46 protein-coding genes, 1 pseudogene and 1 riboswitch (1 of these 48 running past the window's edge) are annotated in these 57,671 nt (G+C 38.9%); of the genes and pseudogenes, 27 read left to right on the forward strand and 20 right to left on the reverse strand.

Annotation, left to right across the window (positions count from 1 at the left end; genetic code table 11):
• Window positions 1-689: 689 nt before the first annotated feature.
• Window positions 690-2,540 (reverse strand): TonB-dependent siderophore receptor, encoded by a 1,851-nt coding sequence (locus tag NRL14_RS17625; protein ID WP_306725247.1) that lies wholly within the window; start codon window positions 2,538-2,540, stop codon window positions 690-692.
• Between the two features lie 340 nt (window positions 2,541-2,880).
• On the opposite strand from NRL14_RS17625, the gene NRL14_RS17630 reads away from it, so the two are divergent.
• Window positions 2,881-3,369, forward strand: coding sequence for a peptide-methionine (S)-S-oxide reductase (locus tag NRL14_RS17630; protein ID WP_306725248.1), 489 nt, complete (start codon window positions 2,881-2,883; stop codon window positions 3,367-3,369).
• A 571-nt stretch (window positions 3,370-3,940) separates the two neighbouring features.
• On the opposite strand, the gene NRL14_RS17635 is transcribed toward NRL14_RS17630, so the two are convergent.
• From NRL14_RS17635 to NRL14_RS17650, 4 genes are all read right to left on the reverse strand, one after another.
• Window positions 3,941-4,492 (reverse strand): DUF4136 domain-containing protein, encoded by a 552-nt coding sequence (locus tag NRL14_RS17635; protein ID WP_306725249.1) that lies wholly within the window; start codon window positions 4,490-4,492, stop codon window positions 3,941-3,943.
• Between the two features lie 140 nt (window positions 4,493-4,632).
• A complete protein-coding gene (locus NRL14_RS17640) occupies window positions 4,633-7,407 on the reverse strand; it encodes an ATPase (RefSeq protein ID WP_306725250.1) in 2,775 nt (924 codons plus the stop codon).
• Window positions 7,404-7,952 carry a hypothetical protein gene (locus NRL14_RS17645; protein ID WP_024605891.1) on the reverse strand — a complete coding sequence of 183 codons (549 nt, stop codon included), beginning with the start codon at window positions 7,950-7,952 and terminating at the stop codon, window positions 7,404-7,406. Before NRL14_RS17645 ends, NRL14_RS17640 begins: the two co-directional genes overlap by 4 nt.
• 3 nt (window positions 7,953-7,955) lie before the next feature.
• Window positions 7,956-9,227: a hypothetical protein gene (locus NRL14_RS17650; protein WP_306725251.1), complete on the reverse strand. Its 1,272-nt coding sequence runs from the start codon at window positions 9,225-9,227 to the stop codon at window positions 7,956-7,958.
• A gap of 222 nt (window positions 9,228-9,449) precedes the next feature.
• Between NRL14_RS17650 and nhaD the strand changes: the two genes are divergently transcribed.
• Complete coding sequence (nhaD, locus tag NRL14_RS17655) at window positions 9,450-10,697, forward strand: sodium:proton antiporter NhaD (protein WP_197161002.1); 1,248 nt, start codon at window positions 9,450-9,452, stop codon at window positions 10,695-10,697.
• Window positions 10,698-10,798: 101 nt separating this feature from the next.
• Window positions 10,799-10,971: riboswitch (Lysine riboswitch) on the forward strand.
• Between the two features lie 75 nt (window positions 10,972-11,046).
• Window positions 11,047-12,450 carry a lysine-sensitive aspartokinase 3 gene (lysC, locus tag NRL14_RS17660; RefSeq protein ID WP_306725252.1) on the forward strand — a complete coding sequence of 468 codons (1,404 nt, stop codon included), beginning with the start codon at window positions 11,047-11,049 and terminating at the stop codon, window positions 12,448-12,450.
• 46 nt (window positions 12,451-12,496) lie between these two features.
• Here the strand turns inward: lysC and NRL14_RS17665 are convergent, their stop codons facing one another.
• Complete coding sequence (locus tag NRL14_RS17665; protein WP_306725253.1) at window positions 12,497-13,255, reverse strand: 4'-phosphopantetheinyl transferase superfamily protein; 759 nt, start codon at window positions 13,253-13,255, stop codon at window positions 12,497-12,499.
• Between the two features lie 141 nt (window positions 13,256-13,396).
• Between NRL14_RS17665 and NRL14_RS17670 the strand changes: the two genes are divergently transcribed.
• Window positions 13,397-14,719 (forward strand): sodium-dependent transporter, encoded by a 1,323-nt coding sequence (locus NRL14_RS17670; RefSeq protein WP_008134534.1) that lies wholly within the window; start codon window positions 13,397-13,399, stop codon window positions 14,717-14,719.
• A gap of 93 nt (window positions 14,720-14,812) precedes the next feature.
• On the opposite strand, the gene NRL14_RS17675 is transcribed toward NRL14_RS17670, so the two are convergent.
• Entirely contained in the window at window positions 14,813-15,793 is a 981-nt protein-coding gene (locus tag NRL14_RS17675) for a 2-hydroxyacid dehydrogenase (RefSeq protein WP_306725254.1), read from the reverse strand.
• Between the two features lie 87 nt (window positions 15,794-15,880).
• On the reverse strand, window positions 15,881-16,441 hold the full coding sequence (locus tag NRL14_RS17680; protein WP_008134532.1) for a glutathione peroxidase: 561 nt from the start codon (window positions 16,439-16,441) through the stop codon (window positions 15,881-15,883).
• A gap of 121 nt (window positions 16,442-16,562) precedes the next feature.
• On the opposite strand from NRL14_RS17680, the gene NRL14_RS17685 reads away from it, so the two are divergent.
• Window positions 16,563-17,444 carry an NAD(P)-dependent oxidoreductase gene (locus NRL14_RS17685; RefSeq protein WP_008134531.1) on the forward strand — a complete coding sequence of 294 codons (882 nt, stop codon included), beginning with the start codon at window positions 16,563-16,565 and terminating at the stop codon, window positions 17,442-17,444.
• Between the two features lie 476 nt (window positions 17,445-17,920).
• Here NRL14_RS17685 and sbcB read toward each other — a convergent pair whose 3' ends face one another.
• Window positions 17,921-19,366, reverse strand: coding sequence for an exodeoxyribonuclease I (gene sbcB / locus NRL14_RS17690; protein ID WP_306725255.1), 1,446 nt, complete (start codon window positions 19,364-19,366; stop codon window positions 17,921-17,923).
• 472 nt (window positions 19,367-19,838) lie between these two features.
• Here sbcB and NRL14_RS17695 point away from each other — a divergent pair, with 472 nt between their 5' ends.
• From NRL14_RS17695 to NRL14_RS17710, 4 genes are all read left to right on the forward strand, one after another.
• The gene (locus NRL14_RS17695; protein WP_306725256.1) at window positions 19,839-20,024 is read left to right on the forward strand and encodes a hypothetical protein; all 186 of its coding nucleotides are present in this window, start codon (window positions 19,839-19,841) and stop codon (window positions 20,022-20,024) included.
• A gap of 161 nt (window positions 20,025-20,185) precedes the next feature.
• Window positions 20,186-20,851 carry a hypothetical protein gene (locus tag NRL14_RS17700; RefSeq protein ID WP_306725257.1) on the forward strand — a complete coding sequence of 222 codons (666 nt, stop codon included), beginning with the start codon at window positions 20,186-20,188 and terminating at the stop codon, window positions 20,849-20,851.
• A 70-nt stretch (window positions 20,852-20,921) separates the two neighbouring features.
• Complete coding sequence (locus NRL14_RS17705) at window positions 20,922-21,518, forward strand: hypothetical protein (protein ID WP_306725258.1); 597 nt, start codon at window positions 20,922-20,924, stop codon at window positions 21,516-21,518.
• A gap of 57 nt (window positions 21,519-21,575) precedes the next feature.
• Window positions 21,576-22,049 (forward strand): DUF4760 domain-containing protein, encoded by a 474-nt coding sequence (locus NRL14_RS17710; RefSeq protein WP_306725259.1) that lies wholly within the window; start codon window positions 21,576-21,578, stop codon window positions 22,047-22,049.
• 10 nt (window positions 22,050-22,059) lie between these two features.
• On the opposite strand, the gene NRL14_RS17715 is transcribed toward NRL14_RS17710, so the two are convergent.
• The 3 genes from NRL14_RS17715 to NRL14_RS17725 all read right to left on the reverse strand — a co-directional run bounded on the left by NRL14_RS17715 (window position 22,060) and on the right by NRL14_RS17725 (window position 24,666).
• On the reverse strand, window positions 22,060-22,338 hold the full coding sequence (locus NRL14_RS17715) for a helix-turn-helix domain-containing protein (protein WP_306725260.1): 279 nt from the start codon (window positions 22,336-22,338) through the stop codon (window positions 22,060-22,062).
• A gap of 95 nt (window positions 22,339-22,433) precedes the next feature.
• Window positions 22,434-23,483 carry a putative phage abortive infection protein gene (locus tag NRL14_RS17720; protein WP_306725261.1) on the reverse strand — a complete coding sequence of 350 codons (1,050 nt, stop codon included), beginning with the start codon at window positions 23,481-23,483 and terminating at the stop codon, window positions 22,434-22,436.
• A 1-nt stretch (window position 23,484) separates the two neighbouring features.
• Window positions 23,485-24,666: a hypothetical protein gene (locus tag NRL14_RS17725; RefSeq protein ID WP_306725262.1), complete on the reverse strand. Its 1,182-nt coding sequence runs from the start codon at window positions 24,664-24,666 to the stop codon at window positions 23,485-23,487.
• 382 nt (window positions 24,667-25,048) lie between these two features.
• Between NRL14_RS17725 and NRL14_RS17735 the strand changes: the two genes are divergently transcribed.
• The 4 genes from NRL14_RS17735 (at window position 25,049) to NRL14_RS17750 (ending at window position 28,596) form a co-directional block, all read left to right on the forward strand.
• Window positions 25,049-25,861: an alpha/beta fold hydrolase gene (locus NRL14_RS17735; RefSeq protein WP_306725263.1), complete on the forward strand. Its 813-nt coding sequence runs from the start codon at window positions 25,049-25,051 to the stop codon at window positions 25,859-25,861.
• 348 nt (window positions 25,862-26,209) lie between these two features.
• Window positions 26,210-26,614 carry a hypothetical protein gene (locus tag NRL14_RS17740; protein ID WP_033038892.1) on the forward strand — a complete coding sequence of 135 codons (405 nt, stop codon included), beginning with the start codon at window positions 26,210-26,212 and terminating at the stop codon, window positions 26,612-26,614.
• 128 nt (window positions 26,615-26,742) lie between these two features.
• The gene (locus NRL14_RS17745) at window positions 26,743-27,720 is read left to right on the forward strand and encodes a sodium:proton antiporter (protein ID WP_306725283.1); all 978 of its coding nucleotides are present in this window, start codon (window positions 26,743-26,745) and stop codon (window positions 27,718-27,720) included.
• Between the two features lie 468 nt (window positions 27,721-28,188).
• Window positions 28,189-28,596, forward strand: coding sequence for a hypothetical protein (locus NRL14_RS17750; protein WP_306725264.1), 408 nt, complete (start codon window positions 28,189-28,191; stop codon window positions 28,594-28,596).
• A 382-nt stretch (window positions 28,597-28,978) separates the two neighbouring features.
• On the opposite strand, the gene NRL14_RS17755 is transcribed toward NRL14_RS17750, so the two are convergent.
• The gene (locus NRL14_RS17755; protein ID WP_306725265.1) at window positions 28,979-29,578 is read right to left on the reverse strand and encodes a hypothetical protein; all 600 of its coding nucleotides are present in this window, start codon (window positions 29,576-29,578) and stop codon (window positions 28,979-28,981) included.
• 146 nt (window positions 29,579-29,724) lie between these two features.
• On the opposite strand from NRL14_RS17755, the pseudogene NRL14_RS17760 reads away from it, so the two are divergent.
• From NRL14_RS17760 to NRL14_RS17805, 10 genes and pseudogenes are all read left to right on the forward strand, one after another.
• A pseudogene (locus tag NRL14_RS17760) lies at window positions 29,725-30,104 on the forward strand (alpha/beta hydrolase); the annotation flags it as partial.
• 348 nt (window positions 30,105-30,452) lie between these two features.
• Window positions 30,453-30,869: a hypothetical protein gene (locus tag NRL14_RS17765; RefSeq protein WP_306725266.1), complete on the forward strand. Its 417-nt coding sequence runs from the start codon at window positions 30,453-30,455 to the stop codon at window positions 30,867-30,869.
• A gap of 736 nt (window positions 30,870-31,605) precedes the next feature.
• Complete coding sequence (locus tag NRL14_RS17770; RefSeq protein ID WP_306725267.1) at window positions 31,606-33,105, forward strand: hypothetical protein; 1,500 nt, start codon at window positions 31,606-31,608, stop codon at window positions 33,103-33,105.
• Between the two features lie 356 nt (window positions 33,106-33,461).
• On the forward strand, window positions 33,462-35,591 hold the full coding sequence (locus NRL14_RS17775; protein WP_306725268.1) for a ferritin-like domain-containing protein: 2,130 nt from the start codon (window positions 33,462-33,464) through the stop codon (window positions 35,589-35,591).
• 110 nt (window positions 35,592-35,701) lie between these two features.
• Entirely contained in the window at window positions 35,702-36,607 is a 906-nt protein-coding gene (locus NRL14_RS17780; RefSeq protein ID WP_306725269.1) for a DUF692 domain-containing protein, read from the forward strand.
• Window positions 36,608-36,630: 23 nt separating this feature from the next.
• Entirely contained in the window at window positions 36,631-37,482 is an 852-nt protein-coding gene (locus NRL14_RS17785) for a DNA-binding domain-containing protein (RefSeq protein WP_306725270.1), read from the forward strand.
• Window positions 37,483-37,667: 185 nt separating this feature from the next.
• A complete protein-coding gene (locus NRL14_RS17790; RefSeq protein WP_149604929.1) occupies window positions 37,668-38,006 on the forward strand; it encodes a methanolan biosynthesis protein EpsI in 339 nt (112 codons plus the stop codon).
• A complete protein-coding gene (locus NRL14_RS17795; RefSeq protein WP_306725271.1) occupies window positions 37,999-39,339 on the forward strand; it encodes an SPFH domain-containing protein in 1,341 nt (446 codons plus the stop codon). Before NRL14_RS17790 ends, NRL14_RS17795 begins: the two co-directional genes overlap by 8 nt.
• Before the next feature lie 152 nt (window positions 39,340-39,491).
• Entirely contained in the window at window positions 39,492-39,758 is a 267-nt protein-coding gene (locus tag NRL14_RS17800; protein WP_007375491.1) for a YrhK family protein, read from the forward strand.
• A 77-nt stretch (window positions 39,759-39,835) separates the two neighbouring features.
• Window positions 39,836-40,351, forward strand: coding sequence for a M23 family metallopeptidase (locus tag NRL14_RS17805; RefSeq protein WP_306725272.1), 516 nt, complete (start codon window positions 39,836-39,838; stop codon window positions 40,349-40,351).
• 111 nt (window positions 40,352-40,462) lie between these two features.
• Here NRL14_RS17805 and NRL14_RS17810 read toward each other — a convergent pair whose 3' ends face one another.
• Window positions 40,463-41,410: a sodium-dependent bicarbonate transport family permease gene (locus NRL14_RS17810; RefSeq protein ID WP_306725273.1), complete on the reverse strand. Its 948-nt coding sequence runs from the start codon at window positions 41,408-41,410 to the stop codon at window positions 40,463-40,465.
• A 149-nt stretch (window positions 41,411-41,559) separates the two neighbouring features.
• Here NRL14_RS17810 and NRL14_RS17815 point away from each other — a divergent pair, with 149 nt between their 5' ends.
• On the forward strand, window positions 41,560-42,504 hold the full coding sequence (locus NRL14_RS17815) for a LysR family transcriptional regulator (RefSeq protein ID WP_222713784.1): 945 nt from the start codon (window positions 41,560-41,562) through the stop codon (window positions 42,502-42,504).
• A 30-nt stretch (window positions 42,505-42,534) separates the two neighbouring features.
• Here NRL14_RS17815 and NRL14_RS17820 read toward each other — a convergent pair whose 3' ends face one another.
• The 3 genes from NRL14_RS17820 to NRL14_RS17830 all read right to left on the reverse strand — a co-directional run bounded on the left by NRL14_RS17820 (window position 42,535) and on the right by NRL14_RS17830 (window position 46,499).
• Window positions 42,535-43,536 (reverse strand): LacI family DNA-binding transcriptional regulator, encoded by a 1,002-nt coding sequence (locus tag NRL14_RS17820; RefSeq protein ID WP_007583313.1) that lies wholly within the window; start codon window positions 43,534-43,536, stop codon window positions 42,535-42,537.
• A gap of 75 nt (window positions 43,537-43,611) precedes the next feature.
• Window positions 43,612-45,138 (reverse strand): MFS transporter, encoded by a 1,527-nt coding sequence (locus tag NRL14_RS17825; RefSeq protein ID WP_197161048.1) that lies wholly within the window; start codon window positions 45,136-45,138, stop codon window positions 43,612-43,614.
• A 32-nt stretch (window positions 45,139-45,170) separates the two neighbouring features.
• Window positions 45,171-46,499: a GH1 family beta-glucosidase gene (locus NRL14_RS17830; protein WP_306725274.1), complete on the reverse strand. Its 1,329-nt coding sequence runs from the start codon at window positions 46,497-46,499 to the stop codon at window positions 45,171-45,173.
• Window positions 46,500-46,737: 238 nt separating this feature from the next.
• On the opposite strand from NRL14_RS17830, the gene NRL14_RS17835 reads away from it, so the two are divergent.
• On the forward strand, window positions 46,738-49,314 hold the full coding sequence (locus NRL14_RS17835; RefSeq protein ID WP_306725275.1) for an exo 1,3/1,4-beta-D-glucan glucohydrolase: 2,577 nt from the start codon (window positions 46,738-46,740) through the stop codon (window positions 49,312-49,314).
• Between the two features lie 319 nt (window positions 49,315-49,633).
• Here NRL14_RS17835 and NRL14_RS17840 read toward each other — a convergent pair whose 3' ends face one another.
• From NRL14_RS17840 to NRL14_RS17850, 3 genes are all read right to left on the reverse strand, one after another.
• Window positions 49,634-51,121: a tryptophan halogenase family protein gene (locus NRL14_RS17840; RefSeq protein ID WP_306725276.1), complete on the reverse strand. Its 1,488-nt coding sequence runs from the start codon at window positions 51,119-51,121 to the stop codon at window positions 49,634-49,636.
• Window positions 51,114-52,664 (reverse strand): tryptophan halogenase family protein, encoded by a 1,551-nt coding sequence (locus NRL14_RS17845; protein ID WP_306725277.1) that lies wholly within the window; start codon window positions 52,662-52,664, stop codon window positions 51,114-51,116. The genes NRL14_RS17840 and NRL14_RS17845 overlap by 8 nt, the downstream gene beginning before the upstream one ends.
• A gap of 102 nt (window positions 52,665-52,766) precedes the next feature.
• Window positions 52,767-55,733, reverse strand: coding sequence for a TonB-dependent receptor (locus NRL14_RS17850; RefSeq protein WP_306725278.1), 2,967 nt, complete (start codon window positions 55,731-55,733; stop codon window positions 52,767-52,769).
• A gap of 688 nt (window positions 55,734-56,421) precedes the next feature.
• On the opposite strand from NRL14_RS17850, the gene NRL14_RS17855 reads away from it, so the two are divergent.
• Complete coding sequence (locus NRL14_RS17855) at window positions 56,422-57,075, forward strand: hypothetical protein (RefSeq protein WP_007375480.1); 654 nt, start codon at window positions 56,422-56,424, stop codon at window positions 57,073-57,075.
• Window positions 57,076-57,078: 3 nt separating this feature from the next.
• A protein-coding gene (locus NRL14_RS17860; protein WP_149604939.1) for a Crp/Fnr family transcriptional regulator crosses the window boundary here: on the forward strand, window positions 57,079-57,671 show its 5' portion. The gene runs 82 nt beyond the window's last position; the window shows 593 of its 675 coding nt (coding positions 1-593); its start codon is at window positions 57,079-57,081; its stop codon lies off the right edge, out of view.

Consider the following 57,671-nt stretch of genomic DNA (forward strand, 5'->3'; position numbering starts at 1 on the left):
CGCGAGCAAGCTCTGCGTCTACCGCCAAAGTGTAGGTTTGTGTCTGTTTTGTAGACGTGAAGCTTGCTTACGTTACGCGCATTGCCTGTCAATAAGGTTCACAAAGACGGTAAAAGTCGCTGGACTCTAAATAATTAAAAGCTGCGCTTTTCACGCGAGCAAGCTCTGCGTCTACTGCCAAAGTGGAGGTTTGTGTCTGTTTTATAGACGTGAAGCTTGCTTACGTTACGGGAATTGCCCATCAATAAGGTTCACAAAAACGGTAAAAGTCGCTGGACTCTAAATAATTAAAAGCTGCGCTTTTCACGCGAGCAAGCTCTGCGTCTACTGCCAAAGTGTAGGTTTGTGTCTGTTTTGTAGACGTGAAGCTTGCTTACGTTACGGGCATTGCCCGTCAATAAGGTTCACAAAGACGGTAAAAGTCGCTGGACTCTAAATAATTAAAAGCTGCACTTTTCACGCGAGCAAGCTCTGCGTCTACTGCCAAAGTGTAGGTTGTGTCTGTTTTGTAGACGTGAAGCTGCTTACGTTACGGGCATTGCCCGTCAATAAGGTTCACAAAGGCGGTAAAAGTTGCTGGACTCTAAATAATTAAAAGCTGCGCTTTTCACGCGAGCAAGCTCTGCGTCTACTGCTAAAGTGGAGGTTTGTGGTTGTTTTGTAGACGTGAAGCTTGCTTACGTTAATGGTTACCAACTATACGTTGCGCTTAGCGTATATTGCTCACCGCGCCCAGGTGTACCTGGTATTTCTTCAAACGACTCATCCCATAAGTTATCTGCCGCTAAGGTGATAAATAAATTACTCAACTGTGGCGGGGTTATTTTAAGCGTTAGTTGGGTAAATAACGCGTTGTCACTGCCGTTTCTAAGTGCATTTTTGTGTTGTGTACGCCATTCGTTATCTATTCTAAATTCTAAAATATCAGTTGGGTTGTACACAGCGCCAAGTGTTAAACGGTGATCAGGAAAGTTTAACGCGTAAAAGCTGGCATCAATATCGGCTGCGCCGTAGTTTTCTGATTTATGTAAATAGGTGTAGCTTGCTATAAGTTTTGCTGTATCAAAGTGCTTAGTCGCTAAAAATTCAACCCCTGCTGTATCAATATCAACTGGGTTTGCAAAGCGCGCTGAAGTTGAATCAAAATTAAAGGTCCAATCGGTTAAGTTATTATCTTTTCGATAAAAAATAGCCGAATTAAGTTGCCAAGTTTGCTCATCAAGTAATAAACCTAGCTCCAAGTTTGAAGTGGTTTCGCGCTCAAGGTTGTAGTTACTTCTAAATAACCCGCCAGAGTCGCTGCCGCCAATGGCTGTGTAGCCTGCAACTTGACTCGCCTGCGCGTATGATAAGTAAAGGGTTTGTGCTGTGCCGTCACTATTTTGGGTGTTTAAGGTTATGTCACCAATAGCTGATACTTCAGCATCATCACGATTTGTATCGTCATAGGCTGCGCCTAAACGAAAGGTAAGCTGTTGGTTGTTTAGCGCTATTGTGTATTGGGGCAATATACTCAGCTTGTAATACTTTCGTGAGGTAAAGTTGTTTTCAAGTGTGGTTGATTCAATCGAGTCATCAATAAACTGTGCAGAGTAATTTATTGCCAGTGCATCACTTTGTGCATGACGACCCGAAAGTCCAAGCGATTTAACTTCGCTTTTATGAAAAGCTTCAAATGCACTAGGATTTTCGCGCGAGTAAATATAGTGATCGTCATGGGTACGATAATAAGCAGATACTTCAAAGTTGCTGTTATCAGCGTAGTTTTGCTTGTGATTAAGCATCCAAAGACGGGTTTCTAAATCTTCAGTTTCGTTAACGCCAAAAGGGGTGTACAAGTTAGGCCAGCCAAAAAACTTATCTTGTGAGCCATAAAATAAATCTGTTTGGCTGTGCTCGCTTGCTAATTGCACGCGAGCTGAGGCGCGCGAGAAGTCATGATCGCCATTATCAATGGTGCCATCACTTTGCGAATGAGAATACTCACCTTCAAAGCCCAGAGTATAGTTAGCTAAACTATCAAGTTGTGTGTTTTTAGCAGCGTGAATACTTTGCAGATTAAAGTCGTTTGTACCAGTACCAAGGGATACACTACCGCCAGTAATAATCGGTTTCCAACCAAATGAAACCGTACCTACAGAGCTATTCATACCGTAAAGTGCGTTATCGGCACCGGTTAAAACATCTGGGCCGCTTAGCATTTGCGGTGCAATGGGGATTTCAGCAAAATAATGACCAGATTGCGGGTCAAGCAGGGTAGCGCTTCCTACTCTAAAACCGGTGTTTTCGAAAATACCGCCGCGTATAGTTACATCAGCCTGCGCCTCAGCCATATTACGCGATTGTAAATCAACACGAGGGTCATATTCTAAATTAGAAATAGGCGAGTCGAATGTACCTACTGGCAACTTATTTGCAGTGGGTGAGGCCTCAACCGTTATTTTCTCGATTGCCGACTCATCAGATAGCGTATTAGCATTAGCAAATGCAGTAACGCTGCATAATATTGCAGGTATTATAAGGTGTGGTGTGCGATTCATGTGTTTCTCATCATTTTTTATTTGTAGCTGCGGTTACAATTAATTTCAAAGCTTATATTTGAGCATGATAAAATAACTAAATGTAACAGCAGTCATTTTGTGCGCGATTGTACATTAATTTGCTAATAACTGCATTTGATAACCATTTACGTAATACCGACTTTATTAAAAACATGGTCATTCTATCGTATTAAATAGCGCACTCACTGCGTTAAAAATTATTTATATAGAACAACTATATGTCATAATTTTCGCCTTGTTATTGCGCTATTTTCTTGGCGCTATAATAGAACACTATTTTAATGCAATCGGTATAATTACTTATTAGGTAACATTTATAATGGATACGACACAACAAAATACTATTTACTTTGCTGGTGGCTGCCTGTGGGGCGTACAAGAGTTTTTAAAGCACTTACCAGGCGTAATAAGTACTGAAGCAGGTCGCGCTAATGGTACAAGCAAAACCACTAACGGCGAATACGATGGTTATGCCGAATGCGTAAAAGTCATTTTTGATTTAAAAGTCGTTAGCCTAAATAAGCTGTATGACTACTTTTTTGAAATTATTGACCCATACAGTATTAACAAACAAGGAGATGACGTAGGCCCTAAATACCGCACTGCCATTTATAGCAAAAACCAAAGCCATTTAGACGCAGCAAGCAATTATATAAATAAGCGCAGTGATGCAGAAAAAATTGTAGTAGGCGTTGAGCGGCTAACTAATTACGTACCAAGCGACCCTGAACATCAAGACCGATTAACTAATCATCCTGATGACTATTGCCATATACCGCTTGAGTTATTGCATAAGTATAAATCGTAAATTTAACGCGGTGTTTTTTTGTAGACGTGCAGCTTGCTGACGTGACGAGCGCAGCTCGTAATTTAAGATGGAATATAGCGCTATAAAGTAATTAGAAGCTACCGCTTCTCGCGCAAGCAAGCTTAGCGCCTACGGGTAAGTTTAATATAGTGTTTTTGTAGACGTGCAGCTTGCTGACGTGTCGAGCGCAGCTCGTAATTTAAGATGGAATATAGCGCTATAAAAGTAATTAGAAGCTACCGCTTCGCGCGCAAGCAAGCTTAGCGTCTACAGGTAAAGTTTGACGCGGTGTTTTTTGTAGACGTGCAGCTTGCTGACGTGACGAGCGCAGCTCGTAATTTAAGGTTGAATATAGCGCTATAAATATAAGTAATTAGAAGCTATCGCTTCGCGCGCAAGCAAGCTTAGCGCCTATAGGTAAAGTTTAATCCAGTATTTTGTAGACGTGCAGCTTGCTGACGTGACGAGCGTAGCTCGTAATTACTTAAGTCTGTAAGCCCAAAAATACACACCTACAAAAAAGCTCACGTACTGTGAGCTTTTTCAAAACTAACTTATAGCTAATTTTAATTTACTGCTGCTTTTGCGGCGGGAAGTTACTTAAAATTTCGCTCACTGTTTTATTAATTGATGCTTCACGCTTTTCTGGTGATTGGTTTTTCTTTAATCGACCTTCTTTTGCGCCGCGCCATACTAGCTGGTTAGATTCACGGTCTACAATATCAATAATCAGTGTGCCCACTTCGTATTCACGCGCAGTTGTGTCGCGTTGAAAACCAGTACCCCAGTAACCCCAATGCGGGCGGTAGTTTACATTAAATGTATCTACTTCAAGCTCTTTATCAACCGATGCATGATAATTAACAAGTACATCAGCTTGCGCTGCATCAACTAAACTCATACCTAGTGTTTGGCTCAATTCTGCATTAACGGCAGTGCGAACACGCTTTTCCATTAGGCCATTAATTTGATAGTTATTTATGTCTTTAGTTAGGCTGGCGTTTTCTACCCAAGCAAATGTTTTAAAATTACTAAAGTTAGCTGATTTATCGTAATCCCAATCTGGGGTTTGTGTACAGGCTGTAAGAAGTGCTAGCGCTGCAACAATAAGTATATTTTTCATTACGTTTGCTCCAATAAAATGCATTAATTTAAAATAACACACATAGTTTAAATGTGTATTATTTAAACGTCCTAAATATTAGTCTAATTGTCAGGGCTGAACGACTAATTAACCTCTGTTAATTAGTCTCGATTCATCAGCTAATGTTCAACTTCAATCCAATCTTTTTCATCCACCCAGTTTTGTGCACCGTCTTTTACCGAGCGAATAGGCACAATGTAGTCACAACTTATTTGTGGCTTAACTGAGGCAAATATAGGCACAAAACCAAAGCTTAGTGCGGTTTCTATAATTGCTTTTTGATTTTGTGGGTCAATGTCGGCCGCTTCATCTATGTAAATAGGTATACGGTATAGGTTTTGTTCCTGATCGCTTAATAAGTAACGAATAAACAACATGCCACACAATAACTTAATCGTAATACGTGTGCCGTTTGAACCCGCCGAATCTATTTTTTCAAAGTGCTCTGTTTCACCTGCGCGGTTAACCACTTCAAATCGAATATCAAATAAATCGGTAAGTGTTAAACCAGCTTTATCTGAAGCGAGTTTAATTAAGTGATCTTTCGCTTCGTTTACTGCGCTTTCGCTGTACGGTTCTTGGCTCAGTAAATCAAGTGTGTCGCCTTGTTCAAACTGATGCGACGTGCTGATAATAGTATCTATACTATCAACCAGCATTTTGCGCGGTATTACGTTAATTTTAAACGCTTGCAGGTTTGAAATACGGTGCTGGCTTATGCCTTTATTAAAGCTATTCATTTCGCGACGAAGGCGGTCTAAATCTTCTCGCAAGCCTTTAATAGTTGCGGCCACTTCGGTAAGCGCAACGCGTGCTTGGCGTTCAACAGCGTCGCGTTCGTTATCAATATTATGAAAGGCGCTTATTAGCTTTTGGTATTTAGTATATTCGTCGTTTTCGTTGTCGAATTTAGTAATACCCGCGTTATATACATGCAAATAGGTGTTACGCACGTTTATGTCAAAATTACGCAGCTCTTGGCAGTCTTTATTAAAGTGATGAACAAGATCGCTTAAGCTATCAAAGTCGACCGTAATATCAATCATGTATGGAGTTACTTTACCGCTGTATAAATCAAGGGTATGGTCAATTCGCTCACTTTTAACTTGGCGTAAGCGCTCAGTTTGGCGATTAATTTGCTCTTGTTTCGATTTAATTAACGAGCGACGATCGGCAATTGAGCCACTATTTTTTTGAATATCTTGCAGGTAGTCGTCAACTTGTTCGCGCTCAGCTAATAACTGCTCTTTTAGCATGGCTTGCGCTTCAACCGACTGCTGCATTATATCAAACTGCTCTAAGCGTTTTAGCGCGTTCTCTGCGCTCATAAGCTCATCGTATAACGCGTCTTTCTCTTTTTGCTTGTCGGCAACGTTTGCTGCAACATCGCGCTGTTGTTTAAACTCTTTAAGTGAATGCTCAAGAGCATTTAACTGAGCGGTTAATTGCTCTTTGTTTTCGCCGCTTTGCATTTGCACAGGCGAGAGCTTTTTAAGCTTAATGCTCGCACCTGGTAGCGTTAATACGCCGCCTTTAACGTTTTCACTTAATAGCGATAAAAACTCACCAAAGGCGTCTTCGTCATCAATGGTTATATCGCCATTAGTGGTGGTCGCAAACGAGAGAATATCAGGATTTAAAATCCGCGATATTTCCTCTACTTCTTTTAAAGAGAGGTCTTCGCGCATGCGGGTAAACAAATTAAACTCAAGATTTTTAAGTTGCAGCTTTAAGCTCTTAATTTGTTTTTGTGTTTCGCTAATGCGGTAGTCAAGCGTGTGTAGGCTTTGCCCTTGTGCGCTGGTTATAGAGTGCGAAAGCGACTCGTAATCTTGCTTTAACTGAGTCAGGCTGGTTTTAAGCGTGGCTTTATTTACTAGTTCAAACTCGCTTTTAAGCGCATCGTAATCTAAAAACCACTGCTCAATTTGTGTTTGTCTGCGCTCTATGTCGCGCGATTGCTGTACGTATAGGCTTTGTTTTTGCTCAAACTCGTGTTTTTCGTGCTCTATATCTTCAAGCGCAATGCCCAGCTCATTAAGTTGCGACTCTTGATAGGTATCAAAATCAATCAGTGCTTGGTCAATTTTAGGCGCATACGCCGCTAATTTACCTTTAAGCACGGTTTGGTTTTCAAGCATTGATTCAAGCGCGGCTATTGGCTCTTGCATTGACTCAAGGGCCTTTAATTCGCGTTTTGAGCGATTTACTTTATCGAACGAGCGACGCCATACTTCATAAAAGTCGACCTTAGAGTTCGACATATGGCGTTCAAACACACGTAGCATAAAACGTTTTACGTCGCTTGCGCCTAATTTGTGTAAGTTAAGAATACGTCTAAATATTTCTTTATAAATAGAAGAGTCTTGCACATTATTAAGCGGGATCATTTTTAGGTTTATGTCGCCGTCAAAAGGCGTTGCGCCGCCAGTCAATAGCGCGTTGAGCTCTTGTGCTTTAAGCTCAATAGGGTTGTAGTTAAGCGATTTTAAATGGTTGAACAGCTTGGTAAATTTAATAATAGTTTTACCTTGCGTGTACTGCTCTAAATCAAGCTTTCCTTGATAACAAAAGTACTGATGCGCGTAACCGGCAATTTTACCAAGTCCCGCAACGCCTATTACTACCGAGCCATGAGGCAAGTTAGCTTCGAGTAAAATGTACGACTGATCGGATGAAAAATAAAACTTACGGGTTTCATCTAAATCGTGTCCGTCCCATTCTGTTAAGCGCAAATCGTTAATAAGCGGAAACTGCAGGGCGTTAATAACCGAGCTTTTACCTGTGTTATTGGGCGCGCAAATAGAGCTGCTTTTATCAAGCGGGATCACACATTTTGCATAGCCTGCGGTGTTAAGTAGGGCGAGTTTACTTAGTCCGTATAGATTTTTCATTCCTCGTCCTCTGTAATGTAGGTTTCTTCGTTTACTTCCATGAGTGCATCTATGTAGCGGTGAATTGGCGCTTGTAGCATAAAGCCGCCTTCTACTTCACGGGCTAAACCTAAGCGGACCATGCGCAGGTAAACATCTTTGCGCAGGTCAGATCCCGAAAATATCTCAAGCTGATCAAACAAATGTTTGTTAATTTGCACCAGCGTTTGCATAAGCTCTAAATCGTTTACGTCGTCAAACAATGCGCGCATTGGGTCTTTACCCGTATTGGCGTAGTGCTCAATTAAAATGTAAATGGTGAGCGCGATAGCGCGAGATATTTTGCCCATATTTGGCGTGCTTTCGTCGCTACCAAAATAATAAAAGCCACGGCTGTCGTGTTTTAAATCGTTACCTAGGGCGGTAAATAGGGCGGTGTAGTCTTCTATGTGCTGGTCAAGCTCTTGCCACATTACGTTGTCTTGCTCGCAAATGTGATAACCCGCTACTAATTTTTTATTAATGGCTTGTAGATGAGTTAGCTCGTCTAAGTTTATGTGTGTCATGGTTTATTTACCTGCCTTTGGATCTGGCTGAGGCTCTGAATTAAATGGATATAAAGAAAAGTGCTGACCGGCAATTTTTACGCGGGCTTTTTCATCGCTTTGAATTATTTTAATATCGCTGTCGCTGACTAATTTTTGATACAAAAATAGCATTTCATCGGCATCGAGATCTGGATAGCTTTCGTCTAAAAATTGCAGCAAGGGCTGCGGCTTTTTGCGTTTTTTATTAAAGCGCTTAGCAAAGCTGGTTTTAACATCGTTGTAGTCAGGAATATTAGGCGTAACAAATGCAGGCACGTCTTGCTGGTCAGGCAATTGGTATTCTTCGTGTTCAAATTCAACCAAGCTTGCCATGTAAGCCACGATATGGCGTTGCTGACCAAGCGAATATCGCTGCGCGTCGCTTACAAGATGTGGTTGCACAGCACTTAGCATATTGTCTACACCATTTTTACGTACAAGCCCAAGTACTTTGGCTGCTTGGCGAGTAATTAAGTTATTACGGCGTAGCTCCTCACGTAGTGGCATAAGCATATCGGCACTTTTACGTAAGCTTTCTCGGCCCATTAAATGCATTTCGAGTATACGGGTACGTAATTGCTCCAGCATACGTTTGTCGTTATACGCTTTACCTGAGCGCTCAATGTGCAGTATTTGCTTACTTATTTGCTCTTCAATGAGAGTAAAACATGCATGAAACTCACCACGAATATCAACCATTTCAAGCATTGGCTCTATGTATTCGTCAAAGGCTTCTATTACCGCTTTATAACGCTTTTGCAGCGATTGCACTGCATTATTTGATTTGGCTTGTTCAACAATATTTAAAATAGCGTTTTCGTTGTGCGTATAGAGCTTCATTATTTTACGCACCCGATCATCCATAATACGGCTGTAGCGGCGTAAGTCGTCAAAGTCTTCTATTTCGCCAGCGTTATCTAGGCGGTTACCTAAACGTGCTAGGTCGTCGACTAATACGCTAATTTCTTGCGCTAAACCTAAATGCTCTTCTTGGAGTAAAAAAGTAGCAAAATCAGCAATAGCACGATTTATTTCAAGCTGAGAGGATTTAGCCAGCGGAATTAAAATATCTTGGTTTAATAAACGATTTGTTTCTTTATAAATGCGTTCGTTCGACCATGTAGGCTGCTTTTGCTTAATCGCGTTTTGTACGTCTTTTAGGCTAAAGTCAGCCATTTTAAAACGTTTAAATAATAGCGCTAATACACCCCAATGTTCGGTTATGGTGTTTAGTAGCTTTTTAGCTGGGATCATAAGGGGTTACAACATCCTAGTATTTTATTATTGAGTTCTTTTAGAAGACTCATTATTACGTATTTTTAATTAACCTTGTCTGTATATAGTATTCGTTTTTAAGACCATTTAATAATAGTTTTTGCATAGAGGCAGTGCTAAAATTCGCGCCGAAAATAGGCACATGAAATGGAATGTTATTTGTGTGTTCTTTAAAACTATATCAAAGGTTGTTTAACTACCATGGTTTCCTCGATTATTCTAACCCTGATAGCGATTGCATTTTTACTGATCGTTATAGAAGATATAATCCACGTAAATAAAGCTAAAACCACGCTTTTTTTTGGTACGCTTTGCTGGATTCTTCTTTTTATATACCCTCTACACGGGCAAAGCCCCGATACGATTCAACATCTTTTAAATGAAAATATTTTAGAAATTGCCTCATTATGGCTATTTTTAATGGCTGCAATGACCTTTGTAGCGTATTTAAATTCAAAGGGGTTTATAGAAAACATTGTGCACCGTGTTATGCCAAAAAGTATTAGCGAAAAAAAGCTCATGTTTTTGGTGGGTGGTTTTGCATTTTTGTTTTCGTCGATTTCAGACAACGTAACGGCTACGCTTATATCGCTCGCGGTTGTTATGTCATTAAAACTTGAACCTAAAAAGCTTATTAAATACGCCACGCTTATTGTGTTTGGGGTTAACTCAGGTGGGGTATCGCTAATAACAGGTGATGTAACCACACTGATGATATTTTTAGATGGTAAAGTAACCATTGCTCATTTATTACTACTTATAGCGCCAGCACTTGCAAGCGTTATGCTGCTAGCCGCGTTACTGTCTATCGGTATGAAAGGGCGTGTTGAGTTTGCTGGTGCAGGTAAAACCCGCATCGAAAAAACCGACATTACCATTGCTGTTATATTTTTATCTACCGTAGTGAGCACACTTACGCTGAGTGTAATTTACAGCGTACCGCCTCTATTAACCTTTTTGTTTGGCTTATCAGTGATGTTTTTAGTAGCGCAATTTTTAATGCGCAAAAAAGACATTAACAAAGACATAATCGATTTTGTTCGCGATATAGAATACGACACATTATTGTTTTTTGTAGGTGTACTTTTACTTGTAGGCGCACTTAAAGAAATTGGTATGTTGAGTAAATTTACCGACCTATACACGGTAATGGCGCCAGAATACGCAAACTACTTAATGGGGATATTATCAGCAGGGGTCGATAACGTACCGCTTACCGCTGCATTATTAAAAGCCGATATAGTAATGAGCCAACAACACTGGTTGTCGTTTACGTATGCAACGGGCGTGGGTGGTTCAATGCTTATTATTGGTTCGGCTGCGGGCATTATTGCCATGAGTAAAGTTAAAGCGCTTACCTTTATGAGCTACTTGCGTTTATCGCTGCATTTATTAATTTGTTACACGGTTGGATATGCGGGCTCGTATTACATGGGCAGTTTTATTTAACTCATAAATTATTAAATGCTTGACAGCTAGACGTCTAAACGATAACTTTCAAAGCCCCGCTACTTAGTGGGGTTTTGTTTTATTAGCCACTGGTTAATAAAGCATTCAGAAGAGGTGCGATACTTAGGTACTTAATGTTAGGCGACGAAAGCCGATGATCATTAAGGAGGGAAGTACTCGCCGAGGAAAATAATGGTACGTCGTCATTGTTTTTCGGTTTATGGGGCTGAATCCTCAAAACTGTCACCAATATAGGTGGAGAGCTTCTGGCAGTGGACTTATCTTCAAGCATTCCTTTGCCAAGTTCTTCTTGTTTTATTGCGATTTGGATATCGCGAAAGGAGACTAAATGACTACCCAATCAGTGCCACAAACAGTGCCTCAAACAGAGTTAAGCGCAAAATCAGATTACATCGTTGCCAAATTTGGCGGAACCAGTGTTGCAAATTTTGAAGCGATGAGTCGCTGTAGTGAAATTATTGTTGCAGATAAAAGCGTACGTATTGTTGCCGTGAGCGCCAGTGCCGGCGTAACTAATCACTTAGTTGCACTGTGTAAATCAAGCATTACTCCTAGTGAGCGCCAAGAACACATAAATGGCGTGCTTGCTATTCAACACACTATTTTAGATGAATTATCGCTAGATGCCGATTTAGCGGTTGGCTTTAACGAAACCTTAAAAGCATTTCAAACATTGGCTCAAGAGCCACTAATAACCGATCAGCAACACGACGAGCTACTTAGCTTTGGCGAGCGTTTATCGTCGTATTTGTTTGCTCAGGTGCTGCGTTTACAAGGTTTAAACGCCGATCGCTTTGATGTGCGCAAGGTGCTTAAAACCGACAGCCAATTTGGTAAAGCAACGCCTAATGTTGCAGCCACAGCGCAAGCTGCTAAAGAACATTTAATCCCGTTATTAGACGCTCAAGTAATTGTGACTCAGGGCTTTATTGGCAGTGACGAATACGGTCAAACAACAACGCTTGGACGTGGTGGTTCTGACTACAGTGCTGCATTATTAGCTGAAGCAATCAACGCTAAAAGCGTGCATATTTGGACCGACGTAGTGGGCATTTTTAGCACCGACCCGCGTTTGTGCGCAAAAGCGACGCCTATTGCACGCTTAAGTTTTGACGAAGCCGCTGAAATGGCAACCTTTGGCGCAAAAGTATTGCACCCAGCAACTATTTTACCAGCAAGCCGTAGCCACATTAACGTGTTTGTTGGTTCTAGCCGAGAGCCAGAGCGTGGCGGTACATGGATTGAGCGCGAAAAATCGCAGCAACCAGGTATACGCGCAGTAACGCAACGTAAAAACCAAATATTGCTTACGCTCAAAAGCCCAGAAATGCTACTAGCAAGCGGCTTTTTAGCACGCGTATTTACACTATTAAGTGAATACAATATATCGGTCGATTTGGTAACCACATCAGAAATCAGTGTAGCTATAACGCTTGATAATGCGCAAAACGCGTCGCGTCCAGAGCTTGATCAAGAATGCCTAGATAAGCTTGCAGAGTTTTGCCATGTTTCGGTAGAAAACAACCTAACATTGGTGGCACTTATTGGCTCTGAGATTCAATTACGCCAACACGAAATGAACTTAATGAGTGTACTAAAAGACTTTAACATTCGATTAATTTGTCATGGTGCTAGTAAGCACAACCTGTGCTTTTTAGTAGAGCAAACTGAGTCAGATAACGTAGTACAGTCTATCCATAGCCGTTTATTAGAAAATGATTTTGCTGCGTAAGTAATCGTTATTCAGGAAAATCAACTAGTAAAGTTACCTAACAAAATTAATTAATAAAGTCATTTAATAAAAAGCATCGCCAGTCGATGCTTTTTTTATGCACCACACTCACATCAAAACAAACATTGCTGTCACTGCTATCAGCTACAGTAACGCGATTACTGCAAGCACTCAGCTTTGCACTATGTAATTCGTCAAACACATTGGGGCTAAGTAATTTTGCAATAGGGCGGCTGGTGGCTTTAGCAAGTGACTCTTTTAATGTCCAAATTCTAAAAAACGTATCTGCTTGGGCTTGGGTATTAGTAGGCTCGGTGATAAGTGTAATTTCATCATTATGATAAAAATGCTTAGCAAGCTTTTCAAACGGACGTTTTAGGCTTATTTTTTCAATATCAAAACCAAACTCACTTTTATCAAGATTTAGCGCGACCCCAACTAAACCATGCGAGTGCGAAATACAGGTATTAATAACATCACCACTCACATGTATTTGCAGCTTTGAGCTTGCTTCGTCAAATTCGGTACTCATTTTATTAAGGGCTACGTGCGCATGTTGCGGCTGCGCTACTTTAATAAGGTGTTTTAACAATAACCGCGTCGCTAAATACTCTTGCTTAGCTGGCGGGCTTTTACGGCGGTTTATAATAGTTAACTCAAATGGGCTTAAGCAATCGGGTAAATTAAAGTCACTAAGCTCAAGTGTTTTAGCATTAAATAATAAAATACTGTTACTCGGTAAAGACAAATTTGCCAATTGAGTTGAAGTAATACTCAAGGCGTTTTTAAAATAGTGTTCAGTCATAAAAGCCCTAAAGCAAAAGAAGTCGCTGATATTGTGAGCGGTTAACGCCACTAATAAAGGCTGGGTACAATTTTATTACTCAGCTGGCATGAAATATGGTTTAATTCACAATAATCAAAATAATAACAGATTTGTAGATGTATGGCACAAGTGCGTGATGGGTTTCAAAGCCGACTTGGTTTTGTTTTAGCCGCTGCTGGCGCAGCAGTGGGTTTAGGTAATATTTGGGGTTTTCCTACGCAAGCGGCCAACCATGGCGGCGGTGCATTTTTACTGGTTTACTTTATTGTTATATTTTTACTTGCGCTTCCTGCGCTGTATACCGAACTTTATTTAGGTCACAAAGCACAAGCTAATCCTGTAAAAGCATTGGGCGATGCATGGCAAAACACTAACCGTAAGGTTGGTGCTGCGGCAGGTTATATAGGCCTTGCGGGCGCAGTTGTTATGCTAAGTTTTTACTCAATAGTAGCTGGGTGGATGCTCTCATACGCTATTGAACCCATAACAACCTTTTTAGGTTTCACAGGCGCAAGCGAGTTTTTACATAGTGACTCAGTGCTGCGTAATTTTGTATTTACGCCGCTTATGCTTATTTTAACAGCCAGTATTATTTTAAAAGGGGTTAAATCGGGAATCGAAACTTGGTCGCGCCGTTTAATGCCACTGTTACTTGTGCTGCTAGTTGGTTTAATTGCCTATATTGCAACACTCGATGGCGCAAGCGAAGGCTTTGCCGCGTATTTAATTCCTGATTTTAGCCAAATACTCGACCCTAATTTAATTATTGCCGCAATGGGGCAAGCGTTCTTTTCGCTCTCTTTAGGTGTGGGCTGTATGATGATTTACGGCTCGTATTTACAGCCAGATGCTAATTTACCAAAGCTCACCGCAGGTGTTGCTTTACTCGATACCAGTGTCGCGTTTTTAGCGGGCTTACTTATTATTCCTGCTATTTATGTGGCGCAACACAACGGTGTTGAAGTATTTAGTGGTGGTAAATTGATTGGCGAAGGGCAACTTATTTTTGCTATTTTACCTGAGCTATTTAGCACCATGGGCGAAATTGGCTTATTAGTTGGTTTATTGTTTTTTGTATTAATGTCTATCGCATCGGTTACGTCAACTATATCGACCACTGAAATTCCGGTAGCGTTTTTAGTCGAAAATCACAACGTTAGTCGCACCAAAGCAACGTGGGCAGTGAGCGCCGTTGTACTTGTGTGTGCAAGCGCCATTATATTAAATTTTGATTGGTTATTTGGCTTAGTCATTATGCTATTTACTCAATACCAATTACCGCTTATGGGTTTATTTTACTTTATTACAGTAGGGTGGATGTGGCAGCGTGGTAATAAATTACACCAAGCAACAACAGGCGTACATTACTGGTTTGCTCAGTATATTCGTTTTGTTTGTCCAATATTAATGACCTTGGTATTTGCAAACGTTGCGTTTGGTTAAGCTCTATTTAAAGTAAATTTTTAAACAAAAAAGCGAATAGGGCTCAGCTTATTCGCTTTTTTTGTGCCTAAAATTTAGGTATAGCCAAAGTCTTTATGAAACCTCATTAGTTAGAGGTTTACCTTCATTTATTTCAAGTGCATTTTGTATTGTTATATTAGCAATCTCTGTAAGTGCTTCTTGGGTAAAAAAGCCCTGATGGCCCGTTACTAATACATTTTTAAAGCTCACTAAGCGCGAAAATATATCGTCTTGGTTTATTTCGTCACTGTGGTTTTTAAAAAATAGCTCCGACTCTTGCTCGTAAACGTCGAGCCCTAAATACCCTAATTTTTTAGTTTTAAGTGCATTAATGCACGCTTTGCTGTTAAGCAGTGCCCCGCGAGAGGTGTTAATAAGCATAACGCCGGTTTTCATTTTACTAAATGCCTCATCATCTATTAAATGATGAGTTTGTTCCGTTAATGGGCAGTGCAAAGAAATTACATCGCTTTGGCTAAGTAAGGTGTCTATATCGGTAATTGTATAATTGCCAGGTTGTGCGTATGGGTCGCACACTAATACTTTAGCGCCAAAGCCATTTAAAATGTTGCACAGCGCAAGGCCAATTTTACCGCAACCTACAATACCCACGGTTTTATTGTGCAAGTTAAAGCCTAGTAATCCGTTTAAATCAAAATTGTCTTCGCGTACGCGGTTATACGCTTTATGAGTTTTACGGCTAAGCGTTAGCATAAGTGCAATACAATGCTCGGCTACGGCCTCAGGGCTGTAAGCTGGGACGCGTAATACCTTTAAGTTATGTGCTTTTGCTACAGGTAAATCAACGTTATTAAATCCTGCACAACGTAGCAAAATAGTATTTATGCCTTGGCTTGCCAGTTGTTCAATAACCGTGGCGTTTACGGTGTCGTTTACAAATACACATATGGCATCAAACCCGTTTGCTAAAATAGCCGTTTGTTCGCTTAGAGCTTGCTCAAAATACGTTATTTTTATATCACGATTATCGCGTGTACTTTGTTCAAAAAAAGGCAGTTCGTACTTTTGAGTACTAAAAAAAGCAATGTTCATGGTAATAGCTCCGACGCTTAAGGAAAAATAATAGTAACATTAAACTACTTTACAAAAACGTGCCTAATTAGTTCTCCTGCTACTAATTTAAGCTTTAAGCGAAGTAAATATAGGTGTTTTAGGCGATATTCTTTTATCACTTTTTGCTGTGTTTACCTTTGCTGCTTGCAGTAGGTTGCTTTCTATTACTTGTTTAAGTGTTTCGGGCTTAGTACGCGGCGCATAGCGAGCAACCTGCTGACCTTGCGAGTTAATTAAAAACTTAGTGAAGTTCCACTTAATTGCACGGTTTTGTGAAATACCCCGAGTATGTGATTTCAAATAATTAAACAACGGGTGAGTTTCTGGCCCATTTACCATTACTTTACCAAATATCTCAAACGAGATATTAAATTGATCTTGGTAAAAGTCTTTAATGGCTAAATTATCAAGCGGCTCATTTTGACCAAACTGATTACACGGAAATGCCAATATTGTAAATCCGCTACTTTTATATTCTTGATATAGTTTTTCAAGCGCACTTAATTGCACCGAAAAATTACACTTACTCGCTGTATTAACAATCAGTATGGTTTTTCCCTGTAGCTTACTAAGAGGAAAGCTTTCGCTGTTGTAAAGTGGTGCATTAAATTGATAAATACTATCCATAGGTTACCTACTTACATTTCCGATTAAGGAAATTTTATAAAGATTTTCATTCGCTTTTTTATCAGCCGGTTGACATAATCTAAGCCTAGTTTCTAAGTTATCAGTTAAATAGGTCATTTTTATGTCAATGAAAGTCGCATTTATAGGTTTAGGCGTAATGGGTTACCCAATGGCGGGGCATTTAGCAAAAGCAGGGCACAGCGTATGCGTTTATAACCGCACTCAAGCTAAAGCACAAGCGTGGACTGCAGAACATTCAGGAAGCTTTGCACCAACCCCGCGCGAAGCTGCCAGCAATGCCGATATCGTATTTATGTGTGTTGGTAACGATGACGATTTACGCTCAGTAGTGTATGGCAACGACGGCGTGTTAGCGGGCATGTTGCCGCACACTGTTTTGGTTGATCACACCACAACCTCTGCTGAAGTAGCCCGCGAAGTAGCTGCAAAAGCTGAACTACAAAATGTCGACTTTATAGATGCGCCAGTTTCGGGCGGACAAGCTGGCGCCGAAAATGGCGTATTAACGGTTATGGCAGGTGGCAGTGAAGCCGTATTTGCTAAAGTGCAGCCAGTTATGGCGGCGTTTAGCCGTTTTAGCCAACTGTTAGGCGGCGTTGGCTCGGGACAACTTTGTAAAATGGTTAATCAAATTTGTATTGCTGGCGCAGTACAAGGGTTAGCCGAAGGCTTACATTTTGCCAAACAAGCAGGGCTTGACGGCGAAAAAGTAATAGAGACAATATCTAAAGGCGCAGCCGGTTCGTGGCAAATGGAAAACCGCTACAAAACAATGTGGGCGGGTGAATACGAGTTTGGTTTTGCCGTAGATTGGATGCGTAAAGATTTAGGCATTGCACTTGATGAAGCTAAAAACAACGGCGCGACTTTACCAATGACCGCAACGGTCGATCAATACTACGCCGACGTACAAGCACTTGGTGGCGGCAGATACGACACCTCAAGCTTACTAGCACGCATTGAAGCACTACATAAAAAATAACGCTGTAGACGCGAAGCTTGCTTGCGTATAAAAACGGAGTTTTTAAAAAGGTAAAGGTATTAAAAGCTGCACTTTTCGCGTGAGCAAGCTCAACGTCTACCGCCAAAGTGTAGCTGTGATTTTACTTGTAGACGCAAAGCTTGCTTGCGTATAAAAACAGAGTTTTTAAAATGGTAAAGATATTAAAAGCTGCACTTTTCGCGTGAGCAAGCTCGACGTCTACCGCCAAAATGTAGCTGTGATTTTACTTGTAGACGCAAAGCTTGCTTGCGTATAAAAACAGAGTTTTTAAAATGGTAAAGATATTAAAAGCTGCACTTTTCGCGTGAGCAAGCTCGACGTCTACCGCCAAAATGTAGCTGTGTTTTTTACTTGTAGACGCAAAGCTTGCTTGCGTATAAAAACACAGTTTTTAAAATGACAAAGATATTAAAAGCTGCGCTTTTCACGTGAGCAAGCTCTACGTCTACACCGAATTACATGCTTTGTGCGTAGTTATACAGCGCCTTTAAAATTGTAAGATTTTTTTCGCTGTCGTCATGTTCATGCGCTAGGTTTTCAAGGGTGATCATAAAATCTTGCGCGTTAATCGATGGTTGATCTTCGCCGTGCATTAACTTGTTTTGGCAATATTGGCGCCATTGGTCAAGCTCTTGCTGGTTTAGCGTTTCTGGCCAGTTACGGGCGCGGTATCTAAACAACAAGGTATTAAACTTTTTATCTTCAAAGTCTAACTTCAATCCAGCCAATTCATCTGGTTTAGCATCTCGAATAATCGCAAACTTAGCTTTATCGGCATGGCTTGTAAACCCATCGTAAAGTAAGTAGTCAACGTTAGTTGTTGCGCTGTAATCACCTTGCTTGTTAAACACTTCCGTTACTTTATCGCGAAGGTCGGTATTGGCTTTTAAAATAGCTAAGTTAGCTAAGCACTGCTCGCGATCAATCCCAAGGCGGGCGGCGTTTTCAGGCAATAATGTTTTAGCGGGGGCTAAAATAGGGCACTTGTTTAAATGCACCAGCTTTAAACCAACAGGTAAATCACCCTCGGCTAAATCTACACGTTTGGTGTATAAACGTTTGCGTAAATCTTCTACGTTTAAATCAATGAGTACTTGCGGGTTTTGGGTTAAATCAAAACAAATAACCGCGTTTTTATTTACCGGATGAAAGCTCATTGGTGCAACCCAGCTTGTACAGCCTTGTGTTGCAGGTATGCGCGACGTGGTATGCACCAGCGGCGTCATGTTAAATACATCAACCAATTCAGCAAGGGCTTTTTTATTACGCAGCCCAAAAAAGAAGTTATACAGCTTTGGCTGTTTTTCTTTTATTAGTTTAGCCAGTGCAATAGTGGCGGTTACATCGCTTAGCGCATCATGCGCTGCGGCGTGTTCAATACCATTGGCTACTGTTAAATGCTCTAGCTTAAAGCTTGGGCTACCGTCTTCTTTTAACGGCCATTCAATGCCTTCAGGGCGCAGCGCGTAACAAGCACGTACTAAATCAATAATATCCCAGCGGCTATTGTTATTTTTGTATTCGCGCTCGTATGGGTCGTAAAAATTACGGTAAAAGCTATAACGGCTTACTTCGTCATCAAACCGAATACTGTTATAACCGGCAACACAGGTGTTTGGTACACTAAACTCAGCATGAATTTTTGCTATAAACTCAGCTTCAACCAAGCCTTTTTTCATCGCTACTTGTGGCGTAATACCCGTAATTAAACACGCCTCAGGGTGAGGTAAGTAATCCGCTTGCGGCTTACAATATTCAATAAGTGGCTCGCCAATTATATTTAAATCAAGATCGGTACGAACACCCGCAAACTGGCTCGGCTTATCCTTTTGAGGGCTCGCCCCCCAAGTCTCGTAGTCGTGCCAATAGATTGTTGCTTGATTTTGCTCTTGATATGCCATGCTGAAAACCCTGAGTAGTTAACTTAAAAGCGCCTAAATACGCGCCAAGTTACTAAAATAATGAATTATTTAGATTATGGCATATGGGCGAGGGAGTTTATAGGTTTGGGTGAGAAATGATGTGTTAGTTGGATTTATTTAAAGAGTGAAATTGAGGTTTGATAATTAATTGAAAGATATAAAGCCACCGCAGTATGAAATATGACTAAAGTTAATTTTATATAACAAATGCTATTAAGCAGAAAGTGTTTATAGCTAAAACTAAACAAGATGATTACTAGTTAGTTCAATTTGTACTTACTCATGCAATATTTAGATTGTTGTATGTGTTTTATGTATCCCTATATGTTGCTATGGGTCTTATTTAGTACTATGCTACCAAATATGATAAATACAATCTTTTCATTATATGGGTGTTAGCTATGTAAATACTGCTTACATATTAATGAAAAAGTAGTTTTAGGAGGTAGTGATGGGTATTTTTAAACGTAAAATAGTAAAGCCATCAGGTAGTGACACTACTCAAATTAAAAAAGATGAAATATCAGTGAAAATGTCAGGTACTAGTTACTTTATTGTTGATATTGATTCACTCGTCAATAGTACTGTTGTACAGCAACAAGTGAAAAAGGCAAAAGAAGCCATACCTAGCACCTAAAACAGCACCTATATGGTGCTGTTTATTCATACTCGAAAATAATAATGATAAAACCTACCGTAATTTTCATCCTCGTTATCACAATCGCAGGACACCTGTTTTGTAATAGGACTTACTTTACAATAACGGATTATAAAAAGTCCCAAGGTTACCATACCTTCTTGTTAGCGGCCTCTTGGGGGCTAGGACTGTTTTGTATCTCTTATATTATTGTTTCAGTATTTGGAGTAACAGAGTTTGGCAGAACATTAGGAAGCAGTTTTAAAAAGTTTTTAAGTATATTAATGCCAGAAGTGAGTAATACCCCAAGTGGAATAAACCTCATTGCTGTTTATTTAATGACACTGTTATTATCCTACATAATTCCAAAAGCAATCAAAAGAGCTGATTATCAAAAAAACCTACTTTATGAAACATGGAAATTAGCAGCAAAAAAAGATTCAACTCCTGAATTCTCATCAATAATTTTCAGTTCTTGGGAGAAAGGGCTACCGGTTGCATTTACTTTATCGAACAGTAAAGTTTATATAGGTTATGTGGTTGAAACCGGAATAGACAGTAACGACTTAAATGTACTCCCTCTTGTCAGTGGTTATAGAGACGATGAGAAGAAAGATCTTATCTATCTAATTGACTACAAGCCAGTACTAGAAAAAATTCAAAAGCATGAGGGTTCAGATATAAGCAAATTTTTAATATCTATACCTCATAGAGAAATTATCCATGCTAATTTGCATGATTTTGATTATAAAAAGCATTTTGATGTAACACGCTATGACCGAACACTAACAGAACCTGATGAAACTAACTACACTGTAGAAAAATAGTTTATTAGCTTTAATATTTTAAATTAAAAAACTTTCCTTATTCAAAGACTTTAGGTTACTTGGAAATTATATGAATCAAGAATTACAAGAATTAATTACTGAATACAATAATAAAATAAAAGAAATAAACACACAGGTTTGTAAATCTTTAGATGACTCGTTAGATAGGATATTTGATGAATGGCCTGAGCACTTTCCCATCCCAGTAAATGTAGCATCGGATACGGGAGGGATTAATCAGTACAAAACTGATTTAACAAAACGGCTCAAAAAATCTCAGGCAATACTGTCTAATCGAATCAATAAGGTTACTTATGATGAGTTAAATTTGCATAGTCCATTTGAAAATGACAGGCCATTTGAAACTAATAGAGTTGATTCTCATCTTGATAAGTATCCTGATTCTTATTTAAAAGCGATAAAAGAAGAATCTAAGAACCTATATGATAGTTTAAAAAAAAGCGGGTTATTATATGAGGAAGATAAAACAAAACTTACAGAACCCTTCATACTTAGTTTCTTTTTAATGAATCAACAATGCAAAGAACACATAAAATCGATCTTTGACTTAGAGAGCACAATTAAAAGCCTCTTTTCAAAAGAAAAAAAATCTGAGTATAAAGAGGAATTAAAAAAAGCAAAGTCAGCATGGCAAAAAGACGAATAACCATACCAATGTTTGTAATGTATCTAAACTCAATAGCTCTGTAGACTAAAATTAAATATGTATGATTTCTTACTAAAAGTTGCGGCTATCGCGCCAATTACAATACCATTAGCTGCACTAGTTGCTCTTTATGGTATTAAGGTTCAAAAAAAAGAGAAGAGGCTTGAAAAGTCTTTGTCTTTTTCTCAAGGACTCAGTGAAAACAAACTATTTCAAGACTCATTGAAGACTTTGGCTGTACTTTTAGATAATAGGCTAGACAAACCACTTTCAGAATACGCAATAAAAGATATGAGTACAGATGAAGCTAATGCCATAAGAGTAGTTTTAAATGAATTAGAAAGAATGGCCGCAGGGGTTAGGCATAATATTTATGATGAAGAATTCTTATACAGTTCTCTTTCATCAATGGTTTTGAATATTCATGGTTATCTTAGACCTTATATTGTTGAAGTAAAACAACGAAATCAATCAGCTTATATAAACTTAGAGTACCTTTGTTTACAGTGGAAAGTCAGAAAAGGAATATAGGTTTTAAAAGTTAATAGCTAAGTGTTTCCATTAACTTAACGGTATTGTTCATTACCCAGCTTTTATCAATAGCCCCCCAAGAGCGAATTTCATAGTAGCCGTTCTTGGGAGCGCCTATAAAAGCGCACTCTATATCTAATTCCTCCAGCGCAGAGATTGTATCTTGCGCTGTTCGCCGAGGAATTTCTATTTCACTCATTATTTTAGGAATAGTATTAAACCCACGCTCAATCAAGCTAGCGATTAATAGCCTTCTATAAAAAGAGCTCTTTGTTTTACTTAAAACCATCTTTTATTAACTTCTTTAGTTGTTAAATACTTTAATAAATATTTTTATTGTTGATATTGAAGCTAAAGCCTATTTTAAGAGCTTGACTCACCATTTTAATTTAAATACCCCTTGCCCTTGCAATATTGAATAAGTTGAGGGTTTTCACCAAATGCAGAGGTACTTAGTTTTCCGGACTCATCAATGACGAGGTATTTTTCAACAAGTTCAGCTGTCAGCATTATATCTGGGCTTGTTATCTTAAATATATTAAAAGTACTAGTGTATTTAATATTTAAATGTTCCAAAAGTTTAAAGTAAATAACTAGCTCTTTAAATTGCCCGCCGTCAACTTCTGAGCTTAAACAATTAAAAAATAGTAATGATAACTCTTGATTAGAAAACTGAGCTCTAAGAATATTGCTATATTTCTTGTGAGTTTCGTAGTCATTCGTGTTGCTTTGTATTAACTTTAATACTTGGTAAAGGTTTCTAAAAAAGCTTCCAAAGGATTGGTTTTCATATGCAAAAATGATATCAAATACCTGTAATGCATTGCTACCTGTACTGTCGTTAGAAATAAGGCTACCAAGTTGTTTTGTTAATGAATATATAGCTCTACTGCCTGATGAATCAATATTTTCAGTGTGAGCAATTATTCCTCTGTCGAATTTACTATAAAATAATTTCCAAGATTTATTAGGGTTGTGTTCTATGCTTTTAAGTATATTATTATGCAATTCCAACATATTAAAAAAAGTTGTTTCAAAGCTCTGTACTGCGAGTAATTTCGCTTGTTCTTCTAATGCTGTTGCTGAATTAGCAAGTTCATTTCGAGTTAGAGCCAACTCTTCATTACTTACTTGAAGTGCTTTTTCATTTTGTTCTATTGCTTTGGTTCCTTGTTGAATTGCTAACTCGCTTTGTTTTATAGCTAAGGCACCTTGATCTAATGCTTTTTTATTTTGCATTAGTGTATAAGCAATTAAAATTAAGCTGAGTAGGGCGAACGTGGGGTTTAGTACACCGCCAAAAAAATCTCCAACTGCCCCCCAGTTACCAATATTAGATGCAAAACCTAGCCCAAAATGAGAGATGAAAGTACCTAGAGCGATTAATGCAGCTATTGCAGCAGTTATACAAATTCTTTTAATGAGCTTTTCCATGCTATCCCTTACCTTTAAGTGTGCTAAATAGTTTACCTATCTGATCCATGCCATCAAATGTGCTCGGGAGGTTTTCAGCATCGCTGATAATCCCGCTAAATATAAGATTTTCGAACTTTTCTAAAACAGTAGGATCATCTTTTTTAATCTCTTTTGAGTAATCTGCATAGTTTTGAATAAACTGACAAAGTGTTTGCCTTAGCTCAATTTGAAGTATTTGGGCTTTTACTGATTTATAGTTTTGGAGTATTACTCTAAAAAAATAAATAAGTAATACTTCTAACGAAATAAATGGAACTAGTTTCAACAAGTGAGAAATTGCTTCTTCGTCTTTCAATATGTTTTCAGGTAGCCAGCCAAAAATAGTGCATAATAATGGAACTATCATAATGATACCCATTGTAACCAATGAGCCTAACAGTATCCTAGATTCTAAAATTTTTGTTTTTAGCAGTTTATTAAATCCGTCATATAAACCCACAAAGTTAAATGCAGTTTCTTGTTTATCTAACGTTTCTTTTAAGCTATTTACGGTTTGCTCTTTCTCGCTTAGTTCATTATTAAACTTATTTATTCTTTCGGTAATTGTATCTGCATAGGAATCAATTTTTCCAAGCGTATAATTGGCAATCTCATTCTTTTTATCGAATTCAGAGAGTAACTTTATTTCTTCTGAGTTGAATAGGCTCTTCAAAATATCATAGGGGACAGAAAATATTATATCATTCACTTTTTTTCTGAAGTGAGAGCTGGGATATTCATTCTTGGAATTATCAGCAGCATTAACTCTTATTTTTTCTAAGGATTGCTCAATGAAAAGAGTGCTATACACGAGTTCTTCATTTCTTCTAAAATCGACCTCGTAAAATAACCTTATACAACACAAGTATATGACTTCTATAGAGTTCTCTAAAACCGTATCAAAATAAGAATCCAAGCTATTGAAATATTTGCAGTTCTCTATTAATTTAGTCGATAGCTGCGTATGAACTAAAGTAAATTCATCCCAAGTTTTAGGCTGGTTATAAATCTCTTTAATTATCGATAATGAGTCAACAAAAAGGCTAAAGTTATTATCGTCAATATTAAAGTCATTTTTAAATTGTAATCTATCTTCATTATCCCAATATTTATTTAGCGTACCTTCTAACACAGCACGATTATTAGCATCTTCAAAAAACATAATTATTCCTTTAATTTATTGTTACTAATTGTGTTAAAGCGACTTATCTGTAAATATTATTTTTCCAACCAACGTGCAATCACCATTTATTGGAATTAGTTGAACTGGTCAGTTGGGGTTGGCGGCTTTTAGGAATTTGTGACCGTTTTCGATAATGAGCTGCTTAAATGGAGCTTGGTTGTCGTCCCAGTGTATTACTACGTACAAACCGAGAAAGTACTTTGCTTCAAGGTCTACAAAACCCACATCACGCTTTGGTGCCATATTCACGCATTTTAAACTCTAAAGGCTCTAATTTCATTTGTATTTAATATTACTAGAAACTATACACAAAAGTATCTAACATTGGAGATTATTTTAATAACACTACCCATTTATAACAATGAAACCATTAATAAAAGTTATTATTTATTGCTCACTTTTCATCTCACATAGCGCTTTAGCTGAGCTGGATAAAGTTCAAGTAAATGGCTTTGACGTTGAATACGAGCTAGCTGGGAAAGGTAAACATACTATTTTACTTGAAGCGGGCGGCTCTGCTGGTTTAAGTGATTGGGATCCGGTTTTTGAATCACTTATCAAGCACGCTAAAGTTATACGGTATTCTCGTATTGGTAATGGCGGCTCTGCACAAATAAAGAAAAATTATAGCTCTGAAGAATATGCAGCTGAGGCTTTGTTACTTCTTCAAGTACTAAAAATAAAAGAGCCTGTTGTGTATGTTGCGCATTCTTATGGTGCTTATATTGCGCGTGTATTTGCTGCAACATACCCTAATCAGATTAAAGCGTTGATGTTAATTGAGCCTGCATCAGAGCACGATGTAGATATTATGCGCGCGATTGACTTGCCTCGTGCTGAAAAAGAAATTGCTGCAATAAAGCTCGACGATATGAAAAATGGAATGTCGAATCAGTATTTAGATTTTTGGTCAAAACGTCCACTGCCTGATTATCCACAAATTGCTGACATACCCGTGACAGTAATTGCCTCAGTTAAAAAGTACAAAAAGCCATCTGTATTATTTTTTACCGACAAAGCGCGTGAAATGTGGGGCGACTTACACTCAAAGTGGGCTAATGCATTTCCTCAAGGTGAAATAGTAATAACAAATAAAAGCTATCACTACCCGCAAAATGATGAGCCAGAAATGGTTGTAGCCCAAGTAGTTAAGTTGCTTGAACGTACTAAATAAGGTGTTGGTTTGGTTGCTGATTGTATAAATACCAATTGCCATAAATTAGTAGTTTGGCATTAGACTAAAGTCTATAGATTAGATTTATTCACTTATTAGGTTTGTTTTAATCGTTTGTCGGTTTTGTGTTAATTCTCTAAAGTTCAGTTGTCGGCAACAAGCACGGCTAACTAATACCAATTTTATTAAAACATGATCATTTTAGCGAATTAAATAACTCACTAACTGCGTTAAAAATTACTTATATAGAACGACTATATTTCATAATTTTTGCCTTGTTATTAAGCTATTTTCTTGACGCTAAAAAAGCTCACTAATTTAAACAATTGGCATAACAGGACTACGACCATGAAAATACTTATCAAAACTATCGCTCTTAGCTCACTACTTACATGTTCAGCTGCTGCAGTAGCTGATGCAAGTGATTACAAATTAATGGTTATTGAAACTGCAACAGCGCCACAGCCACTTGAGCAATCATTTAACAGCTGTGCACTGAATGTTAAGTCAAAAAATTATGCAGAAGCTGAAACAATTTGTACACAAGCAATTGCGCTTTTAAAAGACGCAGATGGCCCTAAATTTAAAGTACGCCAACTTACATCGTTTGCATTAAGCAATCGTGGTGTTGCACGTTTAAAAGCGAACAACGACACTGCTGGCCTTGCTGATTTATACGAAGCAAACCAAATGTCTACAAGTACAATGGTATCGCACAACTTAACTCGCGCTAAAGAAGAGCTTTCTTTATAAAATTTATTAATAAAGTGCCTATTAAAGCATGATATAAAATAGCGACAGTACAAAAAAGCCATGTTAGGTTTACTCCTAACATGGCTTTTTTGCGTTTTAACAACACAAGTTTACGGACTTACTAAATAATAACTAATAATGTTAGCGATTTAAGGCGCTATAAATTGCCAATAGGCATTTTAGCCTGTGTTGGTACGTTGTTATCTACAGTTATTATTGCTGGCGCGCTTTATTTAGTACTTCCTTTGCTTGGTTTTGATTTAGCGTTTATTTGGTGTTTACTGTTTGGTGCATTAATTTCGCCAACCGATCCTATTGCGGTAATGGGAATTTTACAATCTGCGGGTGCGCCTAAAAGTATTGAAACCGTGATTGCGGGTGAATCGTTGTTTAACGATGGTATTGGCGTGGTTATTTTTGTGCTTTTATTGGGTGTTTTATCAAGTGGTGATATTCCTACAACCTATTATGTAGCGCACACGTTGGCGGTTGAAGCGGGTGGTGGTATTGTTTTTGGTTTGGTATTAGGTGGTATTTTATATTACTTACTCAAAAGTATTGATAGTTATCAAGAAGAAGTACTACTTACTTTAGCGGGCGTTATTGGTGGCTATGCACTGGCAAGCCATTGGCATTTGTCGGGCCCACTTGCAATGGTAATGATGGGGTTAATGGTGGGCAATCATGGCCGTAGTATCGCTATGAGCGACAAAACACGTCATTACGTTGATTTGTTTTGGGAGTTAATTGACGAAATTTTAAATGCCATCTTATTTGTACTCATAGGGCTTGAAGTCGTCATGATTGCATTTTCGAGTAATTTATTTATTGCTGGTGGGTTAACAATTTTAATCGCCTTACTCGCACGTTTAATCGTTGTGGGTATAACAACCACTACATTTAATAAGCAATTAGAGTTGCCATCTGGCGCATGGAAAGTTTTAACCTGGGGTGGCTTGCGTGGTGGTATTTCGGTTGCACTGGTATTGCAGTTACCTGATGGGAACGAGCGCGATATTTTATTAGCTCTCACTTATGCGGTTGTGGTGTTTTCTATTTTAATTCAGGGTTTGAGTATTGGTAAAGTAGCCAAAACTATCCGTTAAATATAATTTTTTAAAAGCGTGTGAAATAGCTGTATTTCACACGCTTTTTATTTCCTCTTATAAAAACAAAAAGGGAAGTGTGTGTTTCAAAACAGTTAATTCATTAATGATGAAAAGTTACTAGAGTCGAAATTATAAATACATGACTTAGTATTGCATGTGATTAAATGTATAAATTTTTTTGATTGTTATTCAATTACGCTAAGGCAAGATGCTTAAAATAAAACGGACCAAATAAAAGCATAAATAATTATATACGTTCTAAAACGTAAGATAGCTATTTCAGACACAAGGGTTGGTGCGTAAGCTACTTAAATATATAGAAAAATGCTAACCGTATTAGACTAAGGTCTATAGGTTAATTTTCTTCACTTATTAGGTTTGTTTTAATCGTTTGTCGTTTTTGTGGTAATTCACTAAAGTTCAGTTGTCGGCAACAAGCACGGCTTAACCAACAGGACTACGACCATGAAACTTACACTTATCAAAACTATCGCTCTTAGCTCACTACTTACATGTTCAGCTGCTGCAGTAGCTGATGCAAGTGATTACAAATTAATGGTTATTGAAACTGCAACAGCGCCACAGCCACTTGAGCAATCATTTAACAGCTGTGCACTGAATGTTAAGTCAAAAAATTATGCGCAAGCTGAAGCAATTTGTACTAAAGCAATCGCGCTTTTAAAAGACGCAGATGGCCCTAGATTTAAAGTTCGCCAACTTACGTCATTCGCATTAAGCAACCGTGGTGTTGCACGTTTAAAAGCGAATAATGACACTGCTGCACTTGCTGACTTGTACGAAGCATCAAAATTGTCTAACAGCACAATGGTATCGCACAACTTAACTCGTGCTAAAGAAGAATTATCTCTATAAGGTCTTTTTATAAAGTGCTTATTAAAAGCATGATATAGATAGCGAGAGTAAAAAAGCCCATAATAGGTTAGCGCCTAATATGGGCTTTTTTGTGTTTTTTGGTTTATCGTACGAGATTGAATGATGCCTAAGTTAGAGTGGTTATATAATGAATGTGCTAGATAAATCAGATTATACAGAAGATTGCTGGTTTATAAGATAGGATAAACTATATTCACGAAGGTAGAAAATAATGAGAAGCCCCACAAAACCCGTGATGATTTATGAACAGTGGGTACAATTTTTTGAAACCATATTGGAAAATATTAAAATTACGTAAAGCCTGACTTAAGCTCAGGCTTTACGTGTCAGTAATGACCAGAGAAAACGTTAAAGACAATAATTAAAAATTACCTTCACATAAGATGAGTTGGCCTCCGCGAGAGCATGTTTGCATCATAGGCGGGTAAACTGTAGTTGATGTTTCTGTTACATTGCCATCGTTATCAGTTACTTTTAATTTAACTTCAGAGGCTGATGTAATATCAACATGACTTTTGGTTGTACTTTGGCCATTTACCCATTTCTCTACTTTTTGAATCTCGCCATCTCTATCGCTAAATGTAAATTGAGCAACTATAACCCCTGCAGCATAGTATGTGGTATCTGTTCTGCTATCGTAACTTTCTTCTACATAATGTCGGTTGATACTTGCTTTTGGAGTATATTGACAGGATTCATTTGATATTGTTTCGTATGCAGAATTAGGCAAGTTACTACTACAACGGTAGTTTTTCCATGAACCATTATCATATTTGTCCTGAATTATTGTATACCATTGGCTATAACTTTTAGAAACATATTCACTCAAAAAATGACCATCAAATGTACTACAACTTGCTAATCCGTAATAGTATTCTAATTGATTTGTTGTTGTTTCACATTTTACTTTTTTATCACCAGCAGCAGATGCCAAAAATGGCAATGCGAACAATAAAGACATAGTTGTTGAAGTTAAAAATTTCATAGTTACGTACCTGTATAGAAAACAAGCCTTGATGTTATCGAATTGTTTATTTTTTGTAAAGTGGGTGGCGCATTAATTTGAGGCTAAATTTTTAACTATATTAAATCGATTTTTGCATATAAGAGCACGATGTAGTTATTATCCGCTCGATTGATTTACCAAGCGCTGAAAAAGAAATTGCAGCTATAAAGCTCGACGATATGAAAATGGAATGTCGAATCAGTATTTAGATTTTTGGTCAAAACGTCCACTACCTGATTATCCACAAATTGCTGACATACCCGTGACAGTAATTGCCTCAGTTAAAAAGTACAAAAAGCCATCTGTATTATTTTTTACCGACAAAGCGCGTGAAATGTGGGGCGACTTACACTCAAAGTGGGCTAATGCATTTCCTCAAGGTGAAATAGTAATAACAAATAAAAGCTATCACTAACCGCAAAATGATGAGCCAGAAATGGTTGTAGCCCAAGTAGTTAAGTTGCTTGAACGTACTAAATAAGGTGTTGGTTTGGTTGCTGATTGTATAAATACCAATTGCCGTAAATTAGTAGTTTGGCATTAGACTAAAGTCTATAGATTAGATTTATTCACTTATTAGGTTTGTTTTAATCGTTTGTCGTTTTTGTGTTAATTCTCTAAAGTTCAGTTGTCGGCAACAAGCACGGCTAACTAATACCAATTTTATTAAAACATGATCATTTTAGCGAATTAAATAACTCACTAACTGCGTTAAAAATTACTTATATAGAACGACTATATTTTATAATTTTTGCCTTGTTATTAAGCTATTTTCTTGAGGCTAAAAACGCTCACTAATTTAAACAATTGGCATAACAGGACTACGACCATGAAACTTACACTTATCAAAACTATCGCTCTTAGCTCACTACTTACATGTTCAGCTGCTGCAGTAGCTGCAGTAGCTGATGCAAGTGATTACAAATTAATGGTTATTGAAACTGCGACAGCGCCACAGCCACTTGAGCAATCATTTAACAACTGTGCACTGAATGTTAAGTCAAAAAATTATGCGCAAGCTGAAGCAATTTGTACTAAAGCAATCGCGCTTTTAAAAGACGCAGATGGCCCTAGATTTAAAGTTCGCCAACTTACGTCATTCGCATTAAGCAACCGTGGTGTTGCACGTTTAAAAGCGCATAATGACACTGCTGCACTTGCTGATTTATACGAAGCATCAAAATTATCTAACAGCACAATGGTATCGCACAACTTATCTCGTGCTAAAGAAGAGCTTGCTCTTTAATAATAACTTTATAGCCATTGATGGGCTGTTACGTTTTCGAGAATAACAAAACCCCACGTTAGGTAGTACTTAATGTGGGGTTTTGCATTTAAAACACATTCGTTTACAAAAACCACCTACTATGCAAACCTCTAACTTTAGGTACATATAGCCTGAATTAGAAAGTAACAGCTCCTTCTCGTTGTGCTTAATTAATCTGAACTCTGGATAGTAAATCTATCTCGAGCAGCTATTTTCAGCGCTAACTGCGTTGAATTTACTTGCAATAGGCCAGCTATTGAAGCGTAAATTCGTCTTGTTTCCACTGAGAATTTCTGGCTAGAGAAAAAGCTTAAATATCTTTATAATTCAATTCCTTAGTAAATATATTAACCAGGGTTTAGGTTAATTAACAAATATAAGTGCTTAAATTAACATTCCATGTAATGATATAGGTACAGGGCATGTTAACTTGTTGCCATCCCCCCATAAAAACTCAATAAATTTCTGTTGTTTAAATTTATACCAATCTGCATAAATCTTTGAGCTACATTGCACTATAACGTCGTTAAAAATTTTTTATTTAGAACAACTAGATACAAAAATTTTTGCCTAGTTCTAGCGTGATTTTCTTAACGTTAAATAGATCTCATATATAAGCAGATTGGTATTACTTATTTTTTATAAAAATAATTCATTTAATTTATAACAATATGATTTTTAATAATAATTAAAGTACAAAAAAGGAAGTCTTTGTATGTTTTTTAAAAAAAGTCAGTTAGCTATTTCATTAGCGTTTACGCTAGGCCTTGTTGGATGTGGCGGCGATGATAAAGCGAGCGTTGCAGAGCCCGTTGCAGAGTCTGTAGTAGTCAATGCAGACCCAGTGAAGGTAGACCCAGTAGAAGTTAACACCATCTCTCTTACTGGAAAGGTTATTGATGGCTATGTATCTGGTGCAATAGTATGGCTAGATATTGATGGCGATGGTATTTTTGACGAGCAAACAGAACCTTCTGTAGTCTCTGAAGAATCGGGTAATTATAGTTTTAATTTTACAGAAGAGCAGGCGCTGTGTGTGCCGTATTCAACTATGTATGTTGATGTACCTGTTGGCGCAATTGACGAGGATTTAGGAGAGGTGACACAAGCGTATCAAATGTCATTTCCGCCCTCAATTGAGGCTTTGACTGATGAAGATATTCGAAATATATCCCCTTTAACAACCGTTATTTGGGAGCAGTTGAGCCTTCAATTACAAAAAAGTGGTAACAATAATTTAAGTTGTGATGCACTTAAGGAAAATATTGAGCTACTTGCAAACCTTCAAAGCGAAATAACAAATGTAATGCAAAACTTGGTTGCGCATTATAATTTGTCGACGGAACAAATTTACTCAGATTTTATCGCTACTAACGACAGCGAAGCTTACGACAGAGCACAAGCAATTGTTAAGGGGTTAAAAGCGGCCTATAAATTCAAGCAAGAGCTAGATGCTCAGTTTCCTGATGCAGAAGAAGTAAGAGCAGTGATTTACCAAGACACAGCAAAAGATGCAGAGTATGGGTTTGAAAATGCATGGTACCGCGACAAAGTTATTTTTGCGGGCACTGAGTTTTTTCATGAGCAAGTAAAGCTTAAAAATACAGACGAACTCGATAAAATTGATTTTATTTTAACTCAACTTCAATCAATAGATACGCCTTGGGGCGAAGAGTCGTTAAATGGAAAATTAAGAGTTAGAGATGATGTATACATTAACGTCGATCGTACTTACCGATGCTCTAGTATTGAGAACGTTAGTTTTGAGCAAAGCAATGTGCGTTACAGCGTTGATAATACAAGCCCGTCGGTTAACTTCCCAACAGCGGATGAATGCGTTAGTTCTAATTTAGATACACCGTTCGAGCGAGGTTTTAGCATTAGCTATACTGAGTCGGGATCGTTTTACCAAACTGACTTTGCCTTTAGAGAGGAAAATGCCGACTTTCAAACATTATCTGATTGGGTAAATGTTAAAGACAAAGCTGCTGATTTAGACACTCAAGATTTAGTTACTGTACTCGCTGCTATGCCCTATAAGTTTGATGACGAAACATCTATTGATGCTAGCTTTTGGCGTAAATACAAAACCACAGACAACGTACGTATTATTAAAACAATTGAAGGGCAATGGTTTAGAGAGACTCGCCGAGAAGATGGAACAACGCTGTATGAATGCGGTGAAAACGGTGTTGATTGGGGGCCATGCGAATAGTTTCTCCTTAAAGTATGAATGTTAATTATTTATGCTAATTAACCTGAACTCTGGATAATAAATCTATCTCAAGCGGCTATTTTCAGCGCTTTGGATAAAACGACAAAATGTTCAACATTAAAAACCACGTTAGGTTAATACCTACCGTGGTTTTTTTGCTTTTAACTAAATATCCTTATAAATCATTTGGTTATGTGGTTTTAATCTCAGCTGTAACGCATGTAATATTGGTGTAATAGTAAGATGTTATCCCGTACGCTAAAGTATTTTAGAAGGAACATATTTAAAAATACTTAAATGATCCGTGTTTAAGTTTTTAAGGTGTTCGGGGTATTAATATCTAGGAGAAAACTACAATGCAGCAAGAAGCAATAACTAAACTTAAAAACCGTAACATTAGTCACCTCAAAGCCGATTTAGCGTGCGTAAAAGCAATAGCTCAAGCTGCTATAAATGTTGAGCTTTTCACTATTCCGATTTATATGGTATCGCTTTATTCTATAAAGGGAATGCATCAAATTAACAGTGCCGGAAGTAAACTTTACACTGGGCGCTGGTGGCCAGGCTCTGGTGCAACGGCCGCAACTAAGGAAAAACCACTAACAACCAATGAAAATGTGTTTAATAAGGTATACAGCGTTTTTATTGAAGAGATGTTGCATCTACAGTTAGCTTCTAATATGGCTAGCACGATAGGTGTCACGCCTATTTTTACAAGTAAAGCATTACAAAGCGACGATTATGGTTGGCATTGTTATAAAGCAAATTCAACATTAATACCGCATATCTTAGATTTTACAGACTGGAAGGGCAAAGATCCTGATTTAAGTAAGTTAACAGTAGAGCTGAGGGCAATGAATGAGGCGCAGGTCGATCTTTTTTTAGCGATTGAAGAAAAAGCTGAGCGTGGACATGAGATGTTATTTAACCCTCCAGTAAAGCGGAAAAACGGCGATGTGGGAACGAAGTATTTTGAATCAGCGCCATTTAATTGGTTTACACCGAGTATGGGAGAAACTGATTTACCATTATTTGGCTCTATTGGTCATATGTACTTGTGTTATTGGGATTACTTAGAGATTACTTATTCCGATGGTAGTCATTTACTATCGCACTTAATTTCACCTGCAAAAGACAATGGCTTACAGCGAGATCAATTCAATAATACCCCACCGAGAGAAGCTAAGCAGTATCCAGGTATTAAAACTGAAATAGAATGTACAACTCAAGATTTGAATAACGTAAAACTACAGCTCATCAATAATATTAATGCTATTACTGACCAAGGTGAAGGTGATGATGTTGTTAAAACGATTATAGAACGTTGGGTAACCGAGCCTTGGGCGGTTTCGTTTGAGAAAGCTCAAACAAAAAAAGCGGGTATGCTCAGTAGCGTGCAATCTAAGTTTCAGCCGAGTAAAGAGGGCTTAATTAAAGATTACCCAGGGTATGATGATCAAGGAAATCCTACAGCGGCTGCATCAGGCTCTGCTCAAGCGCGCTTTGATAATGGGGGGAAAGATCATTTTGAACTATTCGACGAAGTTAAAAGCTTAATAGCTAAAGATGATTATATTACCTGGGATGTATGGCATGAAAATAACCCAGATAAACCTTGGAATGATGCAATGCTAGGTATTGATGGTGCACCTCACCTACCTAAAACATCCGATATTGCAGCGGCTTTAAATCGATTAGGTTCACCAGCAGAAATAGATAATACGTTTACTATTTTTAGCTCTTCTGCTGTTGGTACCATTAAAGGAATTACAACATCACTGAACAAATATTGGGCTGATCCTAAGTCACAATTTCCTTCGCCTGCGATGGGTGGCTCTGGAGATCGTGTTTCTATTTGTTGGGCTGTTACGGGTCGTTGTCCTGATCTAGTTACAGGCATTGAAAATCAAACAAAACAACAGTTGTATCATGCGTGTCAAGGTATGGCGATAGATGAAAGTAGTGGTGATGATAAGAATGTGTGTGCTGATAAATTGGCGTATCACAGCTGTAAAGGGTCGAACGAGTGTAAGACACAAGGTGGTTGTGGCTTTGTGCAAAGCGCAACGGGTGGCGGTAATTGCGGTAGTTCTGCGGCAGCAGGATTAAAAAGCGCGCCAGCAGATAATTTATGTGGCAGTTTGGGAGGTTGCGCTGTGCCTATTTCAGCATCACAACTTTACCCTGCACAAAGTGATGCTAATTATGAAATGCAGTTATATAAATTTGGTGAAGCCCCACACTTTCATGGACAAGAAATACAATGGCCAGAATTAGTTGCAAGAGATATGTTACCTCCTACTGTTGTTGAAAAAAACTCTATGCCTTATCACCAAGGTGAAGCTGTTTACGATGTTGCATGGCGCAGCTACTGTGCTGCAAAAGGTTTGGTGAAAGTGCAAGGTAGTGGCCATAATAAATCCATTCATATTCCTTCATCGCCGGCACCATCTGATATTCGCTTGGTATTACCGCCTTCAACTTAAGCGATTTTTTCAATAGCAAAATTAGTGTAATCAATTCAGTGCACCATTACACAGCTATAAACCGTAAGGCTCCTTTATGGGGGCTTTACTCATTTATAAGGACCAACATTTTGACGAAAAATATGCTTAATTTAGAGCCTTTGGGATTTGGGGTTGGATTAAGAACACAGCATTTCCCTTATCTCATGAATGAAAAAGACTGGGGGATTGATTGGTTTGAAATAATTAGTGAAAATTTTATTGATAATTATGGCTATGCTCGTCACGTATTAGAAGAAATCCGTGCAAAAAAACCGATTGTAATGCACGGTGTGTCAATGAACATTGGCAGTACAGATCCCTTAAATCAGGTATACCTTGAAAAGCTAAAAAAACTTGCTCATGAAATCGAACCTGAATGGATTTCAGATCACCTTTGTTGGACAGGTACAATGGGTGTTAATAGTCACGATCTTTTACCTATGCCACTAACTAAGGAAAGTTTTCAGCATGTGGTTTCAAGAATTCATTATGTGCAAGATTTTTTACAACGCCCATTAATACTTGAAAACCCTTCTAGTTATTTAGAATTTCAACAAAATACTTTTACTGAATGGGACTTTTTATCAGAACTAGTTAATCAAACTGACTGCGGACTGTTGCTAGATGTAAATAATGTTTATGTGTCATCTTATAATCATGGTTATGACCCTGAAACATTTATTAAAAACCTCCCTCATGATCACATTGTGCAGATACACCTAGCAGGACCTACATTAATGGGAGACTGCCTTATTGATACGCATGACAGACCCGTGCCTGAAAAAGTGTGGTATTTATATCGACTGGCTCAGTCACTTGCTGGCGGTAATATTGCTACTTTACTAGAATGGGATGCCAATATACCTGACTTTCCTACGTTAGTGACTGAATTGAATAAAGCGCGTTCAGTTCTTAGAGGTGCCATGCCAAGCACAGATAATATTTTTAGTACAATAAATGACACAATAGCACTCTCTACTCCAATAGTCCGTTAAATAACATATGGTTAGATCAAAGTATGAATGAAGTAACGCTGAAGAAAACACAAGAATGGATGATGACGATGTTAGTTGTACGTGGCGATCTTAGAGAAAAAGTGATGCAAGCTTCTGCACATACTGATTTATCTTGGGAGTTATTAACCGAAAGTAAAGAAAGATCAACATTTTTTCGTCGCTTAAACATATATGCTGCAGGGTATGTTATGCGCTTAGTTGAGTGCTTAAAATCTGAATATCCAACTCTTGAGAGCTTTATGGGGGAAATAGTTTTTGCAGATTTTGCAAAAGCATACATTGTTACTCTTCCCTCGGAAAAGCCAAGCTTGTATGACTTAGGTGCTGGATTTTCACTGTTTCTTCAAAGTACTCGCCCAGAAGGTAATTATAGCTCTGAGGAGGAAGCCTTTTTTTCTTTGCCGGCTGAAATTTCTCGTGTTGAGCGAGCGCAGGCGGAGGTATCATTAGCTAAAGGATTTGAAGGAGAGCAAGATGAACTCGCTGTATTAGATTTTTTTTCGATACTACAACAAAAGCTTACTGTAAAAACACCTCCTTGTTTACGTTTAGTTGAATTAGCTTACCCAATTATACCATTGATGGAAAAGTTCCAATTACATGATGGATATGATATGCCTGTAGCAAAATTAAATTTTGTCGCTTTTTCTCGTATTAATTATAAATTAAGTACATTAGCGCTTGAATCTTGGCAGTTTGAATTTTTAAAAGTGTGTGAGCAAGAGCCTCTTTTATCAAATTGTATTGAAATTACGTCAAAAGTCACTGGTTTAGATAAAGGTGATTTATTAGCGCGTTTATTGTTCTGGCTGCCCAACGCTACTGTGCATGGATTACTTAAAGTAACTTATTAATATAATCAAAAATATCACTTTATTCCGGCTTTTAAATTACAGCTTAAACTCTATTTTATTTATTAAACACTTTTTAATCTGTTTTTTACCTAGCATTACTGTAAAATTATCGGCTTAACATTTGTATAGCAATATTTACAATTGTTATTGCTCGTTAAGTATTTAAACTAATTTAAGTAGAGCTTATGATTTTTTACATTATAGGGTTAAGTTTACTTGTTATTATTTTATGCGTTGCGCTTTATGTAATTTACAGCAATATAAATAAAAGTCGAGTAAGAAAATCCAAGGAATACAACGTACTGTTTGATAAAGATACGATAGTGGATGAACTAATCACTCAACTAACAGAAAAAAATCAAACACAAGAAAACCAAGATAAAACAGCTAAAGGTAAAGAAGAAATCCTTGCAACATTTGTTGAGTTACATCGCTCTGGTAGCTTTTGCGCACATTTGAGTGAACAGGAAATTATTTACTTTGTTAAAAAGAAATTAAACATGGAGAGTAATAAAAATGGATAGCGAAAAAGCAGTCCCAGCAGTAAAAAGTGACTCATTTATGAGTCGATTTGGTCGTCGTAATGTAATTATAGTGTCATCAATTGTTGTTGTATTGGCGGTAATTGCAACGCTTACATCGCAAGTTGTTTCGTGGAATGAAGCCGATGAGCGTTTAGTACATCAATCGGCTTTTACAGGTAACTTAACCGTAATAAATCAAGCCGGCCCTTATTTAAAAGCGTTTGGTAGTACATCTGCTTATAAAAAAGTAATTTCGATTAATTTTACGGGCGATGCCGGTGCAACAGCAAGCGCAATCGTGCCGTTAATACCAATTCGATTTTTAGATACCACAACGGGCGGCGCACGAGGTGTTTCTCGTTTTAGGTTACCAGGCAATGTACCAGCAGCTGAGTCGGGTGCTCTACGTGGTTTACTTAAAATACACGAAGAGTTTGGTTCACAAGAAACATTAATATCTAATTTATTAATGCGTGCAACCACTGAAAATGTAAAAGCGTCGGCGCGTATGATGTCGGTAGAGCAACATTACTCTGGTGGTAATGGTCAATTAAGCCAAGATTTTGCTGATCAATTAACCAACGGTATTTTTGTTACTGAACAAATTATTAGTACAGGTGAGCGCGATAAATCTGACGATTTAGGTAATTTAAGTAAACAGCAACGTGTCACTATTAATATTAAAGTGGATGACGAAGGTAATTCGCTACGCAACGCTCCTATTTTAGGCGCATATGGTATTACAGTCGTTGATGCCAGCATTATTGATATTGACTACGAAAGCAAAGTAAATGCTCGCCTTGAAGCCCAAAAGCAAGCAGCTGCTGATGAAGCACTAGCGCGTCAAAATCTTAAAAAAGCTGAGCAACAAGCACGTACTGAAGTGGCTTTAGGTGAACAAGCAATTGCTAAGCAACGTGCTGAATCTGAAAAGCTAAAAATTAAAGAGCAAATTGATGCTGAACGAATTAAGGCAAATGCCATTATTTCTGCGCAGCAACGAGTGGCTGTAAAAGCGGAGCTTGCAAAAGAGCAAGAAGAGATTTTAAAGCAACAACGTTTAGAAGCATTAGGTATGGATGTTTTAGCTGAGGCTCGTTTAAGAGCTAAGTCTGCTGCACTTGATCCAAAGTATGTATTTGATGAAACGCTAAAAGCAGAGGTTAAAATTCAAACTGCTTTATTTACAAGCTTAGGTAATAGCCGTTTAGTGCCTGAAATTGTCATAGGCGCAGGCCAAGGTGAGCAAAGCAATGGATCTGAGTTTATGCGCTTATTAGCCGCCGATGCAGCATTGAGTCTTAAAAAGCGTTTAGAAAAAGAGAAAAAATAAACGATTAGTTAAGTATTGCACAAACAATAAAAACGTTGGCTGATTCGCATTGGCCAGCGTTTTTTATTGCGTAAATTTTGTTATTGTATGGTGCGGCTTAGCTTGTGAAAACAAGCTTTTTAAATTATGAAATAAAAGAGTGAGCAGTACTTATGGATTCCAGTAATCAGTTTATTTTAGATTTAGGGCAAGAGCATATTACCATTCAGCGACGATATGAAGCGCTGGGAGCGTTTAACGATTTTTTGATTGCTGTGTGGTTTTTAATTGGCAGTTTTTTCTTTTTAAATGACTCACTAATAGAAAGTGGCACATGGCTGTTTATAGCGGGCAGTGCTCAATTACTTATCAAACCTGTTTTGAAGTTGATCAGCTTAGTACATGTTAGTCGGGTGTTTCATTCAAATAAAACACCATAAATATGACTCATGATGAGTTCAGTTAATATAACTAATAATTTACCTGTATAAGTTATTTAAATATCAAGGATAGAGCATTGAAAGCACTTAAGTGGATTGCAATTGGAATAGCTACTTTATTAATTATAGGCTTGCTAATTCCCGAAAAAATAATGATTCCGGTACAAGGTGCCACAAGTAAAGATTGGAACCATAACACGTTTTGGTACGAGCCTTGGGGTAGGTCGGGTGTGCACAAAGGAATTGATATTTTTGGCACAAAAAATACCCCCGTAGTTGCCTCAACAAGCGGTGTTGTTATATTTGCAGGTGAGCTAACCCGAGGTGGTAAAGCGGTTGCAGTACTTGGGCCTAAATGGCGTATACATTATTTTGCGCATTTAAATGACTACTCGGTAAGTACAGGTGATGTGGTAAGCATAAACAGTCAAATTGGTTTACTGGGCGATACTGGAAATGCCGCAGGGAAACAGCCTCATGTGCATTATTCTATTTTATCGTTAGTGCCCATGCCGTGGCTTTTTACAACGCAAAACCAAGGGTGGAAAAAGATGTTTTTTTTGAGCCCACATAAAAAATTAACGATTAAGTGACCATTGTATTTACTATAAAATGGCTTTTTTAATTTAGCTGTTAATCCCTTATAAAATGGGCTTAACAGCTTTAAAGTAATAAATTTTAATTGTTAATACTTATTTGTTCGTTTACTGCATTGCTAGTGCAAAGTGGTGATATAAACCAATACCAACAATCACATTAAACGGGAAAGTTACACCGAGTGAGCTCAGCATAGCAAGACCAATATCGGCTTTAGGGATTGCCGCCTTTATTGCAGCGGGTGCGGCTATGTATGAGGCGCTGGCTACTAAGCTGCCTAAAATAACTACCGAGCCTAATTCTAAATTTAAAAGTGTGCCGACTGCTGTGCCAATTGTGCCTAAAAATAGCGGGGTCACAATAGCAAATACCGCTAGTTTCCAATGTTTCCAAGGGATTGGGCGTAGAGTTTGCGCGGCTACTAAACCCATTTCTAGTAAAAATAATGCAAGTACAACTTTAAAGCTACTGGTTAAAAGACTCGTTACTTGGCTGCCTTGCACCGTGCCGTACATCATACCTATAACGACACCACCGATGAGCAAAATTACGCTTTTGTTCGTGAGAGTTTCGTGCCAAAGGACTTTTAACGACAGCTCATTATTTTGGCCGTTTTCTTTATCAAGCTTCCGGTAAAGCAATAAACCAACAATAATTGCAGGGAGTTCTAGCATCACTAAATAAAGGGTTACTTCTGCGCCTACTACTAATTTAGCCGACTCGGCATAGGCGAGCGCAACAGCAAATGTACCAGCACTCACTGAGCCGTAATGTGCGGCAATGCTGGCGCTATTAGCAACAGAGAGTTTAATCACGTATTTTAAAATAGGGTAAAGCATAAGGGGTATAAGTGCACCAAGGAGCATAACCGATCCCATTTCGGGCAGTAGTTGCCAGCTTAAGTTACCGTGCAGCACCATACCGCCTTTTAAGCCAATAGTTAACATGAGCAATAAGCTTAATGTGTCGTAGGTGGCTTTTGGAATGGCCAAATCAGAGCGTAAAATACCCGCTACTAATCCTAAAATAAAAAACATAACAACAATATCTGGCACTGGCTTTCCTTACTAGTTGGTAAATTAAGTAGCGCTATTGTAGATAAAACTTTGTATAGTAAATAATAAAATAAATACGAGTTAGTTATAGGTTTTTATCTATGAGTTGCTTATTAGGTAACTATTATTAGGTACATTATGAGGTAGGTATGGATTTACGGCATATATCGTTTAGGTTGCTTGAAGTATTTATGAGCGTGGTTAAAACGGGTTCAATAAGCGAAACCGCAAGGCGCTTACACTTAACACAGCCTACGGTATCGCTACAAATAAAGCGATTACAAGAAGCGGTAGGCGAGCCACTACTTCTTATACAACAGCAAAAGCTACACGTGACCGATGCAGGGCTTGAACTGTTTAAAACATGCCAACAGGTATTTGGACATTTTGAAGACTACCAAGATTTTTTAACCGAGCTTAATGGTGGTTCGCGCGGCCGTTGTAAAATTGCCATGGTTAATACAGCGCAATATATTTTACCAAAATTGCTTGGTCCCTATAGTAATTTACATCCCCATGTTGAGCTTCCTCTTGAGATTGGTAACAGGGCAGAGGTGCTAGATAGATTTGAGCGAGGAGAGGACGATATTTATGTATTTAGCCACCCGCCGTCGCTTGAACACGCACAAGCTGCGCGCTTTTTGCATAATCCACTGGAATTTATAGTGCCGCTAAATCATCCGTTAGCTCACGTAAAAGCCGTTAAATTAACAGATTTAATGCAGTATCGCTTTTTACTTCGAGAAAATGGCTCAGCAACACGTATGTTATTTGAAAGCGAGTTGCAAAGCCGAGGCTTAGTACTGAGCGATAGCGTGCAAATGGCAAGTAATGAAGCAATACGAGTCGCGGTCGCATCGGGGATGGGCATTGCGGTTTTATCACGCCATGTACTTGCAACAGACGATACTAGTTTTAAAATTTTAAACGTAACCGATGCTCATTTAGCGAGTCATTGGTATTTTGTAATGCGAACAGATAGGCACATATCGCATGCTGCACGTAACTTTTTAAAGTTTGCGCAGCAGCACGTAGAGCAATATTTAGATACGCAGTGGGTGCGTAATGAATTACATAACTTAGATTTAAACTAGATTTAAACTAGATTTAAATTAGGTTTAAAGTTAATTAATATCCGGTGTTGAGTCTCTTAAAATAAGCTTTGGCTGAAACACGTGCTTTACTGTTATGCCGCTTTTTTTATAAATGTCTTTAAGCACTAAGTTAGCCGCAGCTCGGCCCATTTCGGGTACTGGGTTATCTATTGTAGTCAGTGTTGGGTAGAGGTAATTGGTAAAAATTACGTTATCGAACCCAATAATGGCTAAATCTTTTGGCAGGTTAAAACCGTGTTCGCGGGCGTATTTCATAGCACCCGATGCCATTTCGTCATTGGCACATACAAGGGCGGTTATTTGCGCTTTATTTTGAATAAAATGCCTTAAGCCGTCGCTGCCGCCGGTTTCTTTAAAGTCGCCTATGTAAAATAGGTTTTCGTCAAAGGTTAGGTTGTACTCTGCTAGGGCTTGTTTGTGACCTTTTAAACGGTTTGACGCGTCTTCTTTAAACTGCGGGCCTGCTATGTACGCAATGTTTTTATGGCCTTTGTTGATCATGGCTTTAGTGGCTAAGTAGCCGCCCATTACGTTGTCGAGGCTAATGCAGTTTTCTTCAATTTCTTTAACGTAGCGGCTCATTAGGTAAATAGGGGTTTTACCTTTACTTAACTCAATTAGGTACTCGTTTGATACCGCTTCTACGTGGGCAATAATAGCGTCGCAATTACGGCCTATTAAAAACTCAAAGCCGCTTTTTTCTTTTTTCTCGTCACTGTGCCCAGGGGTAATAATAACGTGTTTACCCGCAATACGAAGATGCTCTTCAATGGCTGACATCATTTGACCAAAAAACGGACCATCCAACTCAGAAACTAAAATACCGACGCTGTTTGTAGTGCTAGACGCCAAAGAGCGAGCAATAGAACTTGGCTGATAGCCTAGCTCTTTCATTGCTTCTAATACCTTTTTTTTAGTTTTTTTGCTTACGTAGTCGTTGTCGTTAAGCACCCTTGAAACAGTTGATAAAGACACACCTGCCATTTCTGATACTTGATAAATTGTCGCCATTGATGTCCTAGCTTATATGTGTTTTTACTCGCGCTTTATAAAAATATAAAGCGTGAAGAATCATTAAAAGTTAATTTACACATTACTGCGTCTAATTGCTAAGTCTTCTGTTATTTTTTGCGTCATCGCTGAAGTAAGCGGATAAATAAGCATCAATGCGGCACCTAAAAAAGCAAATGCGGCAGGTATCCAGCTCATAAGTAACTGCATACCAGGTAGGGCTTGCGTAATTGTTAGCTCATCCATACCGTTATAGCCGTAGCCTGCAAGTACCACTAATACTAATGCACCGGCAAAACCACCACCGGTTTTTTGCACAAATGTACCCGCAGAATAAATAAGGCCTGTAGCGCGGCGTTTGTTTTTCCACTCTGAATAATCGGCTGAATCACCAAGCATACTAAAAAATAATGTTGGCATCATCGCGGCAAAAAATTCAGCAGCGCAACCAAAGGTAAATACAGCAACCAGGTTATCGCTAGGCACCCAGTAAAATGCAGTAGTGAGTATGCCGCTTAGCATTAATGATGCAATAAATAGGTTTCGTTTACCCATAATTTCGGCCAGTTTACCTGTGGCAAGTGCGCCTAATATAGATACAACCAATAAGGCTATAAAGTATTGCCCAGCCATGAGTTCATTGGCTACGTGGTACTTAAAGTAGTACGCAATTACACCGTATTTTATGCCATTAAACATCATGGTTAAAAAACCAATGCCGAGTAATACCAACCAAGGTTTGTTGGTCAGAAGATCAACCATGTCGCGCTGTGAACCTGTTAGGCTTTGCTTATCTTTATTGAGTAATTTTTTAATAACGAATGTCATTGCAGCCATAACAAGGGCAAAAAATACACCGCTGTATAAATCGCGGTAATAAAAAAACAGGGTGGTAGCAAGCAAAGGTAGGATTATAAATGGCAGGCTTTTGGTTAAATCAAATAACTCTGATTTTAAATTGCCTTCATTTGAGGCGTGCGGTGTTACACGCTCTTTGGTGGTCGCAAACGTTATAACCATTAAAATAATAAGTAAGCTGGCAAATAAGTACATAGTAAGCTGATAGCCTTTGGCATCGTCGCCGCCACCAAAAAATGCCACTAGCTCAGGTAAAAAACCCATAACCAATAAGCCACCAGTAAACGCACCTGCAAACCTAAAACCAGAGAGCTTTGTGCGCTCTGTATCGTCTGGTGTCATTACGCCCATAAGTGCCGAGTAGGGCACGTTACTTACGGTGTAAGCAAGCGTTAAACCTATGTAGGTTACGTAGGCATAAATAAGTTTATTGGTGGTGCTAAAGTCGGGTGTAGTAAAACACAACACCATAAACAAGCCCAAAAACGGTGCCGAATAGAGTATCCATGGGCGAAATTTACCAAAGCGCGACTGCGTTCTGTCGGCAATCATACCCATAATAATATCGGTTACGCCATCAGATAGCCTTACCACCAAAAACAACATGGCAGCGGCGGCTGCCGATATGCCAAATGTATCGGTGTAAAACACCGCTAAATAAGCAAGCGCGCCGCGCCATACTAAGTTAGCGCCGGCATCGCCCATGGCGTAACCGACTTTTTCGTATAAAGGGAGTTTGTTCACTGTGTGTGTTCTTATTGTTATAAGCCGAAAAATTATCGGCTAGTTATTAGGTTACTGTACGCTTTACCGCTGGCTTTAACAGTTCGTTTTTGTGTGTTGTAGTCTACGTGTACTATTCCAAAGCGCTTTAAATATCCTTCTGCCCATTCAAAGTTATCCATTAGGCTCCACGCAAAGTAACCATCTACTTTAACGCCTTGCTCGGTTGCGTTATGTAGGGCATTTAAATGCTCGTGGTAATATTCAATACGGTCGTTGTCTTTTACTTCACCGTCTTTAAATTCGTCAGCCATGGCTGCGCCGTTTTCGGTAATATAAATAGGCGGTAGGGTGTATTTTTCGTTTAACGATACAAGTAATTCTGTCAGCGCTTTAGGGTAAATTTCCCAGCCTATATCGGTCATTGGCGCTTTATGTGGCAGCTCATGGTAAAAGTCGGTTTCGCTTGCTTGATAATGCATGCGGGTATAAAAGTTAACCCCTAGGTAATCTAGTGGTTGAGCAATTATTTCCATGTCGCCATCTAAAATATCTGGGCGGTGGGCTTTAGGTAATTGCTTAATAATATCAGGGTATTTACCTTGCATTACAGGCTGCATGTACCATTGGTTTATATAGTCATCAGCAAATGCAGTGGCTTTTAAATCGTCTTCACTTTGGGTAACTGAATAACAAGGCGTAAAGTTAAGCACAATACCGTTTAGCGTGTTTGGGCTATTTTTAGCAAGTACTTGCATAGCTAAACCGTGACCTAGTAATAAGTGGTGCGCGGCTTTACGACCAAATTCGCGACCTACAATGCCAGGCGCATGTACGCCAATTTCGTAACCTAAGTAAGAGCTGCAAAAAGGCTCATTTAAGGTGGCGTAAGAGTGCACACGTTCCCCAAATGCTTTGGTAATTAAATCTGTGTAATGGGCAAATTCGTAAGCGGTGTTACGGTTTAGCCAGCCACCTTCGTCTTCAATATGTTGTGGTAAATCCCAGTGATACAGCGTTACAAAAGCTTTAATGTTACGGCGTTTTAATTCATCTAAAATGTCGGTATAAAACTTAACGCCTGTCGGGTTTAAGTGACCATTTTTAGTCATTACGCGTGGCCACGAAATCGAAAGTCTGTAAGCGTCTACACCTAATGATTCAATTAAGTTTATATCGTCTTTCCAGCGAGTGTAGTGCTCGCAGGCTACATCGCCATTTGAATTGTCGACTATTTTGCCTTCTTTACTGCAAAAGGTATCCCAAATACATGGCAAGCGATCAGCTGCGCCGCCTTCAATTTGAAATGAGGCCGTAGCTACACCATAAGTAAAATTTTTGGCTAAAAGTGGTGAGCCACTAGGTAAAGATAATTGTTTCATTAAGAGAAAACCTCTGCTTCTTTTTGGTAAAGTTTGCTTTGTATAGAGCGTATATTAAATTCATCATTGGAAGCGCTTCCATATTTAATTTGATTAATCACTAAGTATGGTATTTAATAACTTTAAGGAAGCGCTTCCATATTTAGGTTAGTGGCTATTGTTAAACAGGTCAATAGTTAAATTTAAATAACAAATAGGCGCTCACAAAATCACACTGACACAACACAGGGCTATAAAAATGAAAAAAAGCTTAAACACTAACAGGTTACACATGCTCCCCATTTTAATTGGAGGATTGTGCGTTTTAAGTGGGTGTAATAAACAAGAGATTAACGCAAATAATAGCCAAGGCGACGTAGTAAAAAAGACTGAGCATGAGCAAGGTGATTTATCACTTTGGCCAACGCTTAAAAGCAAAGTAGTTAAAACGCCTGAAATTGAAAATACGATTGCACAGTACTTAAAAACAATGACGCTTGAGCAAAAAGTAGCGCAGATGATCCAACCTGAAATTCGCGATATTAGTGTTGAAGACATGCGTAAATATGGTTTTGGCTCGTATTTAAATGGCGGTGGCTCTTTCCCTAATGCAAATAAGCATGCAACGCCTGCAGATTGGATAACACTTGCTGAGAGCATGTATAAAGCATCGGTTGATGACTCAATTGATGGCAGTAAAATTCCAACCATGTGGGGCACTGATGCAGTACATGGCCATAATAATGTGATTGGGGCGACGTTATTTCCGCACAATATTGGTTTAGGTGCTGCTAATAACCCCGCATTAATTGAGCGCATTGCAGCAGCTACTGCAATAGAGGTAATGGCAACTGGCATAGATTGGGTGTTTGCACCAACTGTTGCGGTTGTGCGCGACGACCGATGGGGCAGAACGTACGAAGGCTACTCAGAAGACCCTGCAATTGTACGTGAGTATTCAGCCGCAATTGTAAACGGATTGCAAGGCAGAGCCGATGAGGACTTTTTAAGTGACAAACGCGTAATTAGCACTGTTAAGCACTTTTTAGGCGATGGCGGCACGGTAGATGGCGACGATCAAGGGGACAACATTGATAGCGAAGAGACGTTATATAACATTCATGCACAAGGTTATATTGGCGGCCTAACCGCAGGTAGTCAGTCGGTTATGGCATCGTTTAATAGCTGGAATGGTAAAAAAAATCACGGCAATAAATACTTACTTACCGATGTGTTAAAAACAAAAATGGGTTTTGATGGCTTTGTTGTAGGAGATTGGAACGGACATGGACAAGTTGCAGGCTGTACAAATGAAAGTTGCCCGCAGGCTGTTAATGCGGGGCTTGATATTTTTATGGTGCCAACGGGTGCTTGGAAACCACTTTATGAAAATACAATTAAACAAGTAAAAGCGGGCACAATAACAATGGCGCGAATAAATGACGCCGTAGCGCGTATTTTACGCGTTAAATTACGTGCAGGTTTATTTGATAAACCAAGCCCTGCAAATCGAAAATATTCAGGTAAATTAGAGCTAATAGGTGCGCCAGTACATCGCGATATTGCCCGCCAAGCGGTACAAGAGTCGTTAGTACTGCTTAAAAACAACAACCATTTATTACCGCTTAACCCATCAAGCAACATACTTATTGCGGGCGATGCGGCCGACAACATAGGCAAGCAATCGGGCGGTTGGAGCATTACGTGGCAGGGAACTAATAATCAAAATGCAGATTTTCCCGGAGCAACGTCTGTTTATGCGGGGCTAAAAACACAAATAGAGGCTGCTGGCGGTAACGCTATTTTAAGCCCAACGGGTGAATTTAATACCAAACCCGATGTAGCCATTGTTGTATTTGGTGAAGAACCGTACGCAGAAGGACATGGCGATAAAGACAACCTTGAGTTTGAACGTAACAATAAACGCTCTCTTAAAATATTAAAAACATTAAAGCAGCAAAATATACCCGTTGTTTCTGTGTTTATATCGGGCAGACCAATGTGGGTTAACAGCGAGCTAAACGCGTCAGATGCATTTGTAGCAGCATGGCTTCCTGGCACTGAAGGGCAGGGCATTGCAGATGTTTTACTAGCGGATGCAAGTGGGCAGGTACAATACGACTTTAAAGGTAAGTTGTCTTTCTCGTGGCCTAAATCGCCACTTCAAACCGCAGTAAATAAGGGCGATGCTGATTACTCGCCATTATTACCCTATGGCTTTGGCTTAACGTATAAAGATGAAAGTACGCTTGGCAATAATCTAAATGAAGACTCAGGTGTTGATATTAGTAACCTTGCGCCGCTATCTATATTTAATGGCAGCTTTAAAACACCGTGGCGTTTGTTTTTAAATTCAAACAGCGAGCAGCACCAAGTAGCAAGTAACAGTGTAAAACTTGGCGGCATTACTTATCGCACTGAAGACAAAGCGATTCAAGAAGATGCGATGCAATTTAATTTTGATGGCACTGCAGCCAGCTACATCGAAATTAATAGTAACTTTACCGAAGACAAAGTGGCCTACATTGAAGCAAAATCGGCCCTTAGCTTTAGCTATAAAGTAAACCAAATACCTAGCTCACAGACATACCTTGCAATGAAATGCGAACAAGGCTGTGGTGGCGAGCTTGATATTACCAATGAGCTTAAAAATGCTGATTTAAATACATGGCAAACCATGAGTATAGATTTAACGTGTTTTGCTAAAAAGGGCGTTGATTTTGCCAGAGTAACCAGCCCTTTTATTATTAAAACGGCAGAAGAGCTTAGCGTTTCAGTTGCAGATATTAGCTTTAAACCACAAAGCGCTAAAAGCGCCGTGGTTAAGTGTGAATAATAAAACGTAAAAGTTGTTGTGTGTTGTCTCAAAGCCCTAAGGGCGTGTTGATCTTTGTGGATTGAAATTTGTTCAATCTAGGGGCAATTTAATCGCGGCGCGAGGTTTGTAACCTAGTGGGCTAAGTAAAAACCGAGCAACAAAGAGTAAATTGCCGCTAGGCAGAACCCTACGGGCAGCGCATGTTTGGCATTTATGCTACGTTATCGCCTATTTATGGGGAATAACCACACTACATAGGCTCTGCCTTGCCTAAAAACCAAATATGCTGCTGCAAATTCAACCACGAAAGAACAACACGCCCTAGTAAGGGCTTTTTTTATGCTGGGCAATACTGCTTTAAAAACTCATGATGAGGCGGTAATTGGCTTACGCGTTGCTCTATTTGTTGTTTAATACCGTGTAAAAAACGGGTGAGTTCTTCGTCGTTCATCATGCTGGCTATTAAATGATGTTGATTAGGCTCAATGCCTTGACCAAGCATAACTTGCACCCACGAATCGACTCTAAAAATGTCGCCATCATCTAAAAATACACGGCCGGTTTGTTTAAACAAATCAATTTTATGCTTAAGTGTTTTCGGCACTTCCATGGCGTTACAATGCTGCCAAAACTCGCTGTCATCGCGATTAGTTACTTTGTAGTGCAGCACGATAAAGTCGCGAATATTTTCAATTTCGCTTTTAAGCTGTTTGTTGTATTCGTCAATGGCGTGATTGGTAATGCCATTAAACGGAAATAAACGCATAAAGCGAATAATACCCGACATAATTAAGTGAATGCTGGTGGACTCAAGTGGTTCTACAAAACCGCTAGCAAGGCCAAGCGCTAAGCAGTTTTTGTTCCAGCCTTTTAAGCGCCGCCCTGTTTTAAATTTAATAATACGTGGCTCTGTAAGCGGCTCACCCTCAATGTTATTTAATAGTAACGCACTGGCTTGTTCGTCATCCATATATTGGCTGCAATAAACTAATCCGTTGCCGACACGGTTTTGCAGCGGTATACGCCATTGCCAACCGCTTTTGTGGGCAATAGAGCGGGTAAGTGGCAATACGGTATCGCTGGTTGATTTTGTTTGCACCGCAATGGCGCTGTTACACGGTAGTAAATGCGACCAGTCTTCGTAGCCAGTATGCAATGCTTGCTCTATTAATAAACCTCTAAAGCCAGTGCAATCAATAAAAAAGTCGCCGTTAATGTGCTCGCCATTATTTAAAATCAATGATTCTATATGGCCCGTTTTAGTGTTTTTTACTACTTTTTGTATTTTACCTTCAATGCGTTTTACACCCAGTGGCTCTGAAAATTCACGTAAAAACTGTGCGTAACGCGTGGCATCCATATGGTATGCATAGTTAATGGGGTTTTGCTGATTAAACGCAAATTTACCGGCTTTAGCCGCTTGCAGCTCGTAGCAGTAATCGCCAAATGGATTGTTTATTCCAAGTGCTTTACCTTGCAACCAAAAGTGATGAAATTCACCCGCCCAACATTCTTTGCCCGTTGCGCCAAATGAGTGAATATAATGCGTGTTTTCATCGCCCCAGTTTTCAAAGCTAATACCTAATTTAAAACTTGATTGAGTGGCTTTCATAAATGCTTGCTCGTTTATACCCAGCAATTTATGAAATGTACGAATAGGCGGAATTGTTGCTTCGCCAACACCCACAGTGCCAATATCGTCAGATTCAACAAGGGTTATGTTTATATTGTTACCAACTAGTTTAGCAAGTGCTGCTGCGGCCATCCAACCTGCAGTGCCGCCTCCAGCAATTACTACGTTTTTAACAGCGTTTGTTTTAGTCATTATGTGGCTGCCCATTATTTGATAAAAGGTGATTTAAAAGCGCGCGATTACTTGGCAGTCCATTTAAGTACTGCGCTATTTTTTCGCGATTTTGCTGGTAATAGTAATCCCCAGCACGTGGGTCGTTAAATGTATTTTGTGCAGAGACTGTTTGTGTATTAAAGCCCATGCCATATAAAACGTATTGGTAACTGCTTGATGAAAACACTTCTTCGTTTTCAATAAAATCAAAGCGGCTAGGGGGCTGAAATTGCCAAAGTTTAAGTAAGTTTTGCAGGCGCTCGGGCGCGGTATTTAAATTACTAATATCTTGCCAATAAGGCGTGTCGTCGCGCTCGCTTAGCACATAATGAAGTTTTAAAAATTCAATAACGCGCTGCCAACGAGTGCTAAAACGATCATTAAAACGTGTTTTAAGCTGGCTCATGTGAGTGCGGTTTTGCGGGAGTTGCTCGCTTATCATGCTAATTGAAAGCTCAACCATAGCAAGTGCTGACGCTTCAAGTGGCTCTAAAAAGCCAGCTGACATACCTACGGCAACACAGTTTTTAATCCAAAATTTTTGCCTGTAACCAGGGCTGAATTTTAATACACTGTAGGTAAGTTGCTCAGCTTGTTGCTCACTGGTGCTTTTGGCTATGTAGCTTTTTAGCGTATTTGTTGCGCTTTCATCACTTTGATATTTACTACTAAATACATAACCTGTGCCACGGCGTGTTGGCAGGGCTATATCCCAAATCCAGCCGTTACTTTGCGCTGTAGATAGTGTTGCAGAGGCAATTGGTTGATCGGCGTATGCATTAGGTATTTGCGTCGCTACAGCGCTGTTATTAAATAAAATATGATCTTGCGTTATAAACTCACTATTAAAATGATCACCAATTAAACGAGCGCAAGAGCCTGAGCAATCTATAAATAAATCACCTGTTATATCGCCATTATTATTTGTTTTTAATGAGGCAATATAGCCATGATCGTCGTTAATAACCTCGGTTACATCGTCAGTAATATGCGTAACATTTAGATTTTTAACACAGTGATTTTTTAAAAACTCAGCAAATTTACCCGCATCTAAATGGTAACCATAGTTGGTGACCGCTGCATATTCGGGAGTTTGTAATTGTTTTGGTGCAAGTGCTGCTTGGCATACAAAGCTTTGCATATTAACAACGTCGGCAAATTTTTGGTTAGGTGCAATACGTTGCCAACTGGCGTGTAAATTAGTGTGCTCGTAGCCTTGTGGATTCATAAAAGGGTGGTAGTAGTTTTCTCCCTCGTTTAGGTTACGCCAATTTATAAATTTAGAACCTTGCTTAAATGATGCGTCGCATTGGGTTATAAAATCACTTTCTTTAATGCCAATGCGCTCTAGCGTATTACGCATTGACGGCCACGTGCCTTCGCCCACACCCAATATAGGCACGTTTGCCGACTCCACTAACGTTACATTAAGGTGCGGGTGTTCGGCGGCTAATAAGCCTGCGCTTAGCCAACCGGCAGTGCCACCACCTAAAACGACTATTTTTGTTATTGGTTTGGTCATGAGTTAACACCCTAAAGTTGATAACAATTAAACTAGCATTAATACTGTTTTAAATACAAAAAAGCCGCTAGTAAAAACTAACGGCTTTACTTTGTATTACCTTTAGAAGTTGTAACGCATACCAATATTGTAACGTGCACCTAGCTGTTGTAGGTTCCACAATTGTACTGATGTACGGCCATGTTCGCGGCTGTTTTGCTCGGTAATGTTAAGGCCTTCAACAAAAAACGATAGTTGCTCGCTGTAGTTGTACGCAACATTAAAGTCGATTTGATAATATTCTTCAGTAAAGCCTGGCTCGTTTACGTATCGAGCTGCGCTATTTAAAAACTTATCACGCCAGTTGTAAGCAATACGTGCTTGAAAATCATCGTTTTCGTACATTGCAATAAAGTTAGCTGTATCGCTTAAACCCACTAGTGCAAATTGTGTAGTAGTAGGGTCAGCGTTTACATCAAAGTCTATGTCGCCATTAACTGTGGTGTAGTTTGCTTGCACACCAAAACCGCTTTCACCAAAAAAGTGCTGAAAGGCTATTTCGAAACCATCAATGGTGGCATTTTTATTGTTGGTAGGTACTTGCGCTGTAAATTCTAGTAATGGGTCGTCGCTGTTAGCAATTACATCGTAAGCGGCTTCAAACTCTTCGTAAGTCATAGAGTCAAAGTCAACGCCATTTTCTGTTGCGGCAACCATTTGAAATAAGTTTGAATCGGTTAGAGCAAGTCCGCGAGATTCTAGTTCAGCAATGGCAGCTTGAGCGCGAGGACCCGCTGTTGCATCGCGCAATCCGTAGTAGTTTTGCGTCATGGGAGTTAAACCAATAAAGTTCTCGATGTCTTTAGTGTAATAACCTACCGACACATAACTTGTTTCTGCAAAGTACCACTCAGCCGATACATCAATATTATCTGATTCAAGCGGCACTAAACCAGGATTACCCGTTGACGCTGTCGCCGGTGAAGAGCCTGCTAAAAGAGTAGGGGCACCTGGTACACCAACAGTCGCTGCTGAACTTAAGTTGTCGTAAGTTGGGCGAGCAATTGTTGTGCTATAAGAAAAACGCGCTTTTACGTTTTCAATTACTTCTATGTCAAAGTCAAAGCTTGGTAAAAAGTGATCGTAGCTAGATTTAAGCGTGAAATCTTCTTTAGCCGAGCCAAAACGAACATTAAAGTCGTTATTACCTTCCCACGCTACTGCGTTAGGTAAGTCGATATTAGCCGTTGAGGTAATGTCGGTAGACTCTTGGCGTGCGCCAATTACAATGTTGTAAGGCATATCGCCAATGTAGCCGTTGTAAGTAAATTGCACAAACGCTGCGGTTATATCTTCTTCAATGGTGCGGTTAGTTGCAAATGCGCCATCTGCTGCAAAGTTAAACCCGTATTCTTCACCTGCCCAGTAACCAATTTGCGATGCGCTGCCAGTATAACCTTGGTTGTACGAGCCCGATGTATCGTAGTCGTCAAACTCAGCTAAAAAGTTTGTTGGGTTTAGGTAGCCATCAGGCAGTTCGCCTGGGTTTTCGATACCCCAGTTACCCATTGTATTACGTGTAAGTGATTGCAGTGAATGGCTTTCCATAGAGCGAGACTCTATACCAAAGTCAATTGCACCGTTTTCAATTTCGTATTTACCATGGATTCTAAATTCTGTGATTTCAGATTCTTGGCGAGCAAAGTTAGAATCTAAAATAGACGTACCCACATCAGAGGCATCTAATGTGTTATTACAATTTAGGTTGTTTCGGCGGCAATCATCAAAATCGATACTCATTGATGGAAGTTCGCGGCTAAAATCAACTTCTTGTGCGTTAACTACGTTTGCGCCCAAGCCTGCGTTTACCCAGCTGCCGTAAGGTGCATCTGGTTTGCTAGTGGCTTTTGAATTGTGCGCATCAAACATAAAGCTCAATTCTGAATTGAAATAGTACTCAACGTTTAAACCAATAGAGTCGTTTTGGTTAACTTGGTTTAGCTCTTGAAACGCTAAACCTAAATCGCGTGTTTGCTGATCGCGACGTTCTTCTCGGTAGTAAATAGGGGTTTTTACCGTGTTGTCGTCAAATGTTAGCGCGCTTTTGTAGTTATCCATCCATATTGATTGCTCAGCACGGGCTTCGAATAAATCTTGCTTAGAATAGGTGTAATCCAGCGTGGCGGTTAAATCGTCAATTGGGCTGTACTGCAGCGTTAATTGCGCGTTTGTACGAGTACGTTCTCTGTCGGCAATGGTGTAGCGCAAATCTGATGGCATTGAATAAAGCTGGCCAACAGCGGGTGCATTAGTCAAAACAATATCGTCTGCAGCTTGTGGGATTGTGCCGTCAAAAGCTGATGTATTCCATTGATTTACAAATGCACCTGTTGATGAGCTATCGCGCTGTTGCATACTTGCAGTTAACGAGGCACCAAATTTAGCTTCACTGTCGGTCCAGCTAATTAAGCCCGAAAGCTCTGGTGTTATGTCATCACCAACGCGGTTTGTTGAGTCGTGTAATGCCTTTACGCCAATGCTTGAAACAAAGCCTGGGTTATCAAGTGGGCGAGCGGTATTAATATTAATTGTTGCGCCAATACCACCTGATGCAATACTTGCTTTACCAGTTTTATATACTTCAACCGATTTAACGCTATCAGACGCTAAGTTTGCAAAGTCAAATGCACGAGAGCTGGGTGTACCGCCGCCTGCAGGTAAAGATGCTGCCGGCATTGTACGCCCGTTTAGGGTTACCATATTGTAGTCGGGGCCAAAACCACGAACCGTTACTTTAGAACCTTCACCATTTGAACGATCAATCGACACACCTGTAATACGCTGTAGCGACTCGGCTAAGTTGGTATCGGGGAATTTACCAATATCTTCAGCTGATATAGCATCTACAACACCAGCGGCGTCGCGTTTTATACGAGTCGACTCTTTAATACTGCTTTTATAACCAGTAACTTGAATTACTTCAACATCTGTATTTGCTTCTTGTGCATATACAGGTAAAGAGATTGATGCGCCTAAAATCAGAGATAGGCTAGTGGCTATCTTTGTTTTTCTTACAATATGGTTGGACATTCGGTTTCCCTCGCGCTTTTATCATTATTATTAACAGCTTGTATGGGGCTGTTATTGTGTAGTTATAAACATTGTCAAATGTATGGAAGCGCTTCCAGAAAGGTCTGTTTAACTAGGCTTTGTGGAAGCGCTTCCAGAAATGCTAGTTTAAATTTTGTATAGGGTCAACTATTGTTTTAATAAAATGAGACTAAATTGTTTTTAAAATGTATGTTTATTGGATTTTATATTATTTAAATTATAAATTACAGGTGGTTATAAAAAACCATTTGAAATGGTGGTGTAACAACATTTTATTATAAGGAAGCTGGTTATTGATTCATTTAGTTATTTACACACTGTTATGAGGTGTTTAAATCAGCTTTTAGTAAGGGCTAAAGTTAATAAATCGGCCGTGGTCACTCAACAAAAAATAGGTACATTTGCTAACTTAGCGAAAATGCCGATGTAGTGATTATGTAAAACGCAATTGATGAAAACGCATCAAGCGGCGGTACTATCTCACTTTATGAATAGGTTATTAAAAAACCAATAATTGTTTAAAAAATCGTTAAATAAATCACTAAAAAGTAAGGTAGTTTTTGCAGAATATGGTTTAACCATAAACTTATAAAGTATTACGCATAAGGGAGTTGCGAGTCGCTAGTTTTATCGCTATTTTAAAGGTTCTCTCATAGATGGATTTTTTATGCGCAATAAATTTTTAGCGAGCTTTTATTCTTTTTTCTTATTAGTACTATTTGGGTGTGATGATCAAGTTTCGTCTTCGCAGAAAAAAGCCCATTTAGAGGATTTAGTAAAACCATCTTCAGATTCAAAACAACAAGAACAATTTACTAACGTTGAGGATCCAGTGTTAGTACTAGGGCTAGTTGCAACACATTGTAAAATGAATGAAACCGCTTATATAAACGCTAAGATGCAAAAAGTGCTGCGTAATCCAAGTGAAGATATTGCTTATAAACTTGAGCCTACTGATAACGTACTTTCTATTTGTGTTGCAAAAGACGACTCATCATTGAGCTATCGATTTGGTCGAATTAATGACATAGGGCTTGAAAAAGAAGCTACACCAAGTGCACCATTTGGTAGTTACTACAGGCAAGTAGGGCGTATTGGCGAGAGTATTTTATTTTTTAGTAATGGCGAGTATCATTATTATATTATTAACTCAGGCGGCATGGGCAGTGGTGTAACCGTTAATGTTTATAAAAATAAAACGCTAATAACTGAGCTTTTTTCAGGTAACGATCCTTATGATGACTTTGTTATAGCAACTGATTTAAATTTACCAAAAAAGCTGGTCAGTGAAAGGCAGCCTTTTAATAAGAAAATGCAGTAAATAATGACTCCACAACAGCAAAAGGTGATTGAACAAGGACACTGGTTTAAAAACCGCAGCCCTTATTTAAAAAGCTTTTTATTAACGCAAGGCAAAACGCTCACGCTAAAAGCCCAGCAATCATTATTTTTACGAGGTGATAAGCACGATGGAATTTATGCCGTACTTAGCGGCGTGGTACGTATTAGTGGCGTAAGTAACGAAGGCAAAGAAGCCGTATTGAGTTTTGTAGATACGTCACTTTGGTTTGGCGAAGTTACCTTGTTTGATGGTGGCCTGCGCACTCATGATGTATATGCACAAACTGATGTTGTGCTTTTTTACGTACCCCAACGCGCGCTTGAACAGCTTTTAAATGAACAACCACAATATTGGCAAGAGTTTGGTTTATTACTGGCGCAAAAATTACGCCTTATGTTTACCTCAATGGAAGATCACGCATTATTAAGCGCTGAACAAAAAGTATGTAATCGGCTTTTAATGTTGAGTGAACACACAGAGCATTTAACACCGCTTGTTTTATCTCAGCAGCAACTTGCTGATATGACCTACCTAACGCGCCAAACTATTAATCAAATACTGCAACAACTTGTTAG

Origin of the sequence: Pseudoalteromonas sp. 20-92 (genome assembly GCF_030847595.1) — a bacterium.
GTDB lineage: Bacteria > Pseudomonadota > Gammaproteobacteria > Enterobacterales > Alteromonadaceae > Pseudoalteromonas > Pseudoalteromonas fuliginea.

Bases quoted from the DNA above. Each gene is read 5' to 3' on its own strand.
- NRL14_RS17710 (WP_306725259.1), top strand. From the start codon at position 21,576: ATGTATGATTTCTTACTAAAAGTTGCGGCTATCGCGCCAATTACAATA.
- NRL14_RS17695 (WP_306725256.1), top strand. From the start codon at position 19,839: ATGGGTATTTTTAAACGTAAAATAGTAAAGCCATCAGGTAGTGACACT.
- NRL14_RS17625 (WP_306725247.1), bottom strand. From the start codon at position 2,540: ATGAATCGCACACCACACCTTATAATACCTGCAATATTATGCAGCGTT.
- NRL14_RS17665 (WP_306725253.1), bottom strand. From the start codon at position 13,255: ATGACTGAACACTATTTTAAAAACGCCTTGAGTATTACTTCAACTCAA.
- NRL14_RS17815 (WP_222713784.1), top strand. From the start codon at position 41,560: ATGGATTTACGGCATATATCGTTTAGGTTGCTTGAAGTATTTATGAGC.
- NRL14_RS17820 (WP_007583313.1), bottom strand. From the start codon at position 43,536: ATGGCGACAATTTATCAAGTATCAGAAATGGCAGGTGTGTCTTTATCA.
- NRL14_RS17785 (WP_306725270.1), top strand. From the start codon at position 36,631: ATGAATGAAGTAACGCTGAAGAAAACACAAGAATGGATGATGACGATG.
- NRL14_RS17775 (WP_306725268.1), top strand. From the start codon at position 33,462: ATGCAGCAAGAAGCAATAACTAAACTTAAAAACCGTAACATTAGTCAC.
- sbcB (WP_306725255.1), bottom strand. From the start codon at position 19,366: ATGGCATATCAAGAGCAAAATCAAGCAACAATCTATTGGCACGACTAC.
- NRL14_RS17725 (WP_306725262.1), bottom strand. From the start codon at position 24,666: ATGTTTTTTGAAGATGCTAATAATCGTGCTGTGTTAGAAGGTACGCTA.
- NRL14_RS17645 (WP_024605891.1), bottom strand. From the start codon at position 7,952: ATGACACACATAAACTTAGACGAGCTAACTCATCTACAAGCCATTAAT.
- NRL14_RS17715 (WP_306725260.1), bottom strand. From the start codon at position 22,338: ATGGTTTTAAGTAAAACAAAGAGCTCTTTTTATAGAAGGCTATTAATC.
- NRL14_RS17650 (WP_306725251.1), bottom strand. From the start codon at position 9,227: ATGATCCCAGCTAAAAAGCTACTAAACACCATAACCGAACATTGGGGT.
- NRL14_RS17755 (WP_306725265.1), bottom strand. From the start codon at position 29,578: ATGTCTTTATTGTTCGCATTGCCATTTTTGGCATCTGCTGCTGGTGAT.
- NRL14_RS17840 (WP_306725276.1), bottom strand. From the start codon at position 51,121: ATGACTAAAACAAACGCTGTTAAAAACGTAGTAATTGCTGGAGGCGGC.
- NRL14_RS17675 (WP_306725254.1), bottom strand. From the start codon at position 15,793: ATGAACATTGCTTTTTTTAGTACTCAAAAGTACGAACTGCCTTTTTTT.
- lysC (WP_306725252.1), top strand. From the start codon at position 11,047: ATGACTACCCAATCAGTGCCACAAACAGTGCCTCAAACAGAGTTAAGC.
- NRL14_RS17740 (WP_033038892.1), top strand. From the start codon at position 26,210: ATGAAAATACTTATCAAAACTATCGCTCTTAGCTCACTACTTACATGT.
- NRL14_RS17830 (WP_306725274.1), bottom strand. From the start codon at position 46,499: ATGAAACAATTATCTTTACCTAGTGGCTCACCACTTTTAGCCAAAAAT.
- NRL14_RS17680 (WP_008134532.1), bottom strand. From the start codon at position 16,441: ATGGATAGTATTTATCAATTTAATGCACCACTTTACAACAGCGAAAGC.
- NRL14_RS17720 (WP_306725261.1), bottom strand. From the start codon at position 23,483: ATGGAAAAGCTCATTAAAAGAATTTGTATAACTGCTGCAATAGCTGCA.
- NRL14_RS17770 (WP_306725267.1), top strand. From the start codon at position 31,606: ATGTTTTTTAAAAAAAGTCAGTTAGCTATTTCATTAGCGTTTACGCTA.
- NRL14_RS17765 (WP_306725266.1), top strand. From the start codon at position 30,453: ATGAAACTTACACTTATCAAAACTATCGCTCTTAGCTCACTACTTACA.
- NRL14_RS17790 (WP_149604929.1), top strand. From the start codon at position 37,668: ATGATTTTTTACATTATAGGGTTAAGTTTACTTGTTATTATTTTATGC.
- NRL14_RS17850 (WP_306725278.1), bottom strand. From the start codon at position 55,733: ATGTCCAACCATATTGTAAGAAAAACAAAGATAGCCACTAGCCTATCT.
- NRL14_RS17800 (WP_007375491.1), top strand. From the start codon at position 39,492: ATGGATTCCAGTAATCAGTTTATTTTAGATTTAGGGCAAGAGCATATT.
- NRL14_RS17750 (WP_306725264.1), top strand. From the start codon at position 28,189: ATGAAACTTACACTTATCAAAACTATCGCTCTTAGCTCACTACTTACA.
- NRL14_RS17705 (WP_306725258.1), top strand. From the start codon at position 20,922: ATGAATCAAGAATTACAAGAATTAATTACTGAATACAATAATAAAATA.
- nhaD (WP_197161002.1), top strand. From the start codon at position 9,450: ATGGTTTCCTCGATTATTCTAACCCTGATAGCGATTGCATTTTTACTG.
- NRL14_RS17795 (WP_306725271.1), top strand. From the start codon at position 37,999: ATGGATAGCGAAAAAGCAGTCCCAGCAGTAAAAAGTGACTCATTTATG.
- NRL14_RS17845 (WP_306725277.1), bottom strand. From the start codon at position 52,664: ATGACCAAACCAATAACAAAAATAGTCGTTTTAGGTGGTGGCACTGCC.
- NRL14_RS17855 (WP_007375480.1), top strand. From the start codon at position 56,422: ATGCGCAATAAATTTTTAGCGAGCTTTTATTCTTTTTTCTTATTAGTA.
- NRL14_RS17640 (WP_306725250.1), bottom strand. From the start codon at position 7,407: ATGAAAAATCTATACGGACTAAGTAAACTCGCCCTACTTAACACCGCA.
- NRL14_RS17630 (WP_306725248.1), top strand. From the start codon at position 2,881: ATGGATACGACACAACAAAATACTATTTACTTTGCTGGTGGCTGCCTG.
- NRL14_RS17685 (WP_008134531.1), top strand. From the start codon at position 16,563: ATGTCAATGAAAGTCGCATTTATAGGTTTAGGCGTAATGGGTTACCCA.
- NRL14_RS17670 (WP_008134534.1), top strand. From the start codon at position 13,397: ATGGCACAAGTGCGTGATGGGTTTCAAAGCCGACTTGGTTTTGTTTTA.
- NRL14_RS17835 (WP_306725275.1), top strand. From the start codon at position 46,738: ATGAAAAAAAGCTTAAACACTAACAGGTTACACATGCTCCCCATTTTA.
- NRL14_RS17735 (WP_306725263.1), top strand. From the start codon at position 25,049: ATGAAACCATTAATAAAAGTTATTATTTATTGCTCACTTTTCATCTCA.
- NRL14_RS17635 (WP_306725249.1), bottom strand. From the start codon at position 4,492: ATGAAAAATATACTTATTGTTGCAGCGCTAGCACTTCTTACAGCCTGT.